Origin of the sequence: Solidesulfovibrio aerotolerans, assembly GCF_009856865.1 — a bacterium.
Taxonomy (GTDB): Bacteria; Desulfobacterota; Desulfovibrionia; order Desulfovibrionales; family Desulfovibrionaceae; genus Solidesulfovibrio; species Solidesulfovibrio aerotolerans.
Genome location: NZ_WVUD01000002.1, coordinates 114,023 through 171,693 on the forward strand (window position 1 = coordinate 114,023; position 57,671 = coordinate 171,693).

Here is a 57,671-nt window from a genome sequence, read left to right on the forward strand (position 1 = left end):
GCTGACCCGCGGCAAGCTGGAATCCCTGGTCCATGATCTGGTCCAGCGCACCATCGAACCCTGCCGCAAGGCCCTGGCCGACGCGGGCCTCAAGGCTGCCGACATCGACGAAGTCGTCCTCGTCGGCGGCATGACCCGCATGCCGCTGGTGCAAAAGACCGTGCAGGATTTTTTTGGCAAAGAACCCAACCGCTCGGTCAACCCCGACGAGGTCGTGGCCATGGGCGCGGCCATCCAGGGCGGCATCCTGGCCGGCGACGTCAAAGACGTGCTGCTGCTTGACGTCACCCCGCTGTCGCTGGGCATCGAGACCCTCGGCGGCGTCTTTACCAAATTGATCGAACGCAACACCACCATCCCGACCCGCAAGAGTCAGGTGTTTACCACCGCCGCCGACAACCAGCCCTCGGTGTCCATCCACGTGATGCAGGGCGAGCGGCCCATGGCCGGCGACAACATGACCCTTGGCCGCTTCGAGCTGACCGGCCTGCCGCCGGCGGCCCGTGGGGTGCCGCAGATCGAAGTCACCTTCGACATCGATGCCAACGGCATCGTCAACGTCTCGGCCAAGGACACCGGCACCGGCAAGGAACAGTCCATCCGCATCACCGCTTCCTCGGGCCTGTCGGAATCCGACATCCAGAAGCTGATCAAGGATGCCGAATCCCATGCCGAGGATGACAAGAAAAAGCAGGCGCTTATTGAAATCCGCAACCAGGCCGACACGCTGGTCTACACCACCGAGAAGTCGCTGACGGAACTGGGCGAGAAGATCGACGGCGTGACCCGGGGCGAGATTGAGTCCAAGCTCAACCACGTCAAGGAAGTCTTAAAGGGCGAAGACGCCGACGCCATCAAACGCGCTACCGACGATCTGTCCCAGGCTTCCCACAAGCTGGCTGAAAAGCTGTACCAGCAAAAGGCCGAGGCCGGCGGACAGCCTGGCGGTCCTGAAGCCGGCGCAGCCGGTCCGCAGGCCGGCAAGGCCGGCGGCGACGACGATGTGGTCGATGCCGACTACACCGAAGTGAAATAGGGTCCGTCCCGGCGCGCACTTGCCTTCGTGGCCTATTGCGCGTAACGAAAAGCCTGACCTGTCTTCGGACGGGTCGGGCTTTTTTCATGCCCTTTGGCCACGGCGGCCCGGCCGCCAAACCCCGGTTCGCCCATGATTGCCAAGACAAAAAAATACCGCCCTTTCCCCCGCCTGCTGGCGGCCTGCGTCGCCTGTTTCGTCCTGGCTGCCCTGACCGGCTGCGCCGGCATATTTCCCGGTTCCCAGCCTCCGGCCGAGCCCACGCCCCCGCCGCCGCCTGTGGCCCCGGTGACGCCTGAACCCACGCCTCCCCCCAAACCGGCTTTCAGCAACTCCGTGGCCGTGCTGCTGCCGCTTGGCGGCCCGTTTCGGGAATTCGGCGGGCGGGTGCAAAAAGGCATCAAGGCTGCCCAGGACGCCCTGGCTGCCGCCGGCACGCCCCTTGAGGTCACGGTCATCGACGCCACCCAGCCCGGCTGGGCCGATTCCTTGCGCCAACTGCCGCCTGAGGTCACCGTGGTCGGCGGCCCCATGCACCGGCTGACGCTTAAGGAACTCGAAACCGCCGGGTTGCTGCAAACACGCGTGTTCCTGGCCTTTATGCCGTCACTCGGCGAAGCCCGGGAAGGCATCGACGCATGGCGTTTTTTCCCCAGCGCCGACGACGAAATCGACGCCCTGCTGCGTCTGTCCGCCACCGACTACGGCATCAACCAGTTCGCCATCCTGCGTCCCGGCGACCGCTACGGCCAGACCATGGGCGACGCCTTTGCCGGGGCTGTCTCGCGCCTGGGCGGCCAGATTACCGCCACCGGCGTCTACGCGCCCCAAGACCCGTCGAGCTGGGAAGGCACGGTCGGTGACATGCTGCGCACCGGCGGCGGACGTCCGGGCTACGGCGCCGTGTTCGTCCCCGACGAATGGGCCCGGGCGGATAAAGTACTGCCGGCCTTTTTCAAGAACAAAGTCGATGATCTGCTGATCCTTGGGCCGCAATTGTGGACCGAAGCCCTGTATCGGGCCGCTGCCGCCAAGACCCAGATCAACATCCAGAACTACCGTCTGGCCGTCTGCCCCGGGGCCTGGTGGCCGGAAAACCAGGGACAGGCCACCCAGCAGCTGGTGACCGCCATGCACGCCGCCGGCATCGAGCATCCTGACATGTGGGAGGCCATTGGCTTTGATTTCGCCCGCATGGCCGCCCGGCTTGGCCGGCTGCCCCAGGGGTCATCGCCCCAGGAAGTCAGCTCCCGGCTGGCCCAGGCCACCTCGGGCATGGATTTCAGCATGGCCCCCCTGTCCTACACGCCTGACGGCAAGGCCCATGTGTCCATGTATCTGTTCCGCCCGTCGGTCACCGGCCCGGTGCTGCTCGATCCCGAAGGTTTCCGCCAGCGCCTCAATGCCATCCGGCAAAAGGCCCTGGAGAATCCGGCCCCGGAAAACGAGCAGTCCTACTCCCCGGCCCAGCCGGCCCCGGGCGTTCCGGCCCAGCCTGTCCCGGCTGCGCCGCCAGCCCCGGTCCAGCCCCAGGCCCCGGTGCCGGCCCACCGGCAGGCCATTCCCGTCTCCTAAACCGCAAGGAAGCACTGTCCATGACGATCAGCCCCGATGCCGTAGCCAAAGTGGCCAAGCTTGCCAAACTGCGCCTTGACGACGCCAAGCTCGAACGCTTTGCCGGCCAGATGGACGATATCCTGGCCTATATGGAAACCCTCGGCGCGTTGGACACGACCGGCGTCGAACCGCTCTACAGCCCGGTCGGCCACGCCACACCCCTGCGCGCCGACACGGCAGCCCCGACCTGCACCCGGGATCAAATCCTGGCCAATGCCCCCGCCACCGACGGGCAGTTTTTTATTGTGCCCAAGATCGTGTAATTGGCGCGGGGCCTGACCCGCCCTCCTGTTTCTCGACGCCGCCGCCGGCCCTGCCCCCAAGGTGCCGGGCATTGCATAAAGGGATTTTCCATGTCCGATATCACCGCCCTGACCCTGACCGAGGTGCGCGACAAGCTGGCGCGCAAGGAAATAAAGGCCGCCGAGGCCGTGGCCGCCTGTCTGGCCCGCATCGAGGGCACCGAGCCGGCCCTAAAGGCCATCCTGCATCTGGACGCCGAAGCCGCCCTGGCCGCCGCCAAAGCCCTGGACGACGCCGGGCCTGTCGCCGGCCAACGCCTGTGGGGCGTGCCGGTGCTGGTCAAGGACGCCATCTGCGTCAAAGACGCACCTACCACCTGCGGTTCCAAGATCCTTCAAAATTTCACGCCGTTCTACGACGCCGTCTGCATCGAAAAGCTCAAAGCTGCCGGCGCGATTATCCTCGGCAAGACCAACATGGACGAATTCGCCATGGGCTCGTCCACGGAAAATTCCGCCTACGCCATAACAGCCAACCCCTGGGACACGGCCAAAGTGCCGGGCGGTTCCAGCGGTGGCTCCGCCGCAGCCGTGGCCGCCGACCAATGCTTTGCCGCCCTTGGCACCGACACCGGCGGCTCCATCCGACAGCCCGCCGCCTTTTGCGGCACAGTCGGCATAAAGCCCACCTACGGCCGGGTGTCGCGCTACGGGCTGGTCGCCTACGGCTCAAGCCTGGACCAGATCGGACCGCTCACCCGCACCGCCGACGACGCCGCCGCAGTCCTCTCGGTCATCGCCGGCCACGATCCCAGAGATTCCACCTCGGCCCCGCGCGAAGTCCCCGATTTCGAGGCCGCTTTGGCCGGTGCCGTCGATCTGGCCGGCCTGACTATCGGCCTGCCCGACGAATACTGGGGCGAAGGCGTGGACGACGAAGTGCGCCAAGCCTGCGCCGCCGCCGTGGACACGGCCAAAAGCCTCGGTGCCACGGTTGTGCCGGTCTCCCTGCCGCACACGCCCTATGCCGTGGCCACCTACTACATCGTGGCCATGGCCGAAGCCTCCTCCAATCTGGCCCGCTTTGACGGCGTGCGCTACGGCTACCGCGCCCCCGAGGCCCAGACCCTGGAGGAACTCTACGAACTGTCGCGGTCCACAGGCTTTGGCCCCGAAGTCCAGCGCCGCATCGTGATCGGCACCTATGTGCTCTCGGCCGGCTACTACGACGCCTACTACCGCAAGGCCGCCCAGGTCCGCCGGCTCATCCGCCAGGATTTCCTCACCGCCTTCGAGAAATGCGATGTCATCTGCGGCCCCACCTCGCCCTTTGCTGCCTTCCCCATCGGCCAGATGACCGACGATCCGCTGCAGATGTATCTTAGCGACATCTTTACGATCTCCCTAAACCTCGCCGGTCTGCCCGGCCTGTCCATGCCCGTGGGCCTCGGCCAGACGTCGGGGATGCCCATCGGCATGCAGCTCTTCGGCCCGGCCTTTGACGAAGCCGCCATCCTGCGCACGGCCAAAGTGCTGGGAGCCGCCCTGCCGCCGCTGCCGCGTCCGGCTGGTATTTAAGAGGGAAGAATGCCTCCGGCGGCCAAAGGGCTGAGCCCTTTGGAATCCCACCTGGAAGGCAAGGGGTTAAAGGGGAGCGGCGAATGGATTCGCGATGTTGGTTGGCAATATGCGCTATGCCGTAGCCCTTTCCGGCGGTGCGGACAGCCTGCTCGCGTTGGGCCTGCTGCGCGACGCCGGCCACGATCTCCTCGGGCTGCACGCCCATTTTCTGCCGCCCGGTCCCAAGGAATACGCGCTGGCCGCCGCCATCGACGCCCAATGCCAGGGGCTTGGCGTACCCTTTGCCGCCGTGGATCTGTCGCGGGAATTTGACGCCCACGTCATAGCGCCCTTTATTGCCGCCTATGCCGCCGGCCTGACCCCCAATCCCTGCGCCGCCTGCAACCGGACCATGAAATTCGGCCTGCTCCTGACCGCCGCCAGGGAGCGCGGGGCAACGCATATCGCCACCGGCCACTATGCCCGCATCACCGACGCACCCGCCGGCCCGAGCCTGTGGCGCGGGGCCGACCCCAGCCGCGACCAAAGCTATTTTTTAAGCCTCGTACCGGTAAGCGCCCTGGCCCAGGCCGTCTTTCCCCTGGCCGAACGTATGAAGGCCGACAACCCGGCCGCCCTGGCAGAACTCGGCCTCACCCCGCCGCTGCCGCGCGAATCCCGCGAAGTCTGCTTCGTGCCCGGCGACGACTACCGGGCCTTTTTGGAGGCTTCCGGCGCGCCGCTCTCCGGCCCCGGTCCCATCGTCCTGGCCGACGGCACGCGTCTGGGGACGCATCAGGGCCTGTGGCGACACACCATCGGCCAGCGCAAGGGCCTGGGCATCGGCTATAGCGAACCGCTCTACGTCCTGGCCAAGGACGCTGCCGCCAATGCGCTTCTCGTCGGCGGCAAAGCCGAGCTTGCGGCCACCACCTGCCGCACCGGCCCGGCCAATGTCCTCGTGCCGCCGGCCGATTGGCCGGACGAAATCCTGGCCCAGACCTGCTACCGCATGCGTCCGCGACCCGCCACGGCCCGTCTTAACGACCAGGACGGCCTCGCCATCGCCTTTGCCCAACCCGTCCCCCGCCCCACCCCCGGGCAGGTGGCCACGCTCTACGACACCGCCGGCCGGGTGTTGGCCGGTGGGGAGATCACGGATACCGGCCTTGTGTTCCCGGGAAGCCTTCAGGACACGTATTGATGCCGTCCCCCATCCGCCATATCCTCCTTGACCGCGACGGCACGGTCATTGTCGAGCGGCACTATCTGGCCGATCCGGGCGGCGTGGAACTGTACCCCGGCGCAGGGCAGGCGCTGGCCCGGCTGGTCCGGGCCGGAGCGGACCTCTATCTGGTCACCAACCAATCCGGCATCGGCCGGGGCTATTACGGCGAAGCCGAGTTTCAGGCCGTCCAGGCCCGCTTGCTGGAACTGCTGGCCCCCTTTGGCGCGCCCATCACCGCAACGGCCCATTGCCCTCATGGCCCGGATGTCGGATGCGACTGCCGCAAGCCGGCAGCCGGCCTGTTTGCGCGTCTGGCCGCCGCGTATCATCTGGACCCGGCCGCCACCGCCGTCATCGGCGACAAGGCGTCCGACATCGCCTTCGGCCTGGGTATCGGCTCGCCCTGCACCATCCTGGTGACCACCGGCCACGGCCAGCACGCCACCGCCGCGCTCGGCCTGCCGGCCCTGACCGAACCCTGGCGGAAGCTTGCCGACCGCCGGCCCGACTGGCCCCATGTCCTGGCCCATGATCTGCCTGCCGCCGCCGACTATCTCCTCACCAGCAGCCGGATAATCGCTCCAGCCGCCCCATGAGCCACGCCCTGGCCACCGTCGCAACCCAACAGGAGAAGTGCGCGGTGCAGGGCGAGGGTTGCGCCGGCTGCGTATCCTGGCTATTTATGGGACAAGTTGGACGAAGAGGCCGAAAGCCGGGTTCCCTATCCGGCAAGGCAAGGGGCAACAATGCGCAAGGGAACCGAGGAAAAGCCGGCCATCGTGGTCCGTCCCGAGGCCGTGGAACAGTATCTGAGGGAAGCGTTTGGCCCCACCGCCCGGATGCTCGGGGCCGGTGCCATGGGGTCCGGCGGCCAGGGCATGAAGGAATTCGGCTACGGCAAACCCGTGTGCCTGGAGTTCGAAGTGGACGGGCAGGTGCGCCGGGGGGTGCTGTCGATCATGCGCGGCGACAAGTACGGCCACCAGTTCTACTGGGACCGGGCTGCCATCCTCATGTTTCAATTCGAGGCCGGCGGCGCCATGGAAAAGCACGTGCGCCCCATGGCCCTGGGCTATTTTGACCAGGACGACCGCCTCGTGCCGGTGGCCCGGCCCAAAGAGTTCTTTTTATTAAGCGAAATGGCCCCGGGCTACGACTACTACCTCGATTTGCAGCGCATCCAGAAAACCGGCCTTGAGGCCCGCGATTTGGACATGGTCCGGTCCTTTGCAACCTGGCTGGCCCGGGTCCATAGCCTGAAAAAAGACGACGCCGACCTCTATCTGCGCCGGGTGCGCAACTTGATTGGCGCGTCGGAATGCATCTTCGGGCTGGTGGACGCCTATCCCCACCCCTACAGCCTCTTTCCCCCGCAGCGTTTTTGCGCCCTGGAAAAACGCATCATCGACTGGCGCTGGAAGCTGCGCGGGTTTACCCACCGCTTAAGCGAGGTGCACGGCGATTTCCACCCCTGGAACGTGCTGATTCAGGAGGCGGGAGACACACGGGATTTCGCTGTCCTCGACCGCAGTCGCGGCCAGTGGGGCGAGCCGGCCGACGACGTGGCCACCATGAGCCTGAATTTCGTGCTCTTTGGCCTCTACGGCCACAAAGAGCTGACCGGAGACTTTGAGCGGCTCTTTATGGCCTTCTGGGAAACCTATCTGCGCCACGCTGGCGACGACGAAATATTTTCCGTCATCGCGCCCTTTTACGTCTTTCGCGGCCTGGTTGTCGCCTCGCCCCAGTGGTATCCGGGCCATCCCGAGGACGTGCGCCGGGGCTTGTTGCGCTTTTTGGAAAACGTTCTTGGCGATGAGCGCTTCGATTGCCAAAACTTCAACCGGTACATGCGCTGATATGGCTACCGCACTTTGGTTCACCGGCCTGCCCGGCTCAGGCAAAAGCGCCCTGGCCCAGGCTGTTGCGCAGTATCTGCGTCTGGCCGGCATCGATGTCGCCACGTTGGAACTGGACGCCCGCCGCAAGGCCTATTTCCCCAAACCCACCTACAGCGAGGCCGAGCGCGAGGCGGCCTACACGCGCTTTGCCGACGAGGCGGCCCACCTCTACCGCCTGGGCACGGGGTTGGTCATCATGGACGCCTCGGCCCCGCGTCTGGCCATGCGCGCCTATGCCCGCTCGCGTATGACGCACTTCGCCGAAGTGCACGTGCGCTGTTCCCTGGCCGTGGCCATGGCCCGGGAGTCGGCCCGCCCCCAGGGCAAGGTCATGGCCGGACTCTATGCCAAGGCCATGATGCGCAAAGCCACCGGCCGGGAATTCCCGGGCCTGGGGCAGGTCATCGGCGTGGACGTGCCCTTTGAGGAAGACCCGGCTGCGGAGTGCGTGGTGGATGCCGAACATTTGACCATCGAGGCCGGGCGCGACGTTGTTTTGACCTTTCTGCGCGGCTGGCCGGCCTTGTCCGGGACGTTGTAAAACCCCTCCCGGGCACCGCGCCCGGGAACGTGGGCCGCGCCGTCAGGGCAACTTCCCTGGTTCCGCCTGTCCCATGCCAACGCCGCAATAATCGACGGAAGCTGTAACCAACCTACCCGCTTCGGGCACTTGTCTTGCAATACTCCCGGCCATGGAGGGTCCGATGTCTCAAGGCCCCGTGCGATATTGCCCCGGCTGCGGCCAGGCGCTGCGTTTTCCGTCCCATATCGGCGGCATGCTCATGGCCTGTCCCGTGTGCGGCCACCGTTTTGCCTCGCCGTTTCGGCTGGCCGGCGCATCGGCCGTCCCGCCGGTGCATCTGAGCGCATCCCCCCAGACTGACCCCAGGCCTGACACCGTCCCCACCCCGCCCCCAGCCCCCGCGCCCACCGCTATGGACACGGTGCCGGAAGCCACGCCCAGGCCGCCCGCACCAACGGGCGTGCGCCCAACCTCCCTGGCCGCCAAAGTGGCCGCCAAATACGCCGCCAAATCCTAAGTCTTCCTTCCCAACCCGCCCCGACAGCGCCGGTTACCCCGCCACCCGGCCACCCATCCGGTCCAAACCCGGCACATGCACAGCCAAATTGCGCCAAGTGGCGACATCCCCTTGCCTCGCCGGAACATTTACCGCTATTGTCAGGCAATCACGGGGAGGGGAAATGAATAAAAGCGAACTCATCAAGGTTTTTGCCCAGCGCTTCAACACGCCGGACACCGAGGCGGCCGACTTTGTAAACGTCTTTTTCGACCGGATCAGGCAGGCGCTCCTGGCGGGCGATCGCGTGGAAATTCGCGGTTTCGGTTCCTTTGCCGTGCGCGAGTACGAGGGGTACACCGGCCGCAATCCCAAAAGCGGCCAAAGCGTTGCCGTCGGACCGAAACGCCTGCCGTTTTTCAAGGCCGGCCGGCGCTTGAAGGAGCATCTCAACGGCTGACCCACAGCGGCGCTCCACAGCGCTCGTTACCAGTGACCGCCCAAGACGGCACAAAACCGTGGGCCGCCAGCCCGGTGGCGGCACTGACGCGGATTGATCCCCTGTCCCCCTGGCGGCGCTTACGGCTTCAATCCGGGGGACAGGCGGGGAAGACTACGCTTCCTCGGCACACCCGGTCCTCCCACTGCAAGCGCTGGTGTTCCTGGTGTGGCTCGGGGAAGAGCAAAAGGCCCGGCCTTTCGCCGGCAGCCAGGGCCGCAACCGCCCATTAAGACCTTCGCGCGGGCCGGCCGGCACGGCCTTCACACGAGCCCCTGATCGCTGAGTTCCTTTTTCAGGTAGGCGTAATAGATTGGCGCTGCCACCAGCCCGGCCAGCCCGAAAGCGGCTTCCATCACCAGCATGGCCAGCAGTATCTCCCAGGTTCTGGCATGGATATGCCCGCCGACGATGCGGGCATTAAGAAAATACTCCAGCTTGTGGACGAGGATGAGAAAGAGCAGCGACCAGCCGGCGACGGCAAAGGAAACGCTCAGGCTCACCACCACGATGGCACTGTTGGAGATGAGATTGCCGACCACCGGGAGCATGCCCGCCAAAAAGGTCAGGGCCACCATGGTCTTGGCCAAGGGCAGATGGACCCCCAGGGCGGGCAGGACCACGAACAGATACAGGACCGTCAGTGCCGTATTGAGCCCGGAAATCCGCACTTGGGCAAACACAACGGCTCGAAACGCCGTACACAGGCGACTGGCGCGCTCCAAAAGCGCCGCAGCCAGGGGACGGTGCTTCTCCCCCGTGGTTTCGGCCACCAAGGCGATCACCGCCCCGAGAATCAGCCCGACCAGGACATGCGCCAGCAGTTGCGCGATACCCTTGCCCGCTGCCTGCATGGTGGCCGCCCGGGCGCGCAGGGCCGCGACGACGTCCGTGCTCATGGCCTCGACGTTCTCGGGCAAAAACGTGACCAGCCAGCCGGGCAACCTGGCCCGCAGGCTCTCCAACGCCTCGGCCATTTTCCGTAGCAAGGTCGGGATACTGGTGGATTCGCTGTGAAAAAAGGCAATCCCCTTCCAGGCGAGCAGGGCCAGCCCGACGACTATAAGGACTGCCAGGCAGGCCACCACCACTTGCTTTGCGCGCCGGTGCCCGACCCAGGCAGCAGGCAAGACCGGCGCGGCCAGTTGGACCAGCTCAAAGACCAACAGGCCCGCCATGAGCGCAGGAAACAAGTGGAGCGGAAAGACCAGCAGCAGGGCGAGTCCTGCCCCGATCCAGGCGACGACGTCATAAACCGAGGCCTTGGGCCGCACAGGCTGCATACGATCTCCTTGTCTGCATAAAGCGACGGGGGGGGTCCCGCCGTGCCCGCGCCAAGCCTAGAGTGTCCGGCTGCGGCCGGCAAGGGCAGCGGCCTTGAGGCTGCTGTTTACGCAATTTTTACACCACTCCCCCCTCTCTATACACCGCGTTTAGACCGTCCCGGCTACACCCGTCCCATCGACAACCGCCAAGGAGGGTTTCGATGGACATTCTTTTTATCCTCTGCACCTTGGCCCTGGTCATTGGGATGCTGGGCCTGATAGAATTTCTTGAACGCCTCGCAAGGAAAGACCCATGGACATAGTGGTATTGGCCGTCGCGGTCGCGCTCTTCACCTATCTGCTGGCGGCGTTATGCAAACCGGAGTGGTTCCAATGATCGTAACGGATTGGCTGCAATGGCTGTTTTTTTTGGCCGTGCTCCTGGCCGCGTCCTGGCCCCTTGGGCTTTACATGGCCCGGGTGTACATGGGCCGTCCCTGCGGCCTGGATCGGCTGGGCGGTGCCCTGGAACGCCTGCTGTATCGACGCAGCGGCGTCGATGCCGGGCGCGAAATGGACTGGAAGACCTATGGCCTGGCCGTCATGGGGATCAATCTGATCGGGATTGTGGCCGTGTGGGCCGTGGCCCTGCTCCAGGGTGTGCTGCCGCTGAACCCCTTGGCCCTTCCCGGGGTGGACCCGTTTGTGGCCATAAACACTGCGGTCAGTTTTGCCACCAACACCAACTGGCAGGCCTACAGCGGCGAAGCAACGCTCTCCATCTTCACGCAAATGCTGGCGCTCACCGTCCAGAACTTCCTGTCGGCCGCAACCGGCATGGCCGTGGCCGCAGCCCTGATTCGCGGTCTGGCCCGCCGCGAGACCACCCAGCTCGGCAATTTCTGGCAGGATCTCACCCGCTCGGTCCTCTACATCCTGTTGCCCCTGTCCCTGGTCCTGGCCTTGGTCCTCGTCTGGCAGGGCGTGCCGCAAACCTTTGACGCCGTTATCGAGGCCCATCTGCTTGAGCAACCCGCGGCAACGGCCCCAGCCCCGGACGGCACGACGGCAGCGGCACCCACCGGCCGCCAGACCCTCGTCCTTGGCCCCGTGGCCTCCCAGGTGGCCATCAAACAGCTCGGCACCAACGGCGGCGGCTACTACAACACCAACTCGGCCCATCCCTTTGAAAACCCCACGCCGTTGACCAATTTCCTGGAAATGCTGGCCATCCTGCTCATCCCGGCGGCCTTTTGCCACACCTTCGGGGCCATGATCGGCGACCGGCGCCAAGGTCTGGCTGTCCTTGCGGCCATGACCATCCTGTTTGCCGGCTTCTCGTATCTGACCCTGGCTGCCGAGTCCGTCCCCAATCCGGCCCTGGCCGGCATCGGTGTGGCGGCGGGTCCGAGCCTGGAAGGTAAGGAGGTGCGCTTTGGCCCGGCCGGTTCGGCCCTATGGGCGGCCGTCACCACGGCGGCCTCCAACGGCTCGGTCAACGCCATGCACGACAGCTTCATGCCCCTGGGTGGCCTGTGGCCCATGCTGCTCATGCAGCTGGGCGAAGTGGTCTTTGGCGGTGTGGGTTCGGGCCTTTACGGCATGCTGGTCTTTGCCATGGTGGCAGTCTTTGTGGCCGGGCTTATGGTCGGGCGCACCCCGGAGTACTGCGGCAAAAAGATCGAACCATTTGAAACCAAGATGGCCGCCCTGGTCATCCTCATCCCGCCGTTTCTGTGTCTCATGGGCACGGCCCTGGCAGTCGTTGCCGGACCGGCCGACGCCGTGTCCAATCCCGGGCCGCACGGCTTTAGCCAGGTGCTCTACGCCTTCTCGTCCATGGGCAACAATAACGGCAGTGCCTTTGCCGGTCTGACCGCCAGTTCGCCGTTTTGGACGCTGACCGGGGCCGTGGCCATGTTTGTCTCGCGCTACTGGCTCATCCTGCCGGTGCTGGCCCTGGCCGGTTCCCTGGCCGGGAAAAAACGGCTGCCCCAAGGCCCCGGCACCCTGCCGACCCATGGACCGATTTTCATGTTCCTGCTTATCGTCGTGGTGCTGGTGGTCGGCGCGCTGACCTTCGTACCGGCCTTGGCGCTCGGGCCTGTGGCTGAACATCTGGCCCTTTTCCGGGCAAATTGACGAGGTCTTTGTATGTCAAAAGATAGCAATAAACGCCCCTTGTTCGATGCGGCCATTATGCGTCAGGCCGGCATCGAGTGCCTCAAAAAGCTCTCCCCGGCCCGTCAGGCCCGAAACCCGGTCATGTTCACCGTCTATATCGGCAGCATCCTGACCACCGTTCTGGCCGTACAGGCTGCAACCGGCCACGGCGAGGCCCCGTTTGGCTTCGTGGCTTCGATTGCCGCCTGGTTGTGGGCCACGGTGCTTTTCGCCAATTTTGCCGAGGCCATGGCCGAAGGGCGCGGCAAGGCCCAGGCGGCGGCCCTGCGCGGCCTGCGCCGGGATGTGGCCGCCAAGAAGCTGGCCGCCCCTCGCCGGGACGCGGCCTGGACGGAAGTGGCCGGCAATTCGCTGGTGCGCGGCGACGTGGTGTTGGTCGTTGCCGGCGACGCCATCCCGTCTGACGGCGAAATCATGGAAGGCGTGGCCTCGGTGGACGAGTCTGCCATCACCGGCGAATCCGCCCCGGTCATCCGCGAAGCCGGGGGCGACCGCAGCGCCGTCACCGGCGGCACGCGCCTGCTCTCGGACTGGCTGGTGGTCCGGGTGGCGGCCGATGCCGGCGAGACGTTTCTCGACCGCATGATTTCCCTGGTGGAAGGCGCCAAACGCCGCAAGACCCCCAACGAAATCGCGCTCAACATCTTGCTCGCCTCCTTAACCCTGGTCTTCCTGGTCGTGTGCGTGACCCTGCGTCCCCTGTCTGCCTATGCCGTGTCCCTGGCCGGCCAGGGGCAGGCCGTGACCATCACGGCCCTGGTCGCCCTGTTCGTCTGTCTGGCCCCCACCACCATCGGGGGCCTGCTCTCGGCCATCGGCATCGCCGGCATGGACCGGCTTATCCAGGCCGGGGTCATCGCCACTTCGGGCCGGGCCGTGGAAGCGGCCGGCGACGTGGACGTGCTGCTCTTGGACAAGACCGGCACCATCACCCTGGGCAACCGGCAGGCCACGAATTTTCTGCCGGCGGCCGGGGTGGACGAGCGGCGTCTGGCCGAGGTGGCCCAACTCGCCTCGTTGGCCGACGAAACCCCGGAAGGGCGTTCCATTGTGGTGCTGGCCAAGGAACGGTTCGGCCTGCGCGGCCGCGATCTGGCCAGCCTCAATGCCAGCTTCGTGCCCTTTACGGCCCAGACCCGGCTTTCCGGCGTCGATCTGCCGGGCCGCAGCATCCGCAAGGGCGCGGCCGACGCCGTGCGCGCCCTGGCCGAGTCGGCCGGCATCGCCATGCCGGGCGACATCGAGGCCTTTATCCGCGAGGTGGCCAAATCCGGCGGCACGCCGCTGATCGTGGCCGAAAACAACCGGCCGCTCGGCGTGGTCTGGCTTAAAGACATCGTCAAGGGCGGCATCCGCGAGCGTTTTGCCGAACTGCGCGCCATGGGGATTAAGACCATCATGGTCACCGGCGACAATCCGCTGACGGCCGCGGCCATCGCCGCCGAGGCCGGGGTGGACGACTTCCTGGCCGAAGCCACCCCCGAGGCCAAGCTGGCCCGCATCCGGCAATACCAGAGCGCCGGCAAGATGGTGGCCATGACCGGCGACGGCACCAACGACGCCCCGGCCCTGGCCCAGGCCGATGTCGGCGTGGCCATGAATTCCGGCACCCAGGCCGCCAAGGAAGCCGGCAACATGGTGGACCTCGACTCCAACCCCACCAAGCTGCTGGAAGTCGTGGCCATCGGCAAACAATTGCTCATGACCCGGGGATCGCTGACGACGTTTTCCATCGCCAACGATATTGCCAAGTACTTTGCCATTATTCCGGCCGTGTTCGTGGGCATCTACCCGCAGTTGGCCGTACTGGACGTCATGGGGCTGGCCACACCCAAGTCCGCCGTGCTCTCGGCCGTAATTTTTAATGCGCTCATCATTGTTTTTCTCATTCCCCTGGCCCTGCGGGGTGTTAAATACATTCCTGTTCCGGCGGCGGTGGCCCTGCGACGCAATCTGCTCATCTATGGTCTGGGCGGGTTTGTGGTGCCCTTTGCCGGCATCAAATGCATCGACATGGTTATTGCCGCCCTGGGCTGGGCGTAAAGGAGCCGCTATGTTCGCCAGATGCGTCGCGCAGTTCAAACCTGCCTGCTTTCTGTTCCTGTGGCTGACCCTTATAACCGGGGTGGCCTATCCTGTGTTGCTCACGGGCCTGGGGGCTGGCCTGTTCCCGGCCCAGGCCAGGGGGAGCCTGCTGGAAAAGGACGGCAGCGTCATCGGCTCGGCCCTTATCGGCCAGCCGTTTGCCGCACCGGGCTATTTTACGGGACGGCCCTCGGCCACGGCTCCTGAGCCGTATAACGCCCTGGCCTCGTCCGGCTCGAATCTGGCCGCGTCCAACCCGGCCTTGCGCGAGGTGGTAGAACAGCGCAGCGCAGCCCTTAATGAGACCCGGGCAGGAGCGGCCGTGCCCATGGATCTGGTGACGGCCTCGGGCAGCGGCCTGGACCCGCACATCAGCCCGGCGGCGGCCGTCTGGCAGATCGAGCGGGTGGCCGCCGCCCGGGGACTGCCGGCCGAGACCGTGACTGCGCTCATCGCCCGGCACACCGAGGAACGGCTCTGGGGATTTTGGGGAGAGCGCCGGGTTGGCGTCCTGGGGCTTAATTTGGCGCTGGATGCGGCAACCGGCCAGCGGTAAGGTAAACGCATGCGCGATACGGACAAACGCCCGGACCCCGATGCCCTCTTGGACATGGTGCGGCGCGAGGAAGAACAAAAGCATCGGGGGCAGCTGCGGATTTTCCTCGGCATGGCCCCGGGCGTGGGCAAGACCTACGCCATGCTGGAAGCGGCGCGGCTTAAAATGGCTGACGGGGAGAATCTCCTGGCCGGCATCGTGGAAACCCACGGCCGCCAGGACACCGAAGCCCTGCTCTACAACATGCCGGCCCTGCCCCGCCAGCGCATCGAATACAAGGGCCATATTCTGGAGGAGTTCGATCTCAACGCGGTCCTTCTAAAGCGCCCCGCCCTGGTCCTGGTCGATGAACTGGCCCACACCAACGCCCCGGGCTGCCGCCACCCCAAACGCTGGCAGGACGTGGAAGAGTTGCTCGAAAACGGCCTGGATGTCTGGACCACCCTCAATGTGCAGCACCTGGAGAGCTTAAACGACATCGTGGCCCAGATCACCGGGGTGCGCGTGCGCGAAACCGTGCCCGACGCCGTGCTGGAGCGGGCCAACTCGGTCATCCTGGTCGATCTGCCCCCCGAAGATCTGCGCCAGCGCCTGACGGAGGGCAAGGTCTATCTGCCCCGCCAGGCCGAATGGGCCGGGGAAAACTTCTTTCGCCAGGGCAACTTAAACGCCCTGCGCGAATTGGCCCTGCGCCAGACCGCCAGCCGGGTCAACACCGAGGTGCTGGTCTATCGCAAAGGCCATGCCATCGAAACGACTTGGCCAACGGCCGAACGCATCTTAGTCTGCGTCGGCCCCTCGCCCTCCTCGGCCACCCTCGTGCGGGCCGCCAAGCGCTTAGCTGACGGTTTGCAGGCCTCCTGGCAGGCCCTTTATATCCAGCAGCAGGCCGAAGGCGCGCCCACGGCCAGGGCCTTGTCCAATCTGCACCTGGCCCAGGAGCTGGGCGCCCAGACCCATGTCCTGACCGGGCCGGACGTGGCCCGGCTCATTGTCGAATTTGCCCGGCAGCACAACGTCACCCGCATCGTCATCGGCAAGCCGCTGGGCCGCAGCTTCTTTGACATTTTCCGGGGCAGCCCGGTGGACCGGCTGGTGCGCGAAAGTGGTGAGATCGACGTCCATGTCATAAAGGGCCAAGACCCCGGCAATGCGCCCCGGCAACCGCCTGTGCGCCGTGCCCGTTCCTTCCCCTGGCGCGAATATGCCGCCGCCGGCGGTATCGTCGCCGTGGCCACCGGCATCTGTTTTGCCATGTACCCCTATTTCGAGCTGGCCAACCTGATCATGGTCTATCTGGTCGGCGTCATGGCCGCTTCGGTCTGGCTGTCCCGGCGGGTCTCCATGGCAGCCTCAGCCGTCACCGTCCTGGCGTTCGATTTCTGCTTCGTGCCGCCCCGGTTCAGCATGGCCGTGTCGGACGTGGCCTATCTGGTCACCTTCATCGTGATGCTGCTGGTGGCGCTGGTCTTAAGTGCCATGGCCTCGCGCATCAAGGGCCAGGCCGACAGTGCCGCCAAGCTGGAGCAGCAGGCTTCGGATTTAAGCGATCTGTCCCGGGATCTGGCCACCACCCGCGGCGCGGACAATCTCGTGGCAGCGGCCCGGCGGCATATCGCCCGGGTGTTTGGCGCCACGGTTTTTGTGCTGCTGCCAAGCCCGGCCGGCAAGCTTGAACACGTCTTTTTGGCCGAAGACGAGGAAACCCTGGCCGACAAGGACCTGGGCGTGGCCCAGTGGGTCTTTGACAACGGCAAACCAGCCGGACTGACCACCCAGACCCTGGCCGAATCCGACGCCCTCTACCTCCCCTTGCCCGGAACCGAGGCCACCCTTGGCGTCGTGGGTTTGACGCCGGAAAATGCGGACGCCCTGGACGCCCTGGAACTGCCGGACCGCCGCCGCCTGCTCGACGCCGTGATCCAGCAGACCGCCCTGGCCCTGGATGTGGACCGGCTGGAAGAACGGGCCAAGGCCACGCTGCTGGCGGCCGAGCGGGAAAAGCTGCGGGCCGCCCTGCTCTCCACCGTCACCCACGATTTCAAAACGCCCCTGGCCGCCATTGCCGGTTCGGCCGAAAGCCTGCTGGCTCTCGGCGATACCGCTGCCAGCGCCGTTCGCCGGTCGCTGGAGGAGAACATCGTGCAGGAGGCCTCGCGCCTGGAGCGGCTGGTGGATAATCTCTTGCGTATTGCCGCCCTGGAATCCGGTTCGGCAGCACCCGACATCAAGCTTATTCCCCTGGAAGAAGTCATCGGCAGCGCCCTGGACCGCCTCAAACCGCTGCTGGCCGGACATGCCGTGCGGCTGGAAATTCCGGGCGATCTGCCCCCGATTCCCATGGACGAAGTGCTCATGGAACAGGTTCTGCTCAATCTCATCGAAAACGCGGCCAAGCATACCCCGCCGGGAACCGAAATCGTCTTGTCCGCTGCCGTTGGCGACGGCGTGGCCCGGATCGGGATCAGCGACAACGGCCCGGGCCTGCCGTCGGGCGATCCGGAAAAGCTCTTTGAGCGTTTCCAGCGCGGCGACAGAACCACGACGGCAGGCTACGGACTGGGGTTGGCCATCTGTCGCGCCGTGGTCAAGGCCCATGGCGGAACCATCACAGCCGGCCCGACCGCCCGAGCCGGCGCAAGCTTTGTCATCACCCTGCCCCTGTATGCCTGACACCACCCACACCATCCTCATCGTTGACGACGAACCGGCCATCCGCCGCTTCCTCGCCCCCTTTCTCGAAGCCGAGGGCTATGGGGTCATTGAGGCGGCCACGGGCCGCGACGCCCTGGCCGCCTCCCAGGACGCCGATGTCATCCTGCTCGATCTCGGCCTGCCGGACCTGGACGGCGAAGCGGTGTTACAAGCCCTGCCGCCCTGGAACCGGGCCAGGGTTATCGTGCTCTCCGTGCGCGGCCGGGAGCAGGACAAGGTGCGGGCCTTGGATCTTGGGGCCAGCGACTACCTGACCAAGCCGTTCGGTCTGGCCGAGCTGGCGGCCCGCATCCGGGCGCTGCTGCGCCGCGAGGGAACAGCCGGCCAGGAGCCGCCGTCACAGTATGTTTTCGGGGATCTGGCCATTGACCTTGCCGGCCACGGGGTGCGCCGGGACGGTGTGGAGGTGCATCTGACACCCACGGAATTCAAACTGCTGGCCTTTCTCGTGCGCCATGCCGACAAGGTGGTGACCCACGGCCAGTTGCTCAAAGAAGTCTGGGGCAGGCACAGCCAGGGCCAGGAACACTACGTGCGCATCCACATCCACAAGCTGCGCCAGAAAATCGAGCCCGACCCGGCCCGGCCCCGCCATCTGCACACGGAAACCGGCGTCGGCTACCGCTTTGTCACCATGGCCTCGTAGGCGCGCCCCAAGCCCTGCCCTGCCAGCGGTAGTGGTCCGCACCGGTCAAAGCCAACGTGGTCGCGGCCTATATCCCGCCAAAACAGTTGACGAACGCGGTACTGGCCCACCGGTCAAAGACAATTTAGTCGCACCCTAAGCCCCGCCCTACCCGTTGACGGACACGGTAATGGCCCACAATTCAAAGCCAGCTTGGTCGCGCGCCAAGCCCTGGCCTACCAGTTGACGGACTCCCTGACCGCCGCCAGCAGCCGCTCGATGTCGGCCGGGCAGACCGTGCCGATGGTGCCGATGCGAAAGGTGTCATGGTCCGTGACCTTGCCCGGATAAATGACAAACCCTTTGGCTTTCAGTGCGGCGTAGAAATCCTCAAAGCGGTAGCCGGGCGCGGTCGGGCTGCAAAAGGCGGTGATGACGGGCGAGTGAAAGGCTGCCGGCAACAGCGTGGCAAAGCCCAGCTCCTGCATACCGGCCGTCAGCAGACGCTGGTTGGCGACATAGCGGGCATGGCGCGCCGCCACCCCGCCCTCGACGGCCAATTCCTCCAGGGCCGTGGCAAAGGCGCGCACCACATGGGTGGGCGACGTGAAACGCCATTTGCCGCCCTTTTCTTCCATAACCCGCCACTGGTCATACAGATCAAGGCTGAGCGACCGGGCCTGACCGGCGCAGGCTTCGAGTGCCTCGCGTCGGGCCACCACAAAGCCAAAGCCCGGCACCCCCTGGATGCATTTATTCGCGCTGGAAATGAGAAAATCCGCACCCATGGCCGCCTGATCCAGGGGAATGCCTCCAAAGCTGCTCATGGCATCCACGATATAAACCCGCCCGGCTGCCTTGACCTCGGCTCCAAGCGCCGCGACAGGGTTGAGCATTCCGGTGGTGGTTTCGCAGTGGACTGCGGCCACGTGGCTGATCCGGGCGTCGTTTGCCAATATCTGCGCCAGCGCCGCCGGTTCCGGCCGGCCGGTCTCGCCGCAGTCGAGAACCGTGTAGGCTATGCCCAGCGTGCGGGCGATGGCAGCAATGCGCTGCCCGTAGACACCGTTGGCCACGACCAGCAGTTTGCCGTCCCGGGGCAGGGCCGTGCCGATGACCGACTCCACGCAAAAGGTGCCGCTGCCCTGCATCAGCACGCTGGTGTAGCCGGGGGCGCTGGTGGCCAGGGCAACGAGCTCTTCGCGCAGACTACGCACCACGGCGTTGTACTCGTCGTCCCAGGTGCACCAGTCGCGCAGCATGGCGGCCTTGACCGCCTTGGAGGTGGACAGGGGGCCGGGGGTGAGCAGCAGATAGGGATTGTCCGGCAACAGGGCAAGGTCAGGCATGGTCAGGCTCCAGGGGTTGGATTGCCAAGCGAGGCAAGCGCTTCTTCCAAAATGTCCAGGGCCGTGTCGAGATCGTCCCTGGTGATGGAAAGCGGCGGGGTCAGGGTCAGACAGTTGCCGTGGGAGACTTTAAACGACAGGCCGCGATGCAGGCAGCGGTAGAGGACGGCATCGGCCTGGGCGTTGGCCGGAGCCTTGCTTTGGCGGTCCGTGACCAGTTCCACAGCCAACGAAAGGCCCATGCCCCGGACGTCTCCCACCAAGGGGAGACGGGAAGCCATGGCCCCAAGCCGGGTTACGGCGTGCTCCCCAAGGGCTAAGGCCCGATCCGGCAAATGCTCGCCCACCACCACGTCGATTGCGGCCAGGGCGGCGGCGCAGGCCACCGGGCTTTTTTCATGGGTGTAATGCCCCAAAGCGCCGTGCCCGGCCACATCCAGGGCCGGGTCGGCCAAAACGGCCGCCAGGGGCATGATCCCCCCGCCCAGGCCCTTGCCCATAACCACCATGTCTGGGACCACGTCAAAGCGCTCAAACGCGTGAAAGGTTCCGGCCCGGCCAAGACACAACGCGGTTTCGTCCATGATCAAAAGCGCCCCGTGCCGCTGGCAGGCTTGGCGCACCCGGGGCCAGTAGCCCGGCGGCGGCAGGTTCACCGTGGTGCACCGAAAGGGTTCGGCGATGACCGCTGCCACGTCGCGCTCCTTCTCCAAGACATATTCCAGATAGGCGGCGCAGCGCAGCCCGCACGCCTGGCAGCCGCCCGACGGCGGTGCCAGGACGCAGCGGTAGGGATCAGCCGGGGGCACATGTTCCGTACCCGGCAGCAGCGGCCCGATGCCGGCCCGAAAAAGCGCCTCCCCGCCCACGGAAATCGCGTCCAGGGAGGCTCCGTGGAACGAATCCCACATGGACACGGTTTTAAACCGCCCTGTGGCCACCCGGGCAATCTTTAAGGCCATGCCCACGGCCAAAGTACCTCCCGGAGCAAAAAGCACCTTGCCAAGGGGCCGCGGCGACAGCTCCACGAGCCGTTCGGCCAGACGCACGGCCGGCTCATTGGTGAATCGGCGCGGGGAAAAGGTGAGTGTGCGCATCTGCTCCGTCACAGCCCGCACCACCGCCGGATGGGAAAAGCCCACCTGATGGACGGAGTTGCCGTGAAAGTCCAACAGTTCGCGTCCATCCAGGGTGCGGATGCGGCTGCCCGAACAGGCCCCAAGCGCGTCCAGGCAGGGCGTGGACAGGCTTTGGTGCAAAAAGACGGCGGCATCGCGGGCCAACAGCGCCTGGGTCTGCCCCCCCAACCGGGCCGACCAGACCGCCCGGTTGGGGGAGCAATTGACGTCGCCTTCGCTGACATCCACGTCCTTGTCAGGGCGAATCGGACGGGCCACGACGCGCCCTTAGCCGACCGGCTGCTCGCCCCGGGCGAGGCGGTCGTTTATGGCCCCGATGACCTGGGGCACTTCGGTGATGTCTTTCACGACATAATGGGCACCGGCCGCCAAAAGCCGGGCCTCGATGGCCGCCAGACGCGCGGCCAGATCCGACGGGTCCAGGCTGTGGACATCCGCCAGGGGCAGCCCCAATTCGTTGCCGGACTTGGACAGGGCCACCGTCCACATGCCGGCGTTAAGCCCCTCCTCTATATCGCTGATCGTATCGCCGACCTTGACCAGGGCCTCCATGGGATAGACGCCAAGATCGATGGCGTTGCGGTAGCACATCCAGGGATAGGGCCGGCCGGCCGGCACATCGGTGGAGCAGCAGACGGCGTCGGGGACGTAGCCTTGCGCGGCCGCTGCCGGACGCAGGACATCCATCATGGGCCCGGTGTAGCCGGTGGTGGAGCCAAGACGCAGGCCCATACGCCGAAAGGCCGCAACCGCGTCGAGCAGGCCCGGTATGAGTTCGGCATGGTTGGCGATGCAGGCGACCATGAGCGGTTCGGTTTCGCGGTACATGGCGTCCACGTCGTCCTCATCCGGGGCGCGCCCGTGAACGGCCGTCCAGCGCGCCGCCAGGGCGGGGATGGCGCACATGGCCCGGATGTGGTCCTTTTTCATAAGCCCCATGGGCGCACGGGCTTCCTCAATACGGGGCACAACGCCCCGGCGCGTGAATACTTCCAGGAAAACAGCCACCGGGCCGATGCAGCCGTAATCTACGGCCGTGCCGGCCCAGTCGAGAACCAGCCCTAAAACCGGCCCGGTATAGACACCTCTTCGGATATAGGCAGCCATGGGCAGCGCTCCTTGTATACGCTTACGGGTTGCTGCGGTTATTGCCCATCCAGGCCTGGCTGCGCCGCGACAGCCGGGCCGAGAGCGCGCCAGATCCCAGGCGCACCGCGATATTGACCAGCACAATCAGCACGGCCATGGCCGCAGCCGGGGCCGTGTCCCCGGCGTCGTCCATATTGGCCACAGCCACGGAAGCCAGCGGCAGATCCGCTGAATACAAAAAGATGACGGCCGAGACCGTGGCCATGGAATTGACGAAGAAATACTGGGCGATCTCCACCACCGCCGGCAGGCAGACCGGAGCCGTCACCCGCATAAAGGTCTTGTAAAACGGCACGCCCATGGATTCGGACACTGCCTCGAATTCCTTGTCCAACTGCTTAAGCGCCGTCGTTGCGGTCAGAAAGGACACGGAATAAAAGTGCACCATGTTGCACAGCACCAGGATGGCCATGGTGGCGTAGAGGCCGTTAAAAGGATTGGCCAGGGTCAAGGGGCCTAAAGAAAAGTCCGGGGCGTTAAAGAAAAAGATATAGGCCAGGCCGATGACCAGCCCCGGCAAGGCCAAAGGGGCCATGGACAAAAAGTAGGCCACATGGCGAAGCGCGGCCATCCCCCGGGTTTTTTCGATGAGATAGGCGGAAAAAAAGGTGAGCCCCGTGCCGAACACAGCGGAATAAAAGGCCATACGGATGCTGTTGTACAATGCCTGGTAGCCGCCGCCGCCCATGTTTCCAAACCGGAAATGGGTCAGCGAGAGCGAGAGATCGTAGGGCCAGACCTTGACCAGGGACGCGTAAAAGGCCGTGCCCAAAAAGAGGAGCAGGCCGGCGGCGATGCAGCCGCAAAAGGCCAAATAAAAGCTCACGGTCCCCGGATCGGCACAGGGCGGCAGGGGCACAGCCCGGGCGGCAACAAGGGCCGCCTGCCGGCGTTGGGCCAGCCGGTCCAGAAAAAAGGCCAGCACGGTGGGGAGCAGCAGCACCACGCCAACGGTTGCCCCCATGGCGAAATTCTGCTGGCCGATGACCTGCTTGTAGATGTCCGTGGCCAGCACGTTGTACTGGCCGCCAACGACCTTGGGCGCGCCGAAGTCGGTGAAGCACAGAATAAAACTCACGAACACGGCCGACAGAAGGCCGTATTTCACCCCGGGCAGGGTGACGGAGAAAAAGGTGCGCAGCTTGGAGGCTCCCAGGGATCTGGCCGCCTCGTAGAGCCGGGCGTCGGTGACCCGCAGGGCGATGGAGAGGATGAGCATGACCTGGGGAAAGGTGAAGATGACCTCGGCGATGATGATGCCCACCTTGCCGTACAAGCCGATGTCGAGGGCCGGATTGAGGCCGAAGGTTTGCTGGAAAAACCCAAAGCAGCCCGTGGTGACCAGCCCCTTGCGGCCAAACAGATAGATCAGGGCGATGCCGTAGAGCAGTGTCGGGGCAAACAGCGGGGCCATGGCCACCCCCCGGAAAAACCCTTTGCAGGGTATGGCCGTGCGGGTCAGGGCGTAGGCGAAAAAAAAGCCCAGGGTCACCGAAATGACCGTGGTCACGGTGGACACGAACAGGCTGTTCCACAGGGAAACAGACAGGGACGGCGTGGTGAAATAGGTCTTAAAATTGCCAAGACCGACCCACAGGCCGGCCCCGTCGTGCAGGCTCTTGCCGATGATGTTGGCCATGGGCAGGGCCACCGCGCAGCCCAGCCACACCACGGTCAGGACCAGCAGCAGCCCCCGGAGTCGCTGCTCGGTCAGCCAGTGGACGGGGTCGCCGCGTTGGTCCGGCGCGCCCTCGGTGTTTGCCCGCAACGTGATTTTTTTCATGCGGCCGCGTAGGCGCTCACCCGCCCGGCTGGAAATTCAAGGCGCACCGCATCGCCCGGGGCCAGCCCAAGCACCCTGGCCCGGGCAGCGGGCAGATCGGCCTCGATGCGGGTTTCGGGGTGGGTCTGGGTTAAGACCAGGGTCACCCGGGTGCTTGGGCCGCGATACTCCAGCCGGCTCACCCTGGCCTGGAACTGCTCTTCCCGGGCCAGACCGCCCTTGTCCAGGTCCACATCTTCGGGACGGATGCCCAGAGACACCTTCTGCCCCACGGCCAGGGGCTGGGGTTCGCGGGCCGCCTGCACGCGTCGGCCGTTTAACTCGAAAAAGCCCTCGCCAAGCTTTTGCGCGCCGGTCAGGAAATTCATGGAACCGATAAAGGCAGCCACAAAAGGATTGGCCGGAGCCTCGTAGATTTCGCGCGGCACCCCCTGCTGCACCACCACGCCGTGGTCCATCACCAGGATACGGTCGGCCATGGTCAGGGCCTCTTCCTGGTCGTGGGTCACCATCATGGCCGTGACGCCAAGCCGGCGTTGCAGTTCCTTGATCTCCCCGCGCAGCCGCAGACGCACCTGGGCGTCCAGGGCGGAAAGCGGTTCGTCGAGCAACAAGATGTCCGGCGACAGGGCCATGGCCCGGGCCAGGGCCACGCGCTGCTGCTGGCCGCCGGAAAGCTGGGAGGGATAGGTGGAGCGTTTGCCCTCAAGCCCCACCAGCCGCAACAGTTCGGTGACGCGCCGCGCGGTGGCCTCCCGCGCCCCGGCCGAGGCGTTGAGGCCATAGGCCACGTTCTGGGCGGCGGTGAGGTTGGGGAAAAGGGCGTAGGATTGGAAAACGATGCCCACGTTGCGCCGGGCGGTGGGGAGTGCGGACACGTCGCGCCCGGCGATGCGCACCGCGCCCTGTTCCTGACGTTCCAGACCGGACACCACCCGCAGGATGGTGGTCTTGCCGCAACCGCTGGGACCGAGCACGCTGACGAACTCGCCCCGCTCCACGGTGAAACTCACGCCGTTAAGGGCCGTGAACCGGCCATAGCGCTTGGTGATGCCGTGTACCTCCAGATAAGCGGCAGGCTCGATGCTGTTGCGAATTGTCATCGCTTTGCTCCGATCGCTTCCGGTGCGGCCGGGGGCGACAGGCGCGCCCCCGGCCGCAGGGAAGCCTTATTTCCTGGGTTCGCTCTTGCCGTCGTAGCGTCTGGTCCATTCGGCCAGGATGCGGTCGCGGTTCTTAGCGGCCCAATCAAAATCGTTTTTAATCATCTGCTTGGCCGGGTCGGCCGGAAAGCCGGCCGGAACAGGCTGGCCGGTGGGATAGCCGGTGATGGCGAAGCTCTGGGCGTATTCCTTCATGGCATCCATGGAGACGGCCCAATCCAGAAAAACCATGGCTTCAGGCTTGATGGCTTTTTTGTCCACCAGGGCGTTGGCTTCCAGATCCCAGCCAGAGCCTTCCTTGGGGAAGACGGTCTCGATGGGTTCGCCCTTTTTCTTTTGCTGCAGACCGCGGTAGCCAAACGAAATGCCGATGACCGCTTCGCCGGTGCCGGCCAGTTTGCAGGGCTTGGAACCGGAGTGGGTGTAGGCGGTGATGTTGTCGTGCAGCTTGTCCAGATACGCCCAGCCCTGCTCTTCGCCCATCAGCTGCAGGATGGCCGAGACGGTAAGAAAGCCGGTGCCCGAAGAAGCCGGGTTGGGCATGGCGATAAGCCCCTTGTATTCGGGCTTGGCCAGGTCGGCGTAGCCCTCGGGCATGGCCAGTTTTTTGCCGGCAAGTTCCACGCTGTTGACGCAAAACCCCGTCATCCAGGCGTCGATGCCAAACCAGGCCGGAGCGGCGGCGGCATCCTTGTAGGCGACCAGGATCTTGCCGCCGTCCTTGGGGGTGTAGGGTTTGAGCAGCCCGGCCTGCTTGGCCTGCATGAGACTGACGGCGGACAGGCCCCAGATCACGTCGGCCTGGGGGTTGTCCTTTTCAGCCAGGAGCTTGGCGGTGACGATGCCGGTTGAGTCGCGAACAAATTTGACAGCAATGTCGGGATGCTGCTCCTGAAAGCTTTTGATGTAGCGGGGAATCTGGTCGTCTTCCAGGGCAGTGTAGACCAGAATTTCGCCGGCCAGGGCGTTTGCGGCATACAGGGTCACAAGGACCAGGGCCAGGATCATGCGCTTCATGACGTCAATTCCTCCGGGTGGTTGGGGTGTTACGCTCTGGCAACTGGTGGCTTCCCGCGCGCGAATGACAATCCGGTGCAGCCTGTTGGCGGCGAGAGGCTTGACTGGCGGCGTGTTCTTGCAGGTTCAAGCCATGCTGCGGACACGGCTACGCCAAGCCATCTCATTCGCTCATATTGTGCGTACATTCGGTGACCGTTGTGTGAAGCTGGGGAATCAATTGCAACAATGCCAAATACGCGCGGGCCAGCTCCACCACGGGCTTCGCCGCAAACCATACGCAGTGGTCGCGTGCCAGAATATGCCCGGCCGGGCTGGTATTGCGGTACGCGAAAATCCCCAGGGGGAAGCCTCCGGGGTTTTCGCGTGGTTACTGTGGCGTTGGGACGGGACAGATTGGGCAGCACGTTTGCGTCAGTCGGTGCGCCCGAGGAGAAACCAACGGCCTGAGCCGGAGAAATCCCACGGTTGGCCTTAAAAAGCCGCAAGGCCGAAGCGTCCAGCGACGCCCCGGCCTTGCGGCTGGGTTGGTAAGGGCGCACGCGCCTGCGCTGCGGCTATTCTTCTTTGTCGGCCTTATGGCCGACCAGCCAGGTTTGGAGCTGATCCATGTACGTGTAGAAACACGGCGTCAGGTACAAGGTGACGACCTGGGAGATAATGAGGCCGCCGGCCACAACAAGGCCAAGGGGCTGCCGGGCGTCGCCGCCTGCCCCCATGCCCAGGGCAATGGGGAAGATGCCGGCGATGGCCGCCACAGTGGTCATCATGATGGGACGAAAGCGCACGATACAGCCCTCGAACACGGCTTCAAAGGGAGTCTTGCCCTCTTTTTCCGCTTCAATGGCAAAGTCGATGACCATGATCGAGTTCTTCTTGACGATACCGATGAGCATGATGATGCCGATAAAGCCGTACAAATCGAGCTGACGGCCAAAAACAAGCAACGTAATAAGACCGCCAAGGGCGGCCGAGGGCAGACCCGACAGAATAGTGATGGGATGTATGAAACTCTCGTAGAGGATGCCGAGAATGAGGTAGATGATCATGATGGCCAAAAAGAGCAGGAAGGGCACACTGGCCAGGGATTCCTTAAAGGCTGTGGCCTGTCCCTCGAAGATGTAGCTGATGTTGCTGGGCAGTTCCTTTTTTGACAAGGCTTCGATGGCCGCCACGGCCTCGCCGATGGAATATTTGCCGGCGGTGTTAAAGGAGATGGTGACCGAGGTGAGCTGGCCGGTGTGGTTGACCACCAGCGGCCCGACATCTTCGGTCATTTTGACCAGCCCGTTTAAGGGGACGAGAATGGGCAGGCCATTGGAATCGACCTGATTGGAGCGCACATAGAGCTTATTGAGCAGATCCGGCCGGCGCTGGAACTCGGGCTGGACCTCGACGATGACCTTATACGTGTCGGTCGCGCCATACAGGTTGGTCAATTGCCGCGCGGCGTAGGCGGTCATGAGCGCCGTTTCGATGGAAGAAGCGGTCACGCCCAGGGCTTCGGCCTTGTCGCGGTCAATATCGAGGCGCAATTGTGGTCCGTCGATCTGCATGTCGGTGTTGACGTCGGCCAGTTCCTTGAGTTGGCGCATCGATCCGGCCATCTTGCGGGCCACCGGGTACAATTCGCCCGGATCAGGGGATAGGAGCGTAAACTGATAGAGCGCCTTGGTCTGCTTGCCACCGATCTGGATCGAGGGCGGGTTGTACATGAACACGAACAGATCGGGCAACTGGGCCATCTTGGGCCGCAGATCGTCGATGATTTGCTGGGCGCTGCGTTTGCGGGTCTTCATGGGTCCGAGCAGCGGGAACATGGCGGCGTTGTTCATGGAGGTGTTGGGACCGCCGACGCCGACCACGCCGATAAACTTAAACACATCCGGATCGGACATGAAGATGCGGCCGACCTTGAGCACGCGGTCCTTCATGGTATCAAACGAGGCGGCCTGTTCGGCCATGCCGAAGGCATAGAAGATGCCCGAATCCGTGGCCGGAATAAAACCGGTGGGGATGACTGTAAACAGCCAAAAAGTCAGGCCCAAAACCCCCACAGACAGGATCATGACGAAAAAGCGGAAGCGCAGGGCCAGATGCAGGGTCTTTTCGTACCCCCGCTCGAACCATTTGAAAATCCGGCCGGACTCGGACATCTTGCCCGAAAGAAAGCGGCTGCACAGCATGGGTGTAAGCGACAAAGTGACGAAGCCCGAGACGAGGATGCACAGCGTGATGGTCACGGCCATTTCGTTGAGCACGCGCCCCAGGATGCCGGCCATGAACATGATGGGGATAAAAACCACGGCCAGGGACAGGGTCATGGAGATAATGGTGAAGCCGATCTGGCGCGCCCCGTCCAGAGAGGCCTGCATGATCTTTTTGCCCATCTCGGTGTGGCGCACGATGTTCTCGATCATAACGATAGCATCGTCCACCACGAACCCGACGGCCAGGATGATGGCCAAGGCCGAGAGGTTGTCGATGGAGAAATTAAAAAACACCATGATCGAAAGCGTGCCGATAAGGGCTGTGGGCAGGGCCAGACTGGCGATGATGGTGGCCGGAAGGTTATTAAGGAACAGGTAGACCACAAGCACGACCAAGCCGATGGAAAGCAGCAGCGTAAACTGGACGTCGTCGATGGCTTCCTTGATGGAAATGGAGCGGTCGTAAAGAAATTCGAGGCCGACTGACGGCGGCAGCGTGGCTTCAATGGACGGGATCATGGCCCGGATGGAGTCCACGAGCTGGATGGTATTGGTGCCGGCGGCGCGTTTGACGGCGATAACAATACCTTGCTGCTGGTTGAAAAAGGCGGCGTTCTTGTCGTTGACGGTGGAGTCGATGGCGAAGCCCACATCCTGGAGACGCACCGGGCTGCCGTTTCTGTAGGCAATGATCTGGCGGTTGTAGGCAGTGGCGCTGGTCAACTGCCCTTGGGCCTTGATGGTAAAGAGTTTATCATGACCATAGAGGGAGCCGGTGGGCTGGAGCACGGTTTCGTTGCTAAAGGCGGTGGCCACCTGATCGATGCCGATGGACAGGGCAGCGAGTTTGTCGGGGTTGACCTGGACCCGGGGCGAATAGGTCTGGTCGCCGTACACGGCCACCTGGGCCACGCCGTTGATCATGGAAATGCGCTGGGCGATGTAGACCTTGGCGTAGTTGGTGACGCGATACAGCGGCATGGTGTCGCTGGAGACGCGGATATAGATGATGGGCATGTCCGCCGGGTTGACCTTTTGAAAGGTCGGCGGACTCGGCATTTGCGTAGGCAGGCTGCCCTGGGCGGCGTTGATGTAGGTCAGGACGTCTGTGCCGGCACCGTCGATATTGCGCGACAGATCGAATTGCAAGGTGATGGTGGTGGAGCCCAAGGAGTTGGACGAACTCATGGACTGCAGGCCGGAAATGGAGGTGAACTGCCGCTCCAGCGGCGTGGCCACGGCCGAGGCCATGGTTTCCGGGTCGGCACCGGGCAGGGACGCCGTCACCTGGATGGTGGGAAAATCGATGCTCGGCATTTCGCTGATGGGCAGCGAGAAATAGGAGACAATGCCAAAAAAGATGAGGGCGGCCATCAGCAGCGTCGTCGCCACCGGCCGCTTGATGAAAAGGTCGGTCATGGCTATTTCCCCTGACCTTCCCTGGAAGGCGTGGACTGTTTCTTTTCCTTGTCCGCCACGGCTGCCGGTGAAACAGGGCCTTCCTTGTAGCTTTCCTGGGCGACGACGGTGAGCGGGACACCCGGGAACAGCTTGATCTGGGCCGAAGTGATGACGCGTTCGCCCGGGGCCAGGCCCTTTTCGATGACCGTATCGGCTCCGATCTTGCGTCCGGCGGTCACGGGTCGGATTTCCACGGTGTTGTCGGGCTTGGCGATAAAGATCGAGACACCGTTTTGGGTGTTGGCCACGGCGCTGGAGGGCACCAGGATGGTATCGGCGGTGTCGGTCAGCACCACGGTTGCGTCCACAAACTGGCCGGGCCACAGGGCGCGGTCGGTGTTGGGAAACACACCCTGCAGGGTGATGGTGCCGGTGTTGACGTCCACGGTGTTGTTGATGACGTTTAAAACGCCCTTGGCGGCCACTTCGGAGCGGCCGGGATAGCGGGTTTCCACGGCCAGGGTGGCTTTGCCGGCATGGGTGCGGATGTCGGGCAGGTACTTTTCAGCCACCGAGAATTGCACGTTGATCGGTTCGATCTGATTGAGCGTAATGATGGTGTCTTTGTTGGCTTCGATCAGGTTGCCGGTCTTAAACTGCTGCAGACCGACCACGCCGGTACAGGGGGCGGCGATGTAGCAGTAGTCGAGATTGACCTTGGCGCTGACCACGGCGGCCTCGTCAACCTTCACCTGCTCTTCGTCCTGCTGCCAGGCCGTGCGTTTTTGCTCATAGTCTTCCTGGCTGATGACGGCCTTGGCCACGAGGTCTTTATAGCGCAGCCACTCGCGTTTGGCCTGGGCAGCCGTGGCCTTGTCGCGAGCCAGGGTGCTTTTGGCCTCATCAAGCTTGGCTTTGTAGGAATCTGGATCAATGACGAGGAGCGGCTGGCCTTGCTTGACCACATCACCTTCGGCAAAAAGCGTTTTTTGCAACACGCCCGTGACCTGGGAGCGCACATTGACCGTGGTCACGGCATAGACATGGCCGATGCCGTCAACATTGAGCGGTGCGGTGACGGGTTTGGCTTCGATAACCGTGACTTCCACCGGCGTCGGGGCTGCGGCCTGTGGTTTGGCCTTGTCGCATCCCGCCAGGGCCGCCGTCAGGGCAAGCGCTGCAAGAACGACGAAATAAAAATTATTTTGGGCGTTTGGGCGGGAAATGAATGCTGGCATGAATGCGCTCTCCTCTCGTTAGCAACGCTCTCCCGACGCAAAGGCCCAGGCAACGCCTGCGCCATGGCCGATCTTGGCAAATGCTGCTTGTCTCCACCAGACGCCCCCAAAAGTCAAGCGATTAACTGGAGTTGTGCCACGCCACTGCCATAGCGGGGCAGGCTTTGGCCGCATTGTCCGCGCGGTGTCGGCCAGTTGACTATTTGATGGCATTCTTCCCCAGGTAGGGTCCATAAAGCTGGGCGCGATAATCGCTGTCCGCCAGACGGCGCAACATGGCCACATTGACCGCTTTGCGCAGCAAAGCCCCGCGCGGGAAGGCGAAGCCATAAAGTTGGGGATCAAAAAAAACGGGCAGGACACGCACATCGCCGGTAAAGCCCCTGTGTTGGTAATACTGCAGAATCGGCTGGTCGTGCACAAAGGCGTCGAGTTCGCCGCCCACCAGAGCGGCCAGGCCCGCCTCCACGGTAGCATAGCGCCGAACGCCGATATGGCTGTCAACCAACTCCTCCTCGGCGGCGCTGTCGGCCACCACCCCGGTACGGACCAGATGCAGATCATCCGGGCCATGGACGCGGCCGGCCAGACTGTCCAGGGTCAGCGACGAGGTGATGCCGGCGGTGAAGGACGCCAGCAAGGCCACCGAAGCAAACATCCACACGATGCCAAGGACCCGCCCGAGCAGGGTTTTGGGCGTGGCGTCGCCATAGCCCACCGAAGTCATGGTCACGGCCGACCACCACATGCCGTCGCCGATACCGCTGCGGCCTGGGCGGAAGTGCTCGGGATTGCGCCGACGCTCAAGCGCCCAGACAAGAACCCCGACCACCAGCAGCAAGGCCATCAGGGAGCCAACGTAGAACAACACGCGCTGGGAAAAAACGGCATCCAAAACGCGCGCCACGATGCTTTCCGTCTGCGCAGCAACGGCAATGCCAAGACCTGAATAGTAAAATGCCTGGGAAAAATCCATTACCGTTTCACGTTCGGCTGTCAGTCCCAACGCCGAGACGCCGACAGCAACTTTTCCGAGATGCACGGCGTTTAAAAGCCCTTCCATGTCGTATTCAACGACCTTATACTGTATCCCAAGATCATGAGCCACATCTTCCCACAGATCGTAGGCCAGCCCCTGATAGCTCCCGTTGGCGTCCTGTTCGACAAACGGCGGGGCCACCGCCACCCCGACCAGCAGCGTCCGCCCGGCCAGGGAGGCATCCAGCTCTGCGGCCAGGGCATGCGCGGCCAGGGAAGCGTCGGGTTTCGGGACGCTGGTTTGCCCGGCCGGGGAGGCGTCAGGCTCCGGGGTGCTGGTTTGCCCGGCCAGGGGGACGTCTGTTTTCGCGGCTTCGGGACCGCACACGCCCTGCCCCACCCAGAAAAAAAGGATGAATACAGCACCAAGAACCGCCCCCTGCGCCAAGAGCCCCAGCACGCTTCCCCTGCGCCCCTGCCCACCGGCCGGCCGGAGGCCAACAACGCCCCGTCCTGTCTCCCGCCGCAGCACGCTTCCCCCGCGCCCAGAAACATCGCCCGGCCGGAGGCCAACAACAGCTTGCCCGCTCGCCCCGCGCATCACTCTTCCACTCCGCCCATAACCGCCGGGGCCGGCCAGCGTCGCCGGGCATGAACCCGGCGCAACAGGCGCACCCGGCCAAACACGCTGGAGCGTTTCTGGCGCAAGGCTTCACGACTGGCTTCGAGCTGCATGGCCTCGGTGCCCTTGGGTTTGTATTTCAACTTGACGCCCTGGAACGGCACCAGGATCTTATTTTCCTGGAAGGTCTGGTCGATGGTGGTGGCCAGCTCCGACTGCACCACAAACTTTTTGAGGAAATTATCAATCCATACTTGCAGATCAAATTCCAGACCAAGACGGCCGAGAGTGCGCAGCAGCACTTCCGGGGCCGGCTTTTTAAGGACATCGGGATGCTCTTTGGCGATTGACTGCAACAATTTTTTGACCTTCTTGATTTTCGTCCCAGGAGCCACCGTCACCGGGATAGTCAGGCGCATGGTGGTGTCGTGGTAGGAGAGGTTGACGATCTCGCCCCGCAAAAAGCTCGAATTGGGAATGATGACCGTGGTATTATCGAGGGTGCGCACGATGGTGTTGCGCACCGACAGATCCACAACCTCGCCCAGATTCTTGCCCTGCTGGATGATGTCGCCCTTTTTGACCGCCCCGCCGAACATGATGATCAGCCCGCTGACAAAGTTGTTGACGATGTCTTTGAGGCCAAAACCGATACCCACCGACAGACCGCTGGCAATCCAGGTCAGCGCACCCAGCGGCACCTCGAACAGGCGCAGCGCGAACAGCATGAAAAGCGTCCAGGTCACATAGGAAAACGCCGCGCCCACGGTATGGGCCAGCCCCGCGTCCATGGGCCTGCCCCGGAAATTGACAAAGGCCAGCAGCTCCTGAAACCAGGCCTGGAGCAGGCGCAGCAGAAAAAAAACAACGATCAGCCAGGAAACGGCTTCCAGGGAAATGGCAGCCTTGCCGACGGCAAAGGTCATGGCGAAAACGTGTTCCACCAGCCCCGGCCCCCCCATAAAAACCAACACCCAGGCAATGTAGAGGGCCGCCAGCACGGTCACGGCCAGGGGTTGGGCCAGATGGGCCAGGGACCGCTCCCGGCCGCCGGCCAGTTCGCCCAGCCAGCGTTGCACGGTGCCGGAGACATAGATGGCCAGATGCAACATAAAAACGGCCTGCACGGCAATGACCGCCTGGGGTCCGAAACCGAACAGGCTGGCTGCGGCGGCCGCCCCAAGCAGCCACAGGGCCACAGCACGGCTGGACCGGCCCTGGTGCAGACGCCAGGCCCCGCCTGAGGCAACCACAACCCACAGGGCGCTTACGGCCGAGGCCGGCAGGTTGACCGCATCCTGGACAATGCCGGCCAGGAAACAGGCAAACAACACGGCCAGTTCGCGTCCGCCGTTGGACAGGCGAAACAGGGCGTAGGCCATGATCGAGACCCAGAGAAGCGAGGTAAACTGGTTGGCGGCATACAGCACCGAATGCCGGGCAGCAAACAACCCGGCACCAAGGGCCAGACAGACCAGCCCCGGACGCAGCGCCAGCCAGGTTTCCGGGTGACGCCGCAGCAGCAGGCGCAAAAGGCCCAGAGCCACGAGACTGTCAACGACGGTCAGGCCGAGCAACCCGGCCCAGGGCATAAAGGCCAGCACCGGCCCCCAAAAACGCGGCCCGGCATTCGCCCATTCCTGGATATCGTCAAGCACCTCCAGCAGATTGGCCAGACGCAGCAGCGAGCCGGACGATTCAAAATACGTCCGGCCAAACACCTCGATAAAGCGTTCCGTCTCATCAACGCGCGCCGCCTCAATGTCAGCGGACAAGGCCGCAGCCTGGGCCAGGGCGTCGTCCACTTCGGCTTTGATCGTGTCCACGGCGTGCTTGAGTTCCTTGAAATCGCGGCCCGGCCCGGCCAGTTCCTCGCTGATGAGTTCGGCATACTCCCGGCTGGCGTTCTGGGCGCGGATCTGGCGCAGGGTGGCGTATTCCTGTTTGGTGCGGGCCAGGGTTGCCTGCATGTCTTCCAGGGAACTGCCGGCCACATCGACGGCGCGGGAGAGTTCGGCAAGCTCCAGGAGAAGGGTTCGCGACGCCCAGGGAGTGTCCCCGGCCACGCCCCGCAGCAGGAGCAACTGGTCCAGCCGGCTGCTGCTGTGGGCCAGATTTGCCGCCAGGGCTGTTTTCTCGGCCGGCAGTTGCTGGCGCATGCGGGCCAGTTCCTGGCCCTTGATGGCGATGTTTTGCGTGAGGCCGTCGGCGATGGACCGCCACAGCCCGTCCTCTTCGGTCTGGGCTGCAAAGGCTCCCCGGCCGACCGCCAGTGCCAGGCAAAGGCTCACAATGCCAAGAATGATCACCCCTGTCCGGTTGCGCGTCATAGAGTCTGCTCCTGGCCATGCAAGACGTTATTCCAAAAAAACCCTACCGTGACAGGTCCACTCTGCGCAAGCCCGCCGCCTGCCCGCCGTTTGGCCAGCGCCCCGGGCTTGCACTGCCGGAAGCAGGTCGGTATGACCGTGGCGCGAATGCGAGGTTGCTACCATGAAAAGACTTATCTTCGGTGCATTTTTGATTCTTGCCCTGGCCGGCGGCGCAGCCGGCTATCTGTTGCTTACCGACAAGGGAAAACCGGAAATCGCCCTGGTCCCGGACAGCGAAATGGCCTCGCCCAAGCGCGAGTTCACCCTGACTCTGGGCGATGTCGGGTCGGGCCTTAAAAGCGCCAAGGTCGTGGTCAGCCAGGACGCCAAACAGATCACCCTGCTCGACAAAACGTTTGCCACACCCGTGCGCGACGCCGTGGAAACCTTTACCCTGGAACCGGCCGGCCTGCACGACGGACCCTTCACCCTGGCCGTTACCGCCACCGACCGTTCCATTGCCAATTTCGGTGCCGGCAACACCGCCAGCCTGACCCGCCAGATCACCCTGGATACCACCCCGCCCCGGGTGGACGTCCTCAGCATGGCCCACATCGTGCGCCAGGGGGGCGTTGGCGCCGTGTCCTTTTCCGTCAATGAAAATACAGAGAGCGCCGGCGTTGTCGTTGGCGACGAATTCTACCCGGCCAGCAAACTCGACAACGGAAAATACTTCGGCCTCTATGTCTTCCCGTACAACATGGACCCGAAAAACTTCGTGCCCAAGGTCAAAGTCACGGACAAGGCCGGCAACGTCGGCATGGCTTCGTTTCGCTATCAAGCCATTCCCAGGAAGTTTCGCGACGACAAGCTCAACATCTCCGATGCCTTTCTCGACTCGAAGATGCCGCAATACTATAACATCATCACCGACACCCGGGACAATCTGCAGATCTATCTGCGGGTGAACAACGATATCCGCCGGCAAAACAGCGTATTCCTCAAGGAATTGGCCCAAAAAAGCGCCCCCACCATGCTCTGGGACAAAAAGGCCTTTCTGCGCCTGCCCAACGCCGCCCCCCGGGCCGGTTTCGGCGATCACCGGACCTATTATTACCAAAACCGGGAAATCGACCAGCAAACCCATATGGGCGTGGATCTGGCCTCGTTGGAAGGCGCGCCGGTTCCGGCCGCCAATACCGGGAAGGTGGTCTTTGCCGGCTTTCTGGGCATCTACGGCGAGACCGTCATCATCGACCACGGTCTGGGCCTGCAAACGCTGTATTCCCATCTGCGCCAGATCGACGTCAAAGTCGGCCAGGATATCAAAAAAGGGGAAATCCTCGGCAAGACCGGTGTCTCCGGCCTGGCCGCCGGCGATCATCTCCACTTCGGCGTCCTGGTGTTTGGCCAGGAGACCTCACCCATCGAATGGTGGGACCAGCACTGGATCGACGACAACATCCTCAGCAAGCTGTAGCCCCAGCCTCACCAGCCGCCAAACGCCCGGGATCTCGGTCCCGGGCGTTTTTTTTGGAGCGTATCCCCTTGACCTGCCCCGCCATTGCCGCGACCCGCTGCAAAGGGAAACCGCCGACTTGCAAGGCCGCGCCCCTCTCTCCCCCGGTTGGCGGCGACCTCTCGGGGAAGGGAGCCACAAGGCCCCGTCCTTACCACCGCCAAGGGCGTGCGCCCTGCCGGGCACACCAAAAAAGGGCCTCCCGAACATGTCGGAAGGCCCTTGCAAGCATGAAGCAACAGGGTCAACGCCGGGAACCGTCCCGAACGCCGTTTATTACCAAATCTTGGCGCGCTGGGCGGCCAGAGCCACCGCCTGTTCCTCGAAGTTGTCGAAGCCGGCCTGACGCAGGGCGTCATAGACCGTGCCCGGCCAATCCCAGGTGGCGTAGAGCACCGGCTTGTGAAACTGCCGGCGAAACAACTCCATCTCCTGGCGATAGAAATTGGCCTTGGCGGTCTCCAGGTTTTCCCGAAGCTGCTCGGCCAGCCGCGTCAGTTCGCCGTCATACCAGTCTTTGATGTCGGCGGCGGTGTCGTACTTTTTGGCGATGTGTTCGTACTTGTTGGCCTGGAGCACCACCTTGAGCCGGGCCAGATGCTGCTCGCCAAGCCAGACACCCAGGCTGCTTACCGGGATGTCCTCGGCTTCCACATGGGCCATGTCGAACTTGGTCTGATAGTAGGTGTCGGGCACAACCGAGGCGCACACGATGCCGGCGATGCCGACAAGCCCCCGCAGGATCAGGCTGTTGGACACGCCCTGGCCGCAGAAACCGACCTTCTTGCCGTATTTCTGTCCGGCAAAGATGGTGACCAGCACGGCCCAGACCACGGCCGGGTCTTCTTCGTCGTAGATGTGGCGCAGAGCCGGGTTGTCGCGGTCGGTGCCAAGCACCATCTGGGTCATGTCGTTGGAGCCGATGGAAAAGCCGTCGAACTCCTGGATGAACTGCTTGGCCAGAATGGCGTTGCTCGGAATTTCGGACATGATGAACATCTTCAGGCCATCGTCGCCGGAATTGAGCTTGTGCACCCGTTCAAGGTAGCGCTTGGTGGCCGTGGCTTCTTCCACCGTGCGCACGAACGGCAGCATGATGTGCAGATTCTTGCCGCCGTAAATGCCGCGCGCCAGCTTAAACGACTCGATTTCCCAGTCGTGGATGTTGCGCGACACGCCCCGATACCCCAGCATAGGGTTGTCTTCCAGGGATTCAAACAGGTTGCCGCCGAGCAGGTTGCGATACTCGTTGGATTTGAAATCCGTGGTGCGGTACAGGATCGGCTTGCCATGAAAGGCCATGGCAAAAAGCCCCAGGCCCTGGGACAGGGTCTGAACGTAGAGTTCCTTGCCGCTGCGAAAGCCCCGCGAGGTGAGCTGCTTGCGGATTTTGCCCAAAAGCGCCGTCAGATCGTCGATCTGGCCCTTGATGCCGACTTGCCGGGCCACTTCCTGGCGCATGGCCGCGATCATGGCCAGGGTGTCCTTGACCATGGGATCGTCGGCCACGGCGTTGACCCGGTCTTCGATGCGGGCTTTGATCTCGTAGCGGCGCTTGATGGCGTCGGGGTCCACGGCCTTGTGCTGCATCTCGTCCCAGTAGCCGAGGATGATGGCCACATGGGTTTCAAGATCGGCCGAGGTTTTGAGCAGATCCAGCCGGCGCGTGACCTCTTCCAGGTGATGGTCGAGCTTTTTCTCGAATTCCCGGATGCGGCGATGGACCGCCATGACTTCGTCGGTGCCGCGTGCGCCGGAGTGGTCGGCCAGGTCTTCGAGTTCGGCAGACAGGCCTGTGACCAGACCGACATAGCGGCGCAGCTTGATCTGCACGTTGATAAACCCGGCACCGAGCTGCTCGCGCACGATTTTGGTCAGTTTGGAGTCCAGCTCCTTGACCTTGGAGTCAATAAGTGTTGGCAGGGTGCCGTTGTCATAGGCTTCCAGGGCTTGCGGATGCACGCCGATGTTGCCGAGCATGAATTCGGCCCGCAACAGCCCCACTTCAAAGTCCGGGACGTTTCGCAAGCGCGATAAAAACAGCGCCTGGCCCACATCGGCCAGGATCAGGCCCACCTTGGTCTTGGTGGCCGGCAGCTTGGAGAGATCCATCTCGCCGCCGACTTCCTGCAAGGGGAGCAGGCCCCGGTAAACGCAGCCGCGCGAGCCATCGACCGTCACATACTGGCCGTCAAGCGATCGCAACGTCTCGGCACGCTGGATGCCGATGACGGCCGGAATGCCCAGTTCCCGGGAGGTGATGGCGGCGTGGCTGGTGTCGCCGCCGGCATCGGCCAGGATGGCCGAGGCCACGCGCATGCCGGGCACCATATCCGGGTCGGTGCGCTCGGCAGCCAGGATGTCGCCCTTCTGGATCTTATTGAGCTCCAGGGCCGAGCGCAAAAAGCGCACCATGCCCTGGCCGGCCCCGCGCGATGCGCCGTTGCCTTCAAGGATGACTTCGGCGGCCAGGGCCGCCCGCTTCTCCACTTCCATGCGGCGCATGAAGATGGTGTCGGGGTGGCGCTCCAGTTCTTCGTTCCAGCGGGTTTCGGGCCGGGCCTGGACGAACCAGAGGCGGTCGGATTCGTCGATGCAAAATTCCGTATCCATGATGCAGTCGCCGTAGGCGACCGAGATGGCGCGCACGCCCCGGGCCACTTCCTCGGCCTGGGCCAGGGAGAGCGCCCAGCGGTAGGCCTCCTCTTCCGAGACCTTGACCAGCTTGGTGCCGCCTTCCTTGTCGTCGTAGACGATCTTCTTATCTTTATAGCCCATGTTGCGGATAACGACTTCGGAGCCGTCGTCGCGCTGGAACACGTAGAGCTTGTCCGGGGTGACCATACCGCCGACCACGGCTTCGCCCAGGCCATAGCTGGCGTCGATGGACACGAGGTCGTTGCGCGCGGTGCCGCGGCAACCGGTGGCGGTGTCGGCGGCAAAAGCGGTGCCGGAGATCACCGGGTTGATCATGCGCATGATGCACACGGACAGCGAGGTGTTCTCAATGGCCCATTCCAGCTTGGCCTGCTCGGCGATGGCGTCGTCGCCGGTGCGTTCGGCCAGGGCCACGGCGTCGAGAATGGCCTCGCGGCGATAGGTCATGGAACGCAGATTATAAGCCGAAGCGCAGTCCCACTGGTAGGCGCGCACGCATTGGGCAGCACCGACGATGTTGAGATAGGTGTCCTGCAAGCCGGCAAAGGCTTTTTTGCGGCTGTCCTCGCCGGCGGCAGAGGAGCGCACGGCCACGGGCACGTCTTCGAGACCGGCCTCGCGGCAGATGTCATTGTAGCCGTTGGACACGGCCTCGCGCACCTCGGCCGGCATATCCACGGTCAGGATGGCCACCTGGACGAGGACGGAACGCTTGCGCAACTGGTCGATGCCTTCGGGGGAGGTGGCGAAGCCTTCGACCACGTTATTGATAAACGTGCGCAACTTTATCGACGAACCCGGCGCGTCAGCGGTCTTTAAACGGGCTTCCTCGGCCATGCTGCGCACGAGGTTCTTCATGTATTCCGGATCGCTGTTGACTTCCTCATCATTCCAGTTGACCCGGCGGTAGCCGTCGTTGACCACTTCGCGGATAAGCGCCGCGTTGACCTTGGTTTCGTCCAGCACCCGGTGAAAGGCCACCGAGGCCACGGCCCGAAACTGGGGAGCCCGGATGCCCTGGATCTGACTGATAAGGGCGGTATTATAGTTCTTGCCGCCGACAAGGATTTCGGCTTCTTCGCCGATGCCGACGATGTCGGCTCCTGTCAGGATAAGCGAGGTGACGCTATCGAGCGCTACGCCCTGTCCGGCGGACGCATTCGCGTCCTGGCGCGGCGTGTCATTGTTTTGGTTCTTGGCCATTCTCCCCTCCTTGTCTCTCCAGGCTCGGCGGTCCGAATCATCTTGGCCGGCCGCCGTTAACACGTTCTCGGCGAAATCTACACCTGTTCGCCACAGTTGGGACAGAATTTGAAATGTTCTTCGCCCACAGGTTGCCGGCAGGTCGGACAGTTCTTGGTGACGGGAGCCAGTTCGACCAGGAGCTCTCCTTCCTTGACCGGTACCATCTTGCGGTCATTGGCGTAATCCGCGTTTTTTATCACCCGTTTGACCATGGCGTCCATGGGCGAGGCCACGGTCTTTTCCTGCTTCATGACGGAGATATTAAACAGTTCCTCGCCGGTCTTGATGTAGTCGTTGGGCGAGACGTGCATGACCCACAGGTCGCCGGAAACCGGCGCGCCCACGTGGTAGGGGTTGTTGGGGTCGGCCATCTCGACCTTGGCGGCCGGTCCGTTCTGTGCCGCCGCCACCTGCACCTGATGGCTTAAGATTTCGGAATCAAGGACATAGCGCACGGTGGACAGGCCGCTGGCTTCGGGCCGCGAGATGTCCAAGAGCGAGAGGTGGTGGGGCTTGCCCAGGCTGTCGGAGAAGGTCAGCTCCTCGCCGGTTTCCAGACCCTCGAACCAGACGTCCAAGGGAAGGTTGTTGGGATCGCCGTATTTCTTGCGAAACTCCATGGTCTTTAAGGCATCGCCCGGATGATTGAGATAGAGCACGAATTCTTCGTTGGAGGGTTCCCGGCCAAGCTGCTTGGTCAGCGCCGCCATTTCGGCGTCCATATCCAGCTCGCCAAGAGCGTCCAGCGGCGAATCCTCGGTGCGCGTCTCAATGGCCCGCTGCCAATCCGCCCCGAAAGCACTCTCGTAAACCCAATCCGGCGGGAATCCCAGCGGCATCTTGCCGAACTTGCCCAGCAGCAGATTGCGGAACGCATCGTTGCAGTTGGCGTAGAGCAGGAGCCGGTCGTGCCTGGCCGCCGGGGTCAGGCACTCGTCGGGATGTTCGGACACGACCTCAAGCACTTCGAGCATGTCCTTCACGGCCCGTTCGCCGCCGACCTTGTAGGCGCTGGTGACGGCCAGAAAGGCGGTGTTCCAGGTGATCTGCGACCCCGGCGTGACGTCATGATAGCGCACGATCTTGCGGGTGCCGGCCAGGAACTTGAGCATGTAGGGCAGCAGGTGGATGTATCCCTGCTTCATGGCCCCTTCCTGGGACGAGCTGGTGGCCCCGCCGGGCATGGCGTGCTCCACGACATCGTAGTCGATGCCCTGGAAATACGGGGCGGTATAGCGGTCGTAATAGGGCATGATCTGTTTGAGGGTAAAGTTGGCCGCCCGGATCATGTCCTTGTTGTCCTTGGTGAGCGCCACGGGCACGCCGAGATCTTCCTCAATATAGGCGGCCGTCCCGAGCACCTCGCCCTGGCCGTACCAGCGCACCGAGGCACCGATGGCCGTGTCCACAATGTGACAACCGGCTTCGGCTGCCGCGCCCACGGCCGGAACGAACAGGCCGTCGGTGTAGTGGCGGTGGTAATCGACGACCAGATCGGGGTAGGCCTTGCGGATGGCGGCAATAAGCGCCTTGACGAAACGCGGCGGACACATGCCGGCCATATCTTTGAGGCACAAGATGATGCTCTTGGCCGCCTTGGCCTTGGTCATGCCGCCGGCCTTGGCGGTCTGCTCCAGGATGGCCTCTAAAACGCCCAGATAGTGCGGCACGTCGAAGCCACGCGCGTGCGACAGCGAGATGGCCGGCTCGAAGATGATGCCGGGGCGCGACAGGGCGACTTCGGCAAACGGGTACATATTATCGATATGATTCAGAAAATCAAAACAACGAATGATATCGTAGTGCTCGCAGATCATCTCGCCCGTCAGCCGCATGAGATTGCGCGGCTGGGGCTTGTAGCCAAGCACGTTGGTCGAGCGGATGAGCAGTTGCTTCATGGTCTTGGGCGCAAACTGGTTCCACTTGGCCGCCTCGGTAAACGGGTAGGTCATGTTGGCCATCATGGCCACGTGGAAGTGCGCGCCGCCGCCATTTTCCAGCGAGAAAAAGCCGCAGTTGTCGAGATACGGGCCAACCAGCTCATCCTCGGCCAGCCGGAAGCGGTTGCCGCTGTTGGACTGGGTGATGTCGCGGGTGGTGGTGTCCACGAAATGAACTTTGCCCGAGTCGCGCACCATGTCCAGGACTGCCTGGCGGTCGCCGCGCGGGTACGGGTTTTCCGGGGTGCGCAGATCGACTTCCGGCAGATGCGGCGTGAACCGGCCCAGGCGGTAATCGTCGCGGCCCCGGTATTTGCCCAGCTGGACATGGGGATTGTAGCCCCGGGCCGCAATCTCGGCCACGAGCGAAGACAGGCGCAGGGCCTCGGACTCCTCGTCAAGATAATTGAGCAGATACGGATTCTGATTAATGAACTTGGTGTCAAAGTCCCCTTTCATGAATTCCGGGTGGCGCAAAATCTGGCGATGGAACGGGATGGTCGTTTTGAGGCCGCCGATAATGTATTCGCGCAGCGCCCGCTCCATGACCGAAACGATCTTGGGCCAGTTGCGGCCGTAGGAAATGAGCAGAGCGCCGGCGGAATCGTACTGGGTAGGGAACTCGTAGCCGGCGGTGAGGCAGGAATCGAGCCGGATGCCCTGGCCGCCGGGGGACAGATAGCGGGTGACGGTGCCGGCGTTGGGGGCGAAATTCTTCTTGGGGTCTTCGCAGTTGATGCGCAACTGCATGGCCTGCAACAGCGGCCGGGTGTCGGCGCAATTAAACCGCAGCTTGCCGCCAAAGGCGATGTTGATCTGCTCTTCGACCAGGTCCACGCCGTAGCGGCATTCGGTGATGCCGTGCTCCACCTGCAACCGGGTGTTGACCTCGATCATGTACGGTTCGCCGTCGGCATCGACCAGAAATTCCACGGTGGCCAGGGAATAATACCCGGTCTCGCGCACCAGCCGCTCGCCGTAGTCCTTGAGGCGCTGCCGCAGCTCTTCGGTCATGCCGCGCCAGGGGGACGGGGTGATCTCCACGAGCTTTTGGTGGTTGCGCTGCACCGAGCAATCGCGTTCGTCAAAGGCGAACACGTTGCCGAAACGGTCGCCGGCCACCTGGATTTCGATGTGGCGCACGCTGGTGAGGAGCTTTTCCACGAACAGGTGCGGGTTGCCAAACGAGGCCTGGGCCATGGCCGACGCCTTGGAAAAGGCGGATTCGAGCTGGGCCTCGGAATAAATTTCGTAGATGCCCCGGCCGCCGCCGCCGCCTTCGGCCTTGAGCATGATGGGGAAGCCGATCTTTTTGGCGATCTCCCGGGCTTCGGGAATGGTCACCGAGCCTTCGGAGCCGGGCACCACCGGGATGCCCAGATTCATGGCCAGCCGGCGCGCTTCGACCTTGTTGCCAAGGCTTTTCATGGCATCGGCCGAGGAGCCGATAAACAGAATGCCGGCTTCGGCGCACTTGCGGGGGAATTCGCAGTCTTCCGAGGCAAAGCCCCAACCCGGATGGATGGCGACCACGCCCCGGGCCTTGGCCTTCTTGATGATGCCGTCAATATCCAGATAGGCTCTGGGGTCCGGCCCCAGGGTGATCAGTTCATGTGCCCCGGCAGTGGCCGGAGACGTCATATCGACGTCGGTTACAGTGAGTACGGGAATGGCGCGAAGCCGTTCGCGGATGGACCGCAGAACCCGGCGGGCGGAAATGCCCCGGTTGGCGACAAGAATCTTCTTTCCTTCAACGGCGGAAAGCACTTCCTGAAACGTCTTGGCGATCATGCTGTCCTCTGACCCCTGGGGGCGACCTGTCCATTCGCTAAAGAGTGACGATCCGGCGGGGGCCGGCATCAAAGGAGGGAGATACTCCCGCTATGAAGCGTCAAATCCTGCCCTGGGCCGGGATCGATACGTCGCAGCCGAAGTCCCCCGTCCTCGGCCAACCCAACGATCCGCGCCCGAAATCCATCCGCTTCGCTTTCACGCACGTACACGTCCCGGCCAAGCCAAGCCAGACGCCCCTCAAGAAAACGGGATAACGCGTGCGAGTCCGATAGCGCAACGCACTGCCGATAGCAGGTTTGCCCGGACTTCACAAGGTCAGCCCAGAACGTAACCGCGCCCGGCACCACGCCAAACGCAGCCAAACTGGCGGCCGGGGCGGCATGCTCCCGACGCAGCCGGGCGGCATCGGGCGCACTCGCGAAATTTATACCTATTCCGGCCACGATCCGGCCGCCCCGCTCTTCCAGCAAGATACCGCCGATTTTGCGGTCCTCGAGAAGCAGATCGTTGGGCCACTTGACCTGGGCGGCAAATCCCCGCTCGTTTAAAGCATCGCACAGGCAGGCCCCGGCCAGCACCGGAGCCAGGGCCGCCAACGCCCCGTCGGCCTGGGGCCAGGCCAGGGCGGCGTAGAGGTTGCCCGGGGGCGAAACCCAGTCCCGGCGCAGTTGCCCCCGGCCCCGGGTCTGGGACACGGCCACGACCGCAGCAAACGGGAGAAGCATCCCGGCCCGGACAAAGGCCCAGGCCACATCCAGGCTCGAAACGCACGGGCCGACCACCAGAATCGCATCCGCGCTCGCCCCGGCCGACCCCATGGCCCCAAGCCAACGACCGGCCACCGGCCCGTACTGCGGCCCCAGCATCACCTCGCGCCACGGACCAAGGCGCTCCATGTCGGCCGCCCACAAGGGATGCAAACCTGTGAGCATTGCTGGAGAAACAGGCTCGGCCAGGCCGGCGCCACCCGAGGCCCACAGCCAGATGCCGCCGCCGGCAAAGGGGTTTTGCGACAACTCGGTCTTCCCCCCTGGATTTTTCAAGGCTTTTGGGACAAAGTCCGCCCCGGAGTCATGCATGAAACGGTATCTCGTAGGCGGCGCGGTCCGCGATATTTTGCTCGGCCGGCCGGTTGTGGATCAGGATTACCTCATTGTCGACGCAACGCCCGAGGCGTTCGTCAGACGGTATCGAAGGGCACGGCAAGTCGGCAAGACCTTTCCGGTCTTCATGCTGGGCAGTGCCCAGTATGCCTGGCCGCGCGGAGAGAGTTTAAACGAGGACCTGCTGGCCCGGGATCTCACCATTAACGCCATGGCCATGGGCGATTCCCGGCATATCGCGGGCCGGCTGCACTTTCATCCCCTGGCTTTGGCCGATCTGCGCGATAGGCTGCTGCGGCCCTGCGGCGAGATGTCAATGTTTGACGATCCGCTGCGGGTCTACCGGGCGGCCCGGTTTGCCGCCTCGCTGCCGGATTTTTCGCCGCACCCTGAGCTTATCGCCCAGATGCGGGCTGTTGCCGCCTGCGGGGCGCTGGCCGATGTATTCGCCGAACGGGTGGCCCAGGAAGTGCGCAAAGCCCTGGACACGCCCAAGCCCTCGCGGTTTTTCGCGCTGTTGGCCGAAACCGGCTGCCTGCTGCCCTGGCTGCCGGAACTGGAGGCCTCCCGCCACATTCCGGCCGGGCCGCCGGAATTCCACCGCGGCAGCCTCTTTGCCCACATGCTCGAAGTGGTGGATCGGCTGGCCGGGGAACCGCTGGCCGGCTGGATGGCCGTGTGCCATGATCTCGGCAAAATCAGCACGCCCGAGTGCGAGTGGCCGCGCCACCACGGCCACGACGACCGGGGGGTGGAGGTGGCCGAGGAACTTGGTCGCCGCTTAAAGCTCCCCAACCGGGTGCGCGAAGCCGGGGTGGCGGCGGCCAAGCTGCATATGAAGGCGGCGCGCTACAGCGAGTTGCGGGCCGGGACGCGGGTGGACATGCTCACCTGGCTGCACAAGCACGAGATGGTGGAGCCGCTGTTCGCCCTGGTCCAGGCCGACAGCGGCCATGACGTCTTTCCCCTGGCCAAGCGGGATTTAAAGGTCATGCTTTCGGTGCATCTGCCCGGCCGCCAGCGCCAGCGCGGCCCGATTTCGGGCGAGCGGCTGCGCAATCTGCGCTGCCAAAAGCTGGCTGAAGTGGATCGGGAGCAGGGCCGCACCCCCCAAGGGCACGGCGACAGCGATGCGCCGCTGGATTTGCCGGGCGATTGAGGACGCGGCAGGCAGGCAGGAGCAGCATGAAACCACACGGCCAAGCCGTATGACGAGGAGACGCCCGTGGCCCTTGACCTGACAAGCCTGGCCAAAGCCGTCGCGGCCCTGGCCCGGTCCCTTGAGGCCACGGCTGACGGTCTCGACGCCATCGACCCGGCCTTACGCGAGACGGTCCAGGCCGGGATCATCCAGCAGTTCGAAGTGGCCTACGAGCAGAGTTGGAAATATCTGCAACGCTGGCTGCGGGAAAACGCCGCCCCGGATGCAGCCGATTTTCCCAGATCCCGCAAGGATCTGTTTCGACAGGCCGCCCGCTACGGCCTGCTCGCCGATCCCCTGCCCTGGTTTGCTTTTGGCGACGCCCGCAATCAAACATCGCACACCTATGACGGGGCCACGGCCCTGGACGTGTGTACAGTTGCCCGGCAGTTCCTGCCCCATGCCGAGCAACTGCTCGCCCAACTGACCCAGCGCAATGATTGATCTGCCCCCGCAACAGCTCGCCGAAGTCCGACGCCTCCTGGCCGAGCACGTCCCGCAGGCCACCGTCCTGGCCTACGGCTCACGAGTCCGTGGCACGGCCCGGCCGGCCTCGGACCTCGACATTGCCCTGCGCGCCACCGGACCGCTGCCTGCCGCGCAGTTGGAAACACTTCGCGACGCCCTGGCCGCTTCGGATCTGCCCATTCTCGTTGACGTTGTGGACTACCACGCCGTCTCGGCAGCGTTTCGCCAGATCATCGACACCTGGGCCGAGCCCATCTTCCCGGTCCAACCCGATGCTAGAGACCAGCCAGAATAAACGGTCCTTCCGGGTTTTCCGTGGGGAACCACTGACCAACAATTCCAACAATCGTATTGACCACCGTTGCGGCCGGGAAAGCCTCGCCAGACCAGAGGGCGGGGACGCTTGCGCCTTCCCTGGAGGCGATGTATTCATATGCATACTTTGTATGCGAGGAGGTTGCCCATGAGTATACCGACCACCGTGCGCATGGACGAAGACATGGTTTCGCGTTTGGATGGGTTGGCTCAGGCCACGGGCCGAAGCCGAGCCTGGATCATCAAGGACGCCCTCTCCCGCTATCTGGAATATGAGACATGGTTTGCCGAGGAAGTGGAGAGGGGACGACAGGACGTGGCTGCCGGCCGTCTGGTTTCACACGAAGCAGTGAAGGACAGGATGCGCCGGCGGGGAATCCATGTCGATTGAATGGACCGAGTGGGCGGCAAATGATCTAGACAGCTTGCTAGACTACATCGAGCAAGACGATCTACCTACCGCGCTACGTGTCGGCAGGGAAATCATCGACGCGGTGAGCCGCTTGGAGTCCTTTCCTGGCATGGGAAGACCGGGTCGGATAAAGGGCACACGGGAATTGGTTTTAGTTCCGTGTGCCCTTCCCTATGTCGTCATCTACGAGGTGAGCGCAAAATCCATTTTCATTCTCCGTGTGCTTCATAGCACTCAGCAGTGGCCACCAATGCCATAAGTCCCCCGTTTGAGGACGCAATACAAGCCGGGACGGCAACACCGTCCCGGCTTGTAACGTCGGTCTTTTCTCCAGGGAACCGGATGATCCCCCAAACGTGTTCCTAGTGCCGGTGCTCCACGCGGTATTCTTCCTTGAGCAGCGATTCAGACAGGGGCACGGCGTTCTCGTCGCGGCCGCAAAAGAGCCGGGCCTGCTCCTCGCACACCAGGGCGTTGGAAAGCACCTCGTCCATGCTCTCGACCTTTATGATCTCCATGTCCTTGAGGATGACCTCGGGCACGTCCTTTAAATCCTTTTCGTTTTCGGCCGGAATCAGCACCGTGCGGATAAGACCCCGGTGGGCGGCGAGCAGCTTCTCGCGAAGGCCGCCAATGGGCAGCACCCGGCCGCGCAGGGTGATCTCGCCGGTCATGGCAATGTCGTTGCGCACGGGGATGTTTAACAGGGCCGAAATGACCGTGGTGGCCAAGGTGATGCCGGCCGACGGACCGTCCTTGGGGATGGCGCCCTCGGGCACGTGGATGTGCATGTCGATTTCCTTGTGGAAATCGGGCTTGAGGCCGTAGAGCCCCGAACGCGAGCGCAAATAGGACAGGGCCGCCCGGGCCGACTCCTGCATGACGTCGCCCAATTTGCCGGTGATCTCCACCTTGCCCGTACCGGGCATGATGGCCGCTTCGACCATGAGCAGCTCGCCGCCGACCTCGGTATAGGCCATGCCGGTGCACAGCCCCACCTTGGCCACGGGCTCCATCTCGCCATGGCGATGCTTGGGCACGCCCAGGTAGGATTCCAGGTTCTCCGCCGTGATCGCAAAGCGCTTGTCCGGCTCCTTGCCTTCCACAAGCTTTCTGGCCACCTTGCGGCACACGCTGGCAATCTCGCGTTCGAGATTGCGCACGCCGGCCTCGCGGGTGTAGCGGCGGATGATGGTCAACAGGGCTTCGTCGGTCAGGGTGACGTTGTCCGACGACAGGCCGTGCTGTTCAATATTCTTCGTCAGCAGAAAACGGCTGCCGATTTCGGCCTTCTCGGTTTCGAGGTAGCCCGGGATGCGGATGATCTCCATGCGATCCTGCAACGGCAGCGGGATGGAATGCAGGGAGTTGGCCGTGGTGATAAAAAAGATCTTGGACAGGTCGTAGTCCAGATCGAGATAGTGGTCGTTGTAGGCGTAGTTCTGTTCGGGATCGAGGACTTCGAGCAGGGCCGAAGACGGATCGCCCCGAAAATCCGTGCTCATCTTGTCCACTTCGTCCAGGCAAAAGACCGGGTTGTTAAATTTCACTCGCTTAAGCGACTGGATGATCTTTCCTGGCAGCGCCCCGACATAGGTGCGGCGATGGCCGCGAATCTCGGCTTCGTCGCGCACGCCGCCAAGGGACAGGCGCACGAATTCCCGGCCCATAGCCCGGGCAATGGACTTGGCCAGGGAGGTCTTGCCAACACCCGGCGGGCCGACCAGACACAGGATGGGGCCTTTGATGCGGTCCACGAGTTTTTGCACAGCCAAAAACTCCAGGATGCGTTCCTTGGGCTTATCCAGGCCATAGTGGTCGGTATTCAGGATCTCCTCAGCAGCCAGGATGTCGAGATCCGTGTCCTGGTAGACCTGCCAGGGCAGATCCAGAATCCATTCCACATAGTTGCGAACGACCGTGTATTCAGCTGAGGACGGCGGAATCTGACGCAGCTTTTTAATCTCGCGCAGGGTCTTTTCCCGGGCCTCTTCGGGCATGTTCTTTTCGGCCAAGCGCTTTTCAAATTCCACGGCCTCGGCAGCGGGATCGTCCTCGCGGCCCATCTCTTTGTTGATGGCCTTTATCTGCTCGTTTAAATAGTACTCTTTCTGATTCTTCTCCATCTGCTGCTTGACGCGGTTTTTGATCCGCTTTTCGATGGAGGAGATTTCGATTTCGCCCTGGAGGAAGGCATAGGTCTCTTCCAGGCGGCGCATGGGCTCAAGCTCTTCAAGCACGCCCTGCTTTTTGATGTAGTCCACCTTCAAATGCGGCATCACCGCATCAGCCAGGCGGCCCGGAGACGTGATGGAATTAATGGCCAGGATGGTTTCCGGGGCCAATTTCTTATTGATGCGGCCGTAATGCTCCAGGGACTCCTGGGTGGCCCGGATCAGGGCATCGGATTCGGGACCATGGGTCTCTTCTTCCGGCACCCGGCGCACGGTCACCATGGGATAGTTGGCGTCCTCGCCCATGGTCATGGTCTCGGATTCCCACTCGGCCCGGTACAGGCCCTCAAAGAGCACCTTTATCGTGCCGTCGGGCAGGCGCAGCATCTGCAAAATCTTACTGACCGTGCCCATCTCGAACAGGTCTTGGGAGGTGGGCTTTTCGGTTTCGGGTGAGCGCTGGGCCACCAGAAAAATTTTCTTGTCGTGGGCGGCGACAGCCTGCTCGATGGCTTTGATCGAGGCCTCGCGGCCTACGAACAGCGGCGCGATGGAGCGCGGGAACATCACCACTTCCCGCAGGCTCATCATGGGCAGTCGGATGGTTTCGGCGGCGAACCGATTATTATCAAAAGTAAATTCAGTCATGCATCCTCCCGCTCACGGGTTTTGATTCAGCGGACTGCGTCGCCGGACCGGGCATGTCCCGATCCGGCGGCACGTCGGCAGGAAGTGAGGTAAGGCCCAAAAACCCGTTGTCAAACGCGAGGCAACCGGGTTCTAGGCGGTTTTCACTTCCTGGTGATAAAACAGCAGCGGTTCGATGCCCTTTTCCACCACGGCCTTGTTGATCACGCACTCCTTAACGCCCGACAGCGACGGCAGTTTGTACATAATCTCCAGCATGATGGTTTCCATGACGTTTCGCAGGCCGCGCGCGCCGGTTTTGCGCTCGATGGCCTTTTGCGCAATGGAGTCCAGGGCGTTTTTGGAAAAGCGCAGCCGCACCTTGTCCAGCTCGAAAAGCTTCTGGTACTGTTTGACCAGGGCGTTTTTGGGCTCGGTCAGGATGCGCACCAGATCTTCCTGGGTCAGCTCCTCAAGGCTGGTGAGGATGGGGATACGGCCGACAAATTCGGGGATAAGCCCAAATTTGATCAGATCGGCCGGATGGGCCTGGGTGAGGAGCTTGGACATATCGTCGTCGTTTTTGGCCTCGACCTTGGCCCCAAAGCCCATGGCCGAACCACGCATACGCTGGCCCACGATCTTTTCCAGGCCGATAAACGCGCCGCCCACGATAAACAGGATATTGGAGGTATTGAGCCGGATAAACTCCTGCTGCGGGTGCTTGCGGCCCCCCTTGGGCGGGATGTTGGCCTCGGTGCCTTCAATGATCTTTAAAAGGGCCTGCTGCACGCCCTCGCCCGACACGTCGCGGGTGATGGACGGGCTGTCGCCCTTGCGCGCGATCTTGTCGATCTCGTCGATGTAGATGATGCCCTTGCTGGCCGACTCGATGTCGTAATCGGCGTTTTGCAGCAACTGGACCAGGATGTTTTCCACGTCCTCGCCCACGTAGCCGGCCTCGGTCAGCGTGGTGGCGTCGGCGATGGCAAAGGGGACGTTTAAAATCCGGGCCAGAGTCTGGGCCAGCAGCGTCTTGCCGGAGCCGGTGGGGCCGATCAGCAGAATGTTGCTCTTGTCGATTTCGACGTCGTCCACGCCGGCGGCGCTGGCGTAGTAGACGCGCTTGTAGTGGTTGTGCACGGCCACGGCCAGAATCTTTTTGGCCTGTTCCTGGCCGATGACGTATTCGTCGAGCAGGCGTTTGATCTCGGCGGGAGCCAGAAGCTTGCCCCCCTCGGTCTCTTCGCTGACGGATTCCTGAGCGATGATCTCGTTGCAAAGGGCCACGCATTCATCGCAAATATAGACATCCGGGCCGGCGATGAGCCGCTGCACTTCGTCCTGGTTCTTACCGCAAAACGAGCAGCACAACTCGCCCGACACGGTTCCTTTCTTCCTCGTCATACGGGAACACCCACCCTGCCCGGCGTACCGGGCCTTTTTGACCGCGACACGGTCCTAGGCCTGTTCGGATCCTTTTTTCCCCAGAGGCTCCCTGGAGGTCAACACCTTGTCGATAAGTCCGTAGGCCACAGCTTCCTCGGCGCTCATGAAATTGTCGCGCTCGGTATCCACCCTGATTTTCTCGATATCCTGGCCGGTGTGGTGGGCCATGATTTCATTTAAGGTGTCACGGGTGCGCCGGGTTTCCTTGGCGTGAATTTCGATGTCCGTGGCCTGGCCCTGATACCCGCCAGACGGCTGGTGGATCATGATGCGGCTGTGCGGCAGGGCGTAGCGCATGCCCGTGGCCCCGGCGCACAGGAGCAAGGCACCCATGCTGGCGGCCTGTCCCAGACACAGGGTGGAAACCGGCGGCAGCACGTAGCGCATGGTGTCATAGATGGCCAGCCCCGACGAAACCACGCCGCCCGGGGAATTGATGTACATGAAAATTTCTTTCTCAGGATCCTCGGATTCAAGAAAGAGCAGCTGGGCGCATATCAGGTTGGCGATATGGTCATCGACCGCGTCGCCGAGCAGGATGATGCGGTCCCGAAGCAGCCGCGAATAGATGTCGTAGGCACGTTCGGTGCGACCGGTCGTTTCGATGACTATGGGGATGGTGGCCATCACGTTCCCTTTGGTGTGCCGGGGGCGACGGCTTGCGACGGTTTTGTCCGCAAACCACGACCGCCACGACCGCCCGGCTTTGGTTACACAGGACGAAGCGGCTGGCGAATCCGGGCCGCTTCGTCCTGATTTCAGTTTGAATGCAAAAAACGGTCCTTAGTGTCTAGACCGTGGCCTCGGCGGCCGCCTCGGTCGGGGCCACCTTGGTGACCAGGGCGCTGGCGTAAATCAGGTCCGCGGCCTTGTCGGCCAGAAGCTTGTCGCGCACCATGATCATCATGCCGTTGTCCTCGTAGTAGCGCTTGAGCAGAATGACATCCTGCCCAACCTGGGTCGAGAGGCGGTAGAAAAACGCATCCATCTCCTGGGGGGTGACGGTGAGTTCTTCCTTGGCGGCCACGGCCGAGAGGTAAATCTGGGTTTTGACCAGCTCCTCGGCCTGGGACCGCAGCTCGCCTTCGATCTCGGCCAGGGATTTGCCCGTGGACTCCAGGCTCTTGCCCCGGCGCTCCAACTGGCCCACAAACTCCTGGACCATCTGGCCAAGCTGCTGCTCCACGGCTGTGGGCGGCAGCGGGAAATCGAGGGCGGCCAGCAGCTTGTCGAGCAGTTTCTTCTGAGCCGACGAGCGGTGCAGGTCTTCACGCGATTTCTTGTAGGACATGGTAATGGCTTCGCGCATCTTGTCCAGACCTTCAAAGTTGCCGGCTTTCTTGGCCAGCTCATCGTCCACCGGCGGCAGGGTGCGGACCTTGATGACGTGGACGGCCACCTTCATGGTCACGGTGCGACCGGCCAGGTCGGTATTGATGAAGTCCGCCGGGAAGGTCATCTCGCCCTCGCCTTCGGAACCGGCGGGCACGGTTTTGACCAGGGCTTCAAAATCGGCCAGGGACTGGCCTTCGCCAAGGGTCATCTCGAAATTCTCGGCCCGAACGCCGGGAACGGCCACGCCGTTCTCGAAAGCCTCGAAGGTCACAGACACCACGTCGCCATCAACCGGGGTACGGTTGTCGCTAATGGGCGCGACTTCGGCCAGATTCTTGCGCACGCGCTCAATCACGGCGTCGATGTCGGCATCGGAGACAATGACGTCCTCTTCCTCGATAGCCTGGCCCTTGTACTCGGGCAGCTCGAACGCCGGGGCGTGCTCGAAGGTAAACGTATAGGCCAGCGGCTCGCCCTTGGCCAGGGCGGCTTCGCTGACATCCAGGCCGGCCAGGGGGGCCAGCTTCAGTTCGCCCATGATATCATTGATATGAACGTTGATAAGATCGGTGGTGGCTTCGCTGACGATCTCTTTTTTAAAGCGCTGCTCAACGACGCTGGACGGCACTTTGCCCTTGCGAAAGCCCTTGATGTCGGCCTTGGAGCGGAAAAGCGCCACGGCGGTGGACAGGGCAGCAGTGGCCTCTTCGGCCGGAACACTCACGTTAACCTGCGTTTTGACAGGCGAAATCTGAGCAACGGTATATTCCAAGACTTCCTCCAAGAAGTTCGCTCATGCCGTTGTGGCGGAGCGGATTGTGGGTCGTATCAAGAAAACAATGGCATAATTACGAAATGGGCTATGCTACAGGATGGCATGGGAAAAGGAAAGCGCCAAATCCGGTCCCCCGGAGCGCCTGGAAGACACGCCTTATGCGAGTGCGCAAAAAAATGCAATCAGCCCGAACTGCCGTACCCCCCGCCGCCCGGCGTTTCGATGCGCAACCGGTCGCCAGGGCGCAGATGCACGTGGAATTTGCCCGGCATGGCCATTTCACCGGTGCGGCGCGTCAGCACATTGACGCCCGGTGCCCCTTCGCCGCCGCCGGCCAGCCCCCAGGGGCCGCGCAGCCGCCGGTCCGAAAGGACGGTGGCCTCCATGGGTGCCAGCGCCTCAAGCTCGCGCACCAACCCCTCGCCACCGCAGTGCTCCCCCGGCCCGCCGGAACCACGGCGCAAGGCGTAGCGCGTCACCCGCAGCGGATAGGCGTATTCCAGGGCTTCGATGGGGGTATTGAGCGTATTGGTCATATGGGAGTGCACCCCTGATTGCCCGGGACCGGTCGCATCAGCCCCGGCTCCGCCGGCCAGGGTCTCATAATACGTGAAGGCCGCGCCGGTGCGGGCATCGATGCCGCCCATGGCCAGATTATTCATGGTGCCCTGGGAGGCTGCCGGCAGGCGGTCCGGCAGGGCCAGGGCCAGGGCGCGCAGGATCACGTCCACGATGCGCTGGGAGGTTTCGACGTTGCCGCCGGCCACGGCGGCCGGAAATCTTGCGTCCACCACGGTGCCGGGTTTGGTGATGATGGCCAGCGGGCGCAGGCAGCCGGCGTTGGCCGGCACGGCCTCGCCAGCCAGGGCGCGAAAGACGTAGAGCGCGGCCGAGACGGCTATGGCCCGCACGGCGTTTATGCAGCCGGCGGTTTGCGGATCGCTGGCCCGAAAATCCAGTTCGGCCGCATCACCTTCGATGGTCAGCGTCAGGCGCACGGTCACTTCCCCGCTGCCGGCCCCGTCGTCGTCCAGGGCGTCGCTGGCCGTGTAGCTGCCGTCCGGTATGGCGGTTATGGCAGCGGCCATGAGGCGCTGGGCATAATCCAGCAACGCCTGCCCCAGCCGGGTCACGGCGTCGCGGCCATGGGCGGCGATCAGCGCTTCCATCCGGGCAACACCAGTGCGGTTGGCCATGATCTGGGCGGCGAAGTCGCCCTGGCGCTCGACCGGGGTGCGCACGTTGGCCAGAAAGAGCGCCATGACGCCGGGAACGATCTCGCCGCCGGAAACGATCCTGACCGGCGGTATGACCAGGCCTTCCTGAAAAATGGAGGTGGAAAGCGGCATGGAGCCGGCGGCCATGCCGCCGACGTCGGCGTGGTGGGCGCGGCTGGCCACGTAAAAAAGCGGCGTATCGCCGCCGGCATAGACCGGGGCCACCAGCGTTATATCGGGCAGATGGGTGCCACCCTTAAAGGGATCGTTGAGCATGACCATATCGCCCGGCCCCATATCCACGGCGTCTATGGCGGCGCGCACGGACAGCGGCATGGAGCCAAGGTGCACCGGTATGTGGGCGGCCTGGGCCACCATATCGCCGCCGGCGTCAAATACGGCGCAGGAGAAATCGCGGCGTTCTTTGATATTGGGCGAATAAGCGGTCCGGGTCAGGGCGACGCCCATTTCCTCGGCCACCGAAGCGAACTTATTCTTAAACACCTCAAGGGTGATGGGGGTGATGTTCATCATATATACCTTATCAAAACACACGCCGTCTTAAAAACATGCTTTTACGTAAACAACAAACTTCACAACTAAAGATGGAAACGATGAAAGCAATACTCCAACAGCAAATGAACAGATTCCGACTTCCAACCAAGGCACATAACCTATAGAATTGCTTTCGACCAGGGCTTCCAACCTAGAAATTTCGCCATTAATACTATTTTCATTGTCACTAATCATTCCAAGAAGTTTAGCATCAATAGAATCTACCAATTGATGCAAACTGACAATCTTATTAGACAAATTCATGCAAAAATCTTCTAACTGTTCAATCTTCTCGGACGCACTCCGCTCGTCAATGACCAACACCCTGTGTCCATAGATCTTGCCTTTACCAACTGCCACTGCTGAGACAGAGCCTTCTTTACATTCTTGTCTGAGCAAAAACGCGCTTTTTAACGACCTCAATCTCTCACCAACAGTCGGATATTTAAAAAAATTCTTCGATTGATTGAGAACATAAAGCGACACAGCCAATCCAATAAATTGATAGACAACTCCAAAAAACAGAACAACTCTTTCATCCACAACAAACAAAAAAAAACAGCAACACAAACAGACCAAAAATTATCCAGAACAAAAAAGGAGAATCGATTTTACGAAAATATTTCATAGATTGGACACACCACACACAAGAGTATTATCGCCCTTTTGACGATAAGTATGCCGCGAAATCCCCGCTGTATCCCTTCGCCCCATGATGCGCAAACCGCCCCAACACACTGACATGCACTGTGCCGCCGATGTCGCGCCAGCGTTTGCAAAAGGCGTAATCCTCGGGCAGATAATCCCGCGTCTGCGCATCAATCATCGTATCAAAAAACGCGTAGTTCTCCGCAGCCGCCTCGTTGGTGCAGGCAAAACGGTAGCCTAACCCCGGATACGCCTGGGCAAGACGCGTGAAAACGTCCCGTCGAATGAGCATAAAGCCCGTGGCCGCATACTCCACTTCCAGAAAACCCTGCCCATCGACCTTGCAGCCGGGCTTGACCTTGACGGCATAATCGAGGCTGGCTGCCTCGGCCACAGCAGCCGGCGTGCCGGCCGGTTGCCCCATGACCCGGGAAAGGTCCAGGCCCTTGACCGGATAGACGCCGCAGACCACGTCCTTGCCAGCGCCCAAAAGCCGCAAGACCATGCGCGGATCGAATTCAATGTCCGCGTCAATAAAAAGCAGATGCGAAGCGGCCTCGTCGCGCAAAAATTCGTTGGCGATGGAATTGCGGGCGCGGGTGATGAGGCTCTCGTGGCAGGGGGTGAGCAGCCGAAACGCAATATTTTCCCGATTGAGCAGGTCTTTGAGCGCCAGCATGGACAGCATGTACGGCACAGTGACCACGCCGCCGAAACACGGCGTGCCGATGACGAGCATTACGCCCCTCCTCTGCAGTGCCAGGAGTGTGGTGCGGCGGCGCAGCGCAAAGCGGCCTTTGCAGCGCGCCCACAGCCTGCCTGGGGCAACACGTCCGCAAACCCTGCCGTCACAACGGCGTCGTCAGCGCGCCAGTTGTGCAACCGCGCGCCCTAGTCCTGCCCGCCCGCAGCGATGACGAGATTGCCCAACCCATCCACCCGCACCGACGCGCCCGGCGGCACAAAGGTCGTGGCCGAGGTCTCGGCGACCAGGGCCGGGCCGTCGAAATGATTGCCCGCCAACAGCTTGTCCCGCTCATACCACATGGCCGGCTGCTCCTGGCCGCGCCAGAGAAGCGGGCGCTGGCCCAATTTCGCTTCGGCCGGCACAGCGGCAACATAATGCTCGGCTTCCTCAAAAGCCGGCTTCTCGGTAATCACCCGCGCCCGGATGCGCAGCGTCACGATTTCGATGACATCCTTGGGATGCTTAAAGCCGAATACGGCCTCGTGGCGGTTGTGGAAAGCCAAAAACGGATCGGCCACGAACCGGATCGGCAACTCGTGGGACTGGCCCTTATAGCGCATGTCGAGCTGGCGTTCGAGAACCATCCTGGCCCCGG

43 protein-coding genes (2 of these 43 running past the window's edge) are annotated in these 57,671 nt (G+C 63.0%); 21 read left to right on the forward strand and 22 right to left on the reverse strand.

Translation table 11 applies throughout. The annotated features are described in order from the left end of the window. The 10 genes from dnaK to GTA51_RS02215 form a co-directional block, all read left to right on the forward strand. Nucleotides 1–1,036 carry the 3' portion of a molecular chaperone DnaK gene (gene dnaK, locus GTA51_RS02170; protein WP_160958294.1) on the forward strand. 875 nt of this gene lie to the left of the window's left edge, so the window shows 1,036 of its 1,911 coding nt (coding positions 876–1,911); its start codon lies beyond the left edge, outside the window; the stop codon is at nt 1,034–1,036. Nucleotides 1,037–1,168: 132 nt separating this feature from the next. Beyond that, nucleotides 1,169–2,611: a penicillin-binding protein activator gene (locus tag GTA51_RS02175; RefSeq protein ID WP_160958296.1), complete on the forward strand. Its 1,443-nt coding sequence runs from the start codon at nt 1,169–1,171 to the stop codon at nt 2,609–2,611. A gap of 20 nt (nt 2,612–2,631) precedes the next feature. After that, a complete protein-coding gene (gene gatC / locus GTA51_RS02180) occupies nt 2,632–2,916 on the forward strand; it encodes an Asp-tRNA(Asn)/Glu-tRNA(Gln) amidotransferase subunit GatC (RefSeq protein ID WP_160958297.1) in 285 nt (94 codons plus the stop codon). Between the two features lie 90 nt (nt 2,917–3,006). Continuing rightward, the gene (gatA, locus tag GTA51_RS02185) at nt 3,007–4,473 is read left to right on the forward strand and encodes an Asp-tRNA(Asn)/Glu-tRNA(Gln) amidotransferase subunit GatA (protein ID WP_160958299.1); all 1,467 of its coding nucleotides are present in this window, start codon (nt 3,007–3,009) and stop codon (nt 4,471–4,473) included. 109 nt (nt 4,474–4,582) lie between these two features. Beyond that, entirely contained in the window at nt 4,583–5,659 is a 1,077-nt protein-coding gene (locus GTA51_RS02190) for a tRNA-specific 2-thiouridylase (protein WP_160958482.1), read from the forward strand. After that, nucleotides 5,659–6,279 carry a D-glycero-alpha-D-manno-heptose-1,7-bisphosphate 7-phosphatase gene (locus GTA51_RS02195; protein WP_160958301.1) on the forward strand — a complete coding sequence of 207 codons (621 nt, stop codon included), beginning with the start codon at nt 5,659–5,661 and terminating at the stop codon, nt 6,277–6,279. The genes GTA51_RS02190 and GTA51_RS02195 overlap by 1 nt, the downstream gene beginning before the upstream one ends. A gap of 150 nt (nt 6,280–6,429) precedes the next feature. Further along, on the forward strand, nt 6,430–7,542 hold the full coding sequence (locus GTA51_RS02200; RefSeq protein WP_160958302.1) for a phosphotransferase family protein: 1,113 nt from the start codon (nt 6,430–6,432) through the stop codon (nt 7,540–7,542). A 1-nt stretch (nt 7,543) separates the two neighbouring features. Further along, nucleotides 7,544–8,125, forward strand: a complete 582-nt coding sequence (locus GTA51_RS02205) for an adenylyl-sulfate kinase (RefSeq protein WP_160958304.1) — start codon at nt 7,544–7,546, stop codon at nt 8,123–8,125. Nucleotides 8,126–8,288: 163 nt separating this feature from the next. Beyond that, nucleotides 8,289–8,624, forward strand: a complete 336-nt coding sequence (locus tag GTA51_RS02210) for a hypothetical protein (protein ID WP_160958305.1) — start codon at nt 8,289–8,291, stop codon at nt 8,622–8,624. A 163-nt stretch (nt 8,625–8,787) separates the two neighbouring features. Next, nucleotides 8,788–9,063, forward strand: coding sequence for an HU family DNA-binding protein (locus tag GTA51_RS02215; RefSeq protein ID WP_160958307.1), 276 nt, complete (start codon nt 8,788–8,790; stop codon nt 9,061–9,063). 302 nt (nt 9,064–9,365) lie between these two features. On the opposite strand, the gene GTA51_RS02220 is transcribed toward GTA51_RS02215, so the two are convergent. Next, nucleotides 9,366–10,385, reverse strand: a complete 1,020-nt coding sequence (locus GTA51_RS02220) for an AI-2E family transporter (protein ID WP_160958308.1) — start codon at nt 10,383–10,385, stop codon at nt 9,366–9,368. A gap of 375 nt (nt 10,386–10,760) precedes the next feature. Here GTA51_RS02220 and kdpA point away from each other — a divergent pair, with 375 nt between their 5' ends. The 5 genes from kdpA to GTA51_RS02245 are packed head-to-tail and all read left to right on the forward strand — an operon-like array spanning nt 10,761 to nt 18,553. Then, on the forward strand, nt 10,761–12,509 hold the full coding sequence (kdpA, locus tag GTA51_RS02225) for a potassium-transporting ATPase subunit KdpA (protein ID WP_160958310.1): 1,749 nt from the start codon (nt 10,761–10,763) through the stop codon (nt 12,507–12,509). A 12-nt stretch (nt 12,510–12,521) separates the two neighbouring features. Beyond that, nucleotides 12,522–14,594, forward strand: coding sequence for a potassium-transporting ATPase subunit KdpB (gene kdpB, locus GTA51_RS02230; protein ID WP_160958311.1), 2,073 nt, complete (start codon nt 12,522–12,524; stop codon nt 14,592–14,594). 10 nt (nt 14,595–14,604) lie between these two features. Next, entirely contained in the window at nt 14,605–15,192 is a 588-nt protein-coding gene (kdpC, locus tag GTA51_RS02235; protein ID WP_160958313.1) for a potassium-transporting ATPase subunit KdpC, read from the forward strand. 9 nt (nt 15,193–15,201) lie between these two features. Further along, complete coding sequence (locus GTA51_RS02240; RefSeq protein ID WP_160958315.1) at nt 15,202–17,865, forward strand: ATP-binding protein; 2,664 nt, start codon at nt 15,202–15,204, stop codon at nt 17,863–17,865. Then, nucleotides 17,858–18,553: a winged helix-turn-helix domain-containing protein gene (locus tag GTA51_RS02245; protein WP_160958317.1), complete on the forward strand. Its 696-nt coding sequence runs from the start codon at nt 17,858–17,860 to the stop codon at nt 18,551–18,553. The genes GTA51_RS02240 and GTA51_RS02245 overlap by 8 nt, the downstream gene beginning before the upstream one ends. 215 nt (nt 18,554–18,768) lie before the next feature. On the opposite strand, the gene phnW is transcribed toward GTA51_RS02245, so the two are convergent. The 10 genes from phnW to GTA51_RS02295 all read right to left on the reverse strand — a co-directional run bounded on the left by phnW (nt 18,769) and on the right by GTA51_RS02295 (nt 34,911). Next, entirely contained in the window at nt 18,769–19,881 is a 1,113-nt protein-coding gene (gene phnW / locus GTA51_RS02250) for a 2-aminoethylphosphonate--pyruvate transaminase (protein ID WP_211922397.1), read from the reverse strand. A gap of 2 nt (nt 19,882–19,883) precedes the next feature. Next, nucleotides 19,884–21,278 carry a (R)-1-hydroxy-2-aminoethylphosphonate ammonia-lyase gene (gene pbfA, locus GTA51_RS02255; protein WP_343039436.1) on the reverse strand — a complete coding sequence of 465 codons (1,395 nt, stop codon included), beginning with the start codon at nt 21,276–21,278 and terminating at the stop codon, nt 19,884–19,886. A 9-nt stretch (nt 21,279–21,287) separates the two neighbouring features. Beyond that, nucleotides 21,288–22,127, reverse strand: a complete 840-nt coding sequence (phnX, locus tag GTA51_RS02260) for a phosphonoacetaldehyde hydrolase (RefSeq protein WP_160958318.1) — start codon at nt 22,125–22,127, stop codon at nt 21,288–21,290. Between the two features lie 22 nt (nt 22,128–22,149). Next, nucleotides 22,150–23,952: a putative 2-aminoethylphosphonate ABC transporter permease subunit gene (locus tag GTA51_RS02265; protein ID WP_160958320.1), complete on the reverse strand. Its 1,803-nt coding sequence runs from the start codon at nt 23,950–23,952 to the stop codon at nt 22,150–22,152. Next, nucleotides 23,949–25,055, reverse strand: a complete 1,107-nt coding sequence (locus tag GTA51_RS02270; protein ID WP_160958322.1) for an ABC transporter ATP-binding protein — start codon at nt 25,053–25,055, stop codon at nt 23,949–23,951. The genes GTA51_RS02265 and GTA51_RS02270 overlap by 4 nt, the downstream gene beginning before the upstream one ends. Before the next feature lie 66 nt (nt 25,056–25,121). Beyond that, nucleotides 25,122–26,132 (reverse strand): putative 2-aminoethylphosphonate ABC transporter substrate-binding protein, encoded by a 1,011-nt coding sequence (locus GTA51_RS02275; protein WP_160958323.1) that lies wholly within the window; start codon nt 26,130–26,132, stop codon nt 25,122–25,124. Between the two features lie 557 nt (nt 26,133–26,689). Next, nucleotides 26,690–29,761, reverse strand: a complete 3,072-nt coding sequence (locus GTA51_RS02280) for an efflux RND transporter permease subunit (RefSeq protein WP_160958325.1) — start codon at nt 29,759–29,761, stop codon at nt 26,690–26,692. Between the two features lie 2 nt (nt 29,762–29,763). Next, nucleotides 29,764–30,981, reverse strand: a complete 1,218-nt coding sequence (locus GTA51_RS02285; RefSeq protein WP_160958327.1) for an efflux RND transporter periplasmic adaptor subunit — start codon at nt 30,979–30,981, stop codon at nt 29,764–29,766. A 199-nt stretch (nt 30,982–31,180) separates the two neighbouring features. Beyond that, on the reverse strand, nt 31,181–32,419 hold the full coding sequence (locus GTA51_RS02290; RefSeq protein WP_343039437.1) for a transporter substrate-binding domain-containing protein: 1,239 nt from the start codon (nt 32,417–32,419) through the stop codon (nt 31,181–31,183). A gap of 140 nt (nt 32,420–32,559) precedes the next feature. Beyond that, complete coding sequence (locus GTA51_RS02295) at nt 32,560–34,911, reverse strand: mechanosensitive ion channel domain-containing protein (protein WP_160958328.1); 2,352 nt, start codon at nt 34,909–34,911, stop codon at nt 32,560–32,562. A 163-nt stretch (nt 34,912–35,074) separates the two neighbouring features. Here GTA51_RS02295 and GTA51_RS02300 point away from each other — a divergent pair, with 163 nt between their 5' ends. Beyond that, nucleotides 35,075–36,373: a peptidoglycan DD-metalloendopeptidase family protein gene (locus GTA51_RS02300; RefSeq protein WP_160958330.1), complete on the forward strand. Its 1,299-nt coding sequence runs from the start codon at nt 35,075–35,077 to the stop codon at nt 36,371–36,373. A 315-nt stretch (nt 36,374–36,688) separates the two neighbouring features. Here the strand turns inward: GTA51_RS02300 and GTA51_RS02305 are convergent, their stop codons facing one another. The 3 genes from GTA51_RS02305 to GTA51_RS02315 form a co-directional block, all read right to left on the reverse strand. Further along, nucleotides 36,689–40,273 (reverse strand): PEP/pyruvate-binding domain-containing protein, encoded by a 3,585-nt coding sequence (locus GTA51_RS02305; protein ID WP_160958332.1) that lies wholly within the window; start codon nt 40,271–40,273, stop codon nt 36,689–36,691. A gap of 77 nt (nt 40,274–40,350) precedes the next feature. Next, nucleotides 40,351–44,046: a pyruvate carboxylase gene (locus tag GTA51_RS02310; RefSeq protein ID WP_160958333.1), complete on the reverse strand. Its 3,696-nt coding sequence runs from the start codon at nt 44,044–44,046 to the stop codon at nt 40,351–40,353. Nucleotides 44,047–44,114: 68 nt separating this feature from the next. Next, entirely contained in the window at nt 44,115–45,065 is a 951-nt protein-coding gene (locus GTA51_RS02315; protein WP_160958335.1) for a biotin--[acetyl-CoA-carboxylase] ligase, read from the reverse strand. A gap of 61 nt (nt 45,066–45,126) precedes the next feature. On the opposite strand from GTA51_RS02315, the gene GTA51_RS02320 reads away from it, so the two are divergent. The 5 genes from GTA51_RS02320 (at nt 45,127) to GTA51_RS21480 (ending at nt 47,807) form a co-directional block, all read left to right on the forward strand. Beyond that, the gene (locus GTA51_RS02320; RefSeq protein WP_160958337.1) at nt 45,127–46,311 is read left to right on the forward strand and encodes a tRNA nucleotidyltransferase/poly(A) polymerase-related protein; all 1,185 of its coding nucleotides are present in this window, start codon (nt 45,127–45,129) and stop codon (nt 46,309–46,311) included. A 66-nt stretch (nt 46,312–46,377) separates the two neighbouring features. Beyond that, nucleotides 46,378–46,797, forward strand: coding sequence for an HI0074 family nucleotidyltransferase substrate-binding subunit (locus GTA51_RS02325; RefSeq protein WP_160958338.1), 420 nt, complete (start codon nt 46,378–46,380; stop codon nt 46,795–46,797). Further along, complete coding sequence (locus tag GTA51_RS02330) at nt 46,790–47,116, forward strand: nucleotidyltransferase family protein (RefSeq protein ID WP_160958340.1); 327 nt, start codon at nt 46,790–46,792, stop codon at nt 47,114–47,116. The genes GTA51_RS02325 and GTA51_RS02330 overlap by 8 nt, the downstream gene beginning before the upstream one ends. A 168-nt stretch (nt 47,117–47,284) precedes the next feature. Beyond that, a complete protein-coding gene (locus GTA51_RS02335; RefSeq protein ID WP_160958342.1) occupies nt 47,285–47,527 on the forward strand; it encodes a CopG family ribbon-helix-helix protein in 243 nt (80 codons plus the stop codon). After that, nucleotides 47,517–47,807 (forward strand): type II toxin-antitoxin system RelE/ParE family toxin, encoded by a 291-nt coding sequence (locus GTA51_RS21480; protein WP_160958343.1) that lies wholly within the window; start codon nt 47,517–47,519, stop codon nt 47,805–47,807. The genes GTA51_RS02335 and GTA51_RS21480 overlap by 11 nt, the downstream gene beginning before the upstream one ends. Nucleotides 47,808–47,910: 103 nt before the next feature. On the opposite strand, the gene lon is transcribed toward GTA51_RS21480, so the two are convergent. From lon to GTA51_RS02380, 8 genes are all read right to left on the reverse strand, one after another. Then, nucleotides 47,911–50,370 carry an endopeptidase La gene (gene lon, locus GTA51_RS02345; protein WP_160958345.1) on the reverse strand — a complete coding sequence of 820 codons (2,460 nt, stop codon included), beginning with the start codon at nt 50,368–50,370 and terminating at the stop codon, nt 47,911–47,913. Nucleotides 50,371–50,502: 132 nt separating this feature from the next. Further along, nucleotides 50,503–51,756, reverse strand: a complete 1,254-nt coding sequence (clpX, locus tag GTA51_RS02350) for an ATP-dependent Clp protease ATP-binding subunit ClpX (protein ID WP_160958346.1) — start codon at nt 51,754–51,756, stop codon at nt 50,503–50,505. Between the two features lie 54 nt (nt 51,757–51,810). Then, entirely contained in the window at nt 51,811–52,425 is a 615-nt protein-coding gene (gene clpP, locus GTA51_RS02355) for an ATP-dependent Clp endopeptidase proteolytic subunit ClpP (RefSeq protein WP_160958348.1), read from the reverse strand. Between the two features lie 163 nt (nt 52,426–52,588). Then, the gene (tig, locus tag GTA51_RS02360; RefSeq protein WP_160958349.1) at nt 52,589–53,905 is read right to left on the reverse strand and encodes a trigger factor; all 1,317 of its coding nucleotides are present in this window, start codon (nt 53,903–53,905) and stop codon (nt 52,589–52,591) included. Nucleotides 53,906–54,090: 185 nt separating this feature from the next. After that, nucleotides 54,091–55,656, reverse strand: a complete 1,566-nt coding sequence (locus GTA51_RS02365) for a hydantoinase B/oxoprolinase family protein (RefSeq protein WP_160958351.1) — start codon at nt 55,654–55,656, stop codon at nt 54,091–54,093. Between the two features lie 30 nt (nt 55,657–55,686). Then, nucleotides 55,687–56,232 (reverse strand): hypothetical protein, encoded by a 546-nt coding sequence (locus tag GTA51_RS02370; RefSeq protein WP_160958352.1) that lies wholly within the window; start codon nt 56,230–56,232, stop codon nt 55,687–55,689. 103 nt (nt 56,233–56,335) lie between these two features. Continuing rightward, nucleotides 56,336–57,067 (reverse strand): hypothetical protein, encoded by a 732-nt coding sequence (locus GTA51_RS02375; protein WP_160958354.1) that lies wholly within the window; start codon nt 57,065–57,067, stop codon nt 56,336–56,338. A 152-nt stretch (nt 57,068–57,219) separates the two neighbouring features. Beyond that, nucleotides 57,220–57,671 carry the final stretch of a hydantoinase/oxoprolinase family protein gene (locus GTA51_RS02380; protein ID WP_160958356.1) on the reverse strand. The gene runs 1,525 nt beyond the window's last position, so only the last 452 of its 1,977 coding nucleotides appear in the window; its start codon lies off the right edge, out of view; the stop codon is at nt 57,220–57,222.

Bases quoted from the DNA above. Each gene is read 5' to 3' on its own strand.
- GTA51_RS02175 (WP_160958296.1), top strand. From the start codon at position 1,169: ATGATTGCCAAGACAAAAAAATACCGCCCTTTCCCCCGCCTGCTGGCG.
- gatC (WP_160958297.1), top strand. From the start codon at position 2,632: ATGACGATCAGCCCCGATGCCGTAGCCAAAGTGGCCAAGCTTGCCAAA.
- gatA (WP_160958299.1), top strand. From the start codon at position 3,007: ATGTCCGATATCACCGCCCTGACCCTGACCGAGGTGCGCGACAAGCTG.
- GTA51_RS02190 (WP_160958482.1), top strand. From the start codon at position 4,583: ATGCGCTATGCCGTAGCCCTTTCCGGCGGTGCGGACAGCCTGCTCGCG.
- GTA51_RS02195 (WP_160958301.1), top strand. From the start codon at position 5,659: ATGCCGTCCCCCATCCGCCATATCCTCCTTGACCGCGACGGCACGGTC.
- GTA51_RS02200 (WP_160958302.1), top strand. From the start codon at position 6,430: ATGCGCAAGGGAACCGAGGAAAAGCCGGCCATCGTGGTCCGTCCCGAG.
- GTA51_RS02205 (WP_160958304.1), top strand. From the start codon at position 7,544: ATGGCTACCGCACTTTGGTTCACCGGCCTGCCCGGCTCAGGCAAAAGC.
- GTA51_RS02210 (WP_160958305.1), top strand. From the start codon at position 8,289: ATGTCTCAAGGCCCCGTGCGATATTGCCCCGGCTGCGGCCAGGCGCTG.
- GTA51_RS02215 (WP_160958307.1), top strand. From the start codon at position 8,788: ATGAATAAAAGCGAACTCATCAAGGTTTTTGCCCAGCGCTTCAACACG.
- GTA51_RS02220 (WP_160958308.1), bottom strand. From the start codon at position 10,385: ATGCAGCCTGTGCGGCCCAAGGCCTCGGTTTATGACGTCGTCGCCTGG.
- kdpA (WP_160958310.1), top strand. From the start codon at position 10,761: ATGATCGTAACGGATTGGCTGCAATGGCTGTTTTTTTTGGCCGTGCTC.
- kdpB (WP_160958311.1), top strand. From the start codon at position 12,522: ATGTCAAAAGATAGCAATAAACGCCCCTTGTTCGATGCGGCCATTATG.
- kdpC (WP_160958313.1), top strand. From the start codon at position 14,605: ATGTTCGCCAGATGCGTCGCGCAGTTCAAACCTGCCTGCTTTCTGTTC.
- GTA51_RS02240 (WP_160958315.1), top strand. From the start codon at position 15,202: ATGCGCGATACGGACAAACGCCCGGACCCCGATGCCCTCTTGGACATG.
- GTA51_RS02245 (WP_160958317.1), top strand. From the start codon at position 17,858: ATGCCTGACACCACCCACACCATCCTCATCGTTGACGACGAACCGGCC.
- phnW (WP_211922397.1), bottom strand. From the start codon at position 19,881: ATGCCTGACCTTGCCCTGTTGCCGGACAATCCCTATCTGCTGCTCACC.
- phnX (WP_160958318.1), bottom strand. From the start codon at position 22,127: ATGGCTGCCTATATCCGAAGAGGTGTCTATACCGGGCCGGTTTTAGGG.
- GTA51_RS02265 (WP_160958320.1), bottom strand. From the start codon at position 23,952: ATGAAAAAAATCACGTTGCGGGCAAACACCGAGGGCGCGCCGGACCAA.
- GTA51_RS02270 (WP_160958322.1), bottom strand. From the start codon at position 25,055: ATGACAATTCGCAACAGCATCGAGCCTGCCGCTTATCTGGAGGTACAC.
- GTA51_RS02275 (WP_160958323.1), bottom strand. From the start codon at position 26,132: ATGAAGCGCATGATCCTGGCCCTGGTCCTTGTGACCCTGTATGCCGCA.
- GTA51_RS02280 (WP_160958325.1), bottom strand. From the start codon at position 29,761: ATGACCGACCTTTTCATCAAGCGGCCGGTGGCGACGACGCTGCTGATG.
- GTA51_RS02285 (WP_160958327.1), bottom strand. From the start codon at position 30,981: ATGCCAGCATTCATTTCCCGCCCAAACGCCCAAAATAATTTTTATTTC.
- GTA51_RS02295 (WP_160958328.1), bottom strand. From the start codon at position 34,911: ATGACGCGCAACCGGACAGGGGTGATCATTCTTGGCATTGTGAGCCTT.
- GTA51_RS02300 (WP_160958330.1), top strand. From the start codon at position 35,075: ATGAAAAGACTTATCTTCGGTGCATTTTTGATTCTTGCCCTGGCCGGC.
- GTA51_RS02305 (WP_160958332.1), bottom strand. From the start codon at position 40,273: ATGGCCAAGAACCAAAACAATGACACGCCGCGCCAGGACGCGAATGCG.
- GTA51_RS02310 (WP_160958333.1), bottom strand. From the start codon at position 44,046: ATGATCGCCAAGACGTTTCAGGAAGTGCTTTCCGCCGTTGAAGGAAAG.
- GTA51_RS02320 (WP_160958337.1), top strand. From the start codon at position 45,127: ATGAAACGGTATCTCGTAGGCGGCGCGGTCCGCGATATTTTGCTCGGC.
- GTA51_RS02330 (WP_160958340.1), top strand. From the start codon at position 46,790: ATGATTGATCTGCCCCCGCAACAGCTCGCCGAAGTCCGACGCCTCCTG.
- GTA51_RS02335 (WP_160958342.1), top strand. From the start codon at position 47,285: ATGAGTATACCGACCACCGTGCGCATGGACGAAGACATGGTTTCGCGT.
- GTA51_RS21480 (WP_160958343.1), top strand. From the start codon at position 47,517: ATGTCGATTGAATGGACCGAGTGGGCGGCAAATGATCTAGACAGCTTG.
- lon (WP_160958345.1), bottom strand. From the start codon at position 50,370: ATGACTGAATTTACTTTTGATAATAATCGGTTCGCCGCCGAAACCATC.
- clpX (WP_160958346.1), bottom strand. From the start codon at position 51,756: ATGACGAGGAAGAAAGGAACCGTGTCGGGCGAGTTGTGCTGCTCGTTT.
- clpP (WP_160958348.1), bottom strand. From the start codon at position 52,425: ATGGCCACCATCCCCATAGTCATCGAAACGACCGGTCGCACCGAACGT.
- GTA51_RS02365 (WP_160958351.1), bottom strand. From the start codon at position 55,656: ATGAACATCACCCCCATCACCCTTGAGGTGTTTAAGAATAAGTTCGCT.
- GTA51_RS02375 (WP_160958354.1), bottom strand. From the start codon at position 57,067: ATGCTCGTCATCGGCACGCCGTGTTTCGGCGGCGTGGTCACTGTGCCG.